Origin of the sequence: Paucihalobacter sp. (genome assembly GCF_036825875.1) — a bacterium.
Taxonomy (GTDB): domain Bacteria; phylum Bacteroidota; class Bacteroidia; order Flavobacteriales; family Flavobacteriaceae; genus Paucihalobacter.
This window is the reverse complement of record NZ_DAISXK010000004.1, coordinates 57,672-115,342: the sequence shown is the minus strand read 5'-3', so window position 1 is coordinate 115,342 and position 57,671 is coordinate 57,672. Positions and strand designations below refer to the sequence as shown.

Here is a 57,671-nt window from a genome sequence, read left to right as displayed (position 1 = left end):
TCACCATTTTAATTAATCAAATAAAGTGCGTAAGTTTAAATTTTAAATGATATTTAATTTGAAATTAACGCGTCTTTTACTCTTGTTGTTAGCACTGTATTCAGGATTGGCTGCTTTTTCCCAAGAAAGTAACCCTGATAACATAGACTACTTTTATGTGCGAGGTTCTGTAAAAGAACAGTTTTCTTCAAATCCAATTTCAAACGTAACTATTGAGGTTAACGGTGGCGCTTATTCCACCACAGGAAGTGACGGAACCTTTAGAATTAGGGTAAAAAAAGGAGACCAGCTGGTTGTAAAACATCCAGATTTCGAAACTGTTTTCTACACGATAAAAAACAACGAACGAATTTCGGTTGAAGTAACTGCCCAACAGGTTAAACCATCATCCAACCAATTAAGAAAAGAAAGTGCACAGCTTTTTAGAAATTATATAGATTCTGCCGAGACCTATTTAAAAAAAGATGCAGAGCGAAGTATTCTATTTGTTACTCAAGCTCTAGAAAAGAGTAATACTGTCAATCAAAATGCTGATGTGTATGAGGTTTTGGGCGACATATATTATTATTGGAAGCAATTTGATTTGGCAGTTTATAATTATCTAATCAGTCTTCAAAATATTTCTAATAATGACGTTCGATTAAAACTCGCGAAATCACAAAGATTAAATGGCAACTTTCAAGAAAGTCTGTCTACCTTAAAATCAATTAATGAAAAATCTCTGGATAATTATCAATTGGTTGTATGGCATGAAAGCTTGGGTGACACTTATTTTGAAATGAATTTATACGAGCAATCAATAAGAGCATTCAATAACGGTGTTGCGGTTGCCAACGCTGCTAAAATTAAAGCCAAGCAAACAGATTTAAATTCTAAAATAGCTAAATCTTATGCAGCAGCTGGTAATTTGAAACAAGCTGAAGGATTTTTCAACAGTGCACTGAATTTGGCCGAGAACGAAAATCCAAAACGTGCCATGGAAGAGAAAATCACCATTGCCGACTTTAAAAATAAAAGCCAAGATTATTCCAAAGAAATTGCTTTAAGAAAAGAAGCCTTGAAAGATGTTTTAGTAGTGAAATCAGATTCGGTTCTTCCAAATGAAAGTCCGTTTACACCTCAAAAACAAAATTATAAAATTGGAAATGCTTATTTTTTAAAACAAGATTATAAAAATGCCATTCCATTTCTTGAAAAAAGTATTGAAGAAGCCACTTTAAGCGAAGATTTAATAGTCAAAAAGGACGCTTATAAAAAACTTACCGACGTATACGAAGATGCTGGAAATTACGCTAAGGCTCTAGAAACTTATAAAAGCTATAAAGATGTAGTGGATGCCTTGTATATTTTAAAAGAACAAGAAATAGCGCAGGCAGCAAGATTTAATAGAAAACTTATCGAGAGTCAAAGTCGAATTACAAGTTTGGAGACCGATCGCGCGCTGTCATTGAGCAATTTAGAACTTACTTTTGAACGAAACAAACGGCAGCAAGTAATTATTTACTCACTTATTTCGGGATTGATACTGCTGCTGATCACGGGCTATTTTATGTTCAAATACATCAAACAACAACGCTTAGCAAACAATTTATTGGCTCTAAAATCGCTGAGAAGCCAGATGAACCCCCATTTTATTTTTAACGCGCTCAATTCTGTAAATAGTTTCATTGCACTAAATGACGAACGTACGGCTAATCGATATTTATCCGATTTTGCCCTACTAATGCGCGCTGTTTTAGAGAATAGCGAAGAAGACTTTATTCCCTTAGAAAAGGAAATTAACCTTTTAAAAATGTACACCAAATTGGAGCATTTTCGTTTTAAAGAAAAATTTGATTATCAAATTATTGTAGATGAAGATGTTGATGTAGAGGCTTATCAGATTCCTCCTATGTTACTGCAACCGTACATTGAAAATGCTGTTTGGCACGGCTTGAGATATAAAGAAGATAAAGGTTTTTTAGACATTAAAATCGCTAACAAATCAATCAACGAAATTATGATATCAGTAACTGACGATGGTATTGGCAGACAACGTTCTAAAGAACTGAAAACTGCCAATCAAAAAAAGCAAAATTCAAAGGGTATGAACAATATTAAAAAACGTGTTTCTATTCTTAATCAAATGTATAAGGATAAAATATCTGTAGATATCGAAGATTTTAATTCTGAAGGAGATACAGGAACGCGCGTAATTGTAACGCTCAAGAAAGATTAAAAATTTAAATTTACCTTATGAAATTAAAGTCAATAATAGTAGAGGACGAGGCCAATAGTCGAGAAATACTTAAAAACTACTTGATAAAATATTGCCCCAATGTTGAGATTGTTGGTGAAGCAGCAAACATTGACGAAGGACTTGCTTTAATAAGGCAAAACGACTTGGATTTAGTCTTTCTGGATGTTGAAATGCCATTCGGGAATGCCTTTGATTTGCTAGATAAAGTTGGTTCTGTAAACTTTGAAACGATATTTGTAACTGCCTACAATCAATATGCTTTAGAGGCATTAAATGCCCATGCTTCCTATTATTTAATGAAACCAATTTCTATCGACGAATTAATAAAGGCAGTCGATTATGTTACAGACATAAAAGAAAAAGAGAATGCACTTGCGAATCAGGTTCTGGTTACAAAATCACAATTTGTAGACGGAAAAATAACCATTCCCCAACAAGATGGTTTTGAAGTATTAGATACCGCCGACATTCTATACTGTAAGGCCGATGATAATTATACCGAAATATATTTAAGTAATAATAAGAAGAAATTAGTGAGTAAAACACTAAAATATTTTGAAGATATTCTTAAAAATTCAAGCTTTGCAAGGGTTCATAAATCCTATTTGGTGAATGTAAACCATGTTGCCAAATATAAAAAGGGAAAAGGTGGAAGCGTTATTCTAAGTAATGGCAAGGAAGTAATGGTTTCTGCCTCAAAAAAATCTGAATTGTTATCATTTTATAAATAGGAAAAAATATGCCTGTAATTAAATCAGTTAACGGACACACGCCAATTATTCCAGATGATTGTTATATTGCTGAGAATGCCACTGTTGTTGGTGAGGTTAGTTTAGGAAGTCAATGCAGTATTTGGTTTAATGCAGTGCTGCGCGGTGATGTTCACTTTATAAAAATTGGAAATAAAGTGAATATACAAGATGGTGCGGTCATACATGCCACCTATCAAAAATCGCCTACAACTATTGGTAATAATGTATCTATTGGGCATAATGCTATTGTACATGGCTGTACAATTCATGACAATGTACTAATCGGAATGGGTAGTATTGTAATGGACGATTGCGTAATAGAAAGTAATTCAATTATAGCCGCAGGTGCTGTAGTTACTCAAAATACAAGGGTAGAAGCTGGTAGTATTTATGCAGGTGTTCCAGCCAAAAAAGTTAAGGACATTAGCGAAGCGCTTATCAATGGCGAAATTAATCGGATTGCCGACAATTATATAAAATATGCCAGTTGGTTCAAATAGTGTTTAGATTGTTTTATACTGAAAGGTTGAGTGTTTTAATACCATGGATTAATGCTTGTAAATCCTTCATGTTATTTATCTCTTCGGAACTAATGATTTCAATCAATGTATTGTTTTCTAGTTGTAAAATTGTGGGATATTGAAACTGTTCTGAATGAAAACTACTTTCAAATTCATCACTATGTAAGAAGCGCATTTCAATCAGAAAATCTTTCTGAAACTCGCGCCAAAGGCTTTTCTCAGAAAACGTATCATGTGTGAGTGCACACAAATTACAAGGATAGGTTGAAGGGCTTATTATTTTATGCACGCTATCTAAAACAGAATGTTTTAAACCTGACTTTGCATTGTAAACAAATATAATTTTCATTTGCTTGTAGTAGTAAAATCTAACGATACCTTACTAGAAATTTAAAAATTTCACTGGATATTTTGCTTCTGTTAAAGCGGTAATTACATCGGTTTTTCCGTTGGTGTAAAATATTATTTCTGGGGAATTTGAAATAGTTTTTTCTAAATCATGAAGGTTTAAAACCGCTTTGGTTTGTCTTGCCACTGCAAGTCCAGAATCTATAATTGTAACATTTTCTGGTAAAATGGTTTTCAAAATCGGAATCAAATAGGGATAGTGCGTGCAACCTAAGACCAAATAATCTATTTGGGCATCGATCATGGGTTGCATGTAGCTTTTGAGCAGTGATTTTAATTCTGGTGAATGTAGGGCGCCATTTTCAATTAATTCTACTATCCCAGTGCCAGTTTGTTCAACAACGGTAATGTTTTGACTGTAAAGATTTGTGGTTTTATGAAACAACTCACTAGACAAAGTGCCTTTGGTTGCTAAAATACCAATACTTTTAGATTGAGATTGAAGTGCCGCAGGTTTTATAGCAGGTTCAATTCCGATAAATGGCAACTGGTAATTTGCTCTTAAATGTGAAATGGCATTTGTTGTAGCGGTATTACAAGCTACAACAATAAGTTTGCATTTCATTTTTATAAGAAGTTCAGTGTTCTTAACACTCAAACTAATAATTTCTTCCTTCGATTTGGTACCATAAGGAGCGTTTTTACTATCTGCTAAATATATTAAGGATTCATTTGGAAGCAGTTGATGTATTTCCTTAAAAATAGAAGTACCACCAACACCAGAATCAAAAATACCAATAGGATTGTTTTGCATGCTTACAAAAATAAACAAGCCGCTCTATTAAAAGCGGCTCGTTGAACTTTAATTTTTAAGATTGAATTAAATACCCAATTCTTTTTTAACATCTGCAATAAGATCTTTTCCGTCAGCCATTATTACAATACCGTTGTTAGGCGTAGATTCTAATACGTAATCAAAACCTTGAGCTTTTGCCACTTTAACGATAGCAGCTTTCACTTTTTCGGTAATTGGTTTTAATAAGTCGAATTGCTTTTTTTGAAGATCTTCTTGTGCCTGACCTTGATATTCTCTAATGCTGCGTTGCATGGTTTCTACTTCGGTCATTCTTTTAGCATTTTCGTCATCTGTTTGAGAAGCAGCTTCGGCATCGTATCGTTTTAATTTATTTTGATATTCAGCTATCATTTCTTCAATTGCTACTTGATACGTTTTCTCAAGTTTTTCAATCTCGGCCTGAGCAGCTTTAGTCTCCGGCATGGCACCAATAAGTGCTTGAGAATCGATATGAGCAACTTTACTTTGTGCAGTGCTTAACGTTGTTGCACCTAGAAATAGGGCAGTTGCAAATAAAATAGTTTTAAATTGTTTCATGTGTTTAAATGTTACTATTGTGTATTAATTAATTGTTTTTAATTGAGTCTGCTTTTTTCTCAGCTTCTTCTTTTTCTTTTTTACGATCTTCTAATATTTTCTTTTTACGATCTTCTAATTCTTTTCTTCGTGCTTCTCTTTCGTCAATTTTCTTTTGACGTTCAGCTTCCATTTTCTCTTTAGCTGTTAAAGGTTTTTCAGCGGCGGTCGAATCTTTAGACTTCTCAGCAGGTTTCTCATCTGTGTTTCCAGTTTGAGCTTTTTTAGCATCTAGAATTTCTTGTCTTTTTTCTTCGCGTTCTTTTATTTTTCTGGCTCTTTCTTCTGCCATTAATTCTTGTGGCGTCTTATCTTTTGCGTCCGAAATTGAGTCTTTGGTTACTGTTTTTTCAACCTCTTTCTCAGCTTCTTTTCCAATAGAAGGAGGTGTGCTAATATTTCGTGCTTCTAAGGCTTCTTGTCTTTTTTGTTCACGTTCCTTTAATTTTTCAGCACGTTGCTCGGCCATCAATTCTTGAGGCGTTTTACCAGAGTTATCACTTTGTTTTGAAGCATCGGTAGTAGAATCCTTGTCTGCTGTGGTTCTGCCACTCTTACCCATTTTTTCTTCTCTGGCTTTGGCACGTTCGTCAATTATTTGTTGTCTCCTAGCCGCCGCTGCTTCTTTTGCTGCTTCTCTTTCTTCTAGTTGCTGTTGACGTCTGGTCTCAGCTTCCTGTCTTCTAGCGTCTTTCTTTTCTTCTAAGGCTTTTTGTCTGTCTTCAAGACTTTCATTTATTTCTGGAGCTAATTCTTCCGCTTCCGCTTCGCGGCGCTCTTCCTTAGTTTGTGCCTGTCTGCGCCCAGTTGATCTTGTTATACTTCTTAAAACTTGCTCGCTAATATCATATTGCTTAGCTGAAAAAAGCATTGTTAGGTCGGCAGATTTGTCAAAAATAAAATCGTAATTTCTAGCTTCAGCAATTTCTTGCACTGTGGCAAAAATTTGATCTTGAACAGGCTGAACTAGTTGATTTTTTTGTGTTATTAAATCGCCTTCTGGTCCAAATCTTTTCTGCTGATAATCCAACACTTCATTTTCTTCAATCTTAATATCTTCAAGTCGTTCTTCGTACAATTCCTTTGTTAGCAAAATACGTTCAGCTTCGAGCTCTTGTTTTTTGGTTTCAATGGCATTGAGCTTTTTATCTATATCAGATTTCCATTCCTGCACTTTTTTGTCGAGTTGCGCATTAGCCTCAGTATAGTTAGGTACATTTTCTAAAATGTATTCCGTATCTATATAAGCGATTCTTATACCTCTTTGCGCATGAGTTGAAAGCGTTGTAAAAACAACTATTGTCAATATATAAAGAACATTGTATTTCATGTAAGTATATTATTTATGTTAACCATAATATTTTTCAAATTAACGAAATAAATATTGAAAAATTTTAACACTGCTATGAATTACTTAAATCAACGTTAGAAAATATCGTGCCAAACTTAAAATTGTTGTCCAATAATGAAGTGGGTTTCCCATCCATTTTTCTGTGTTTGTCCAGGTAATGGATCAAAACCATGTCCGAAATCAATACCTAAAAGTCCGAAGGCTGGCATAAAAATTCTGATACCAAATCCAGCTGAACGTTGCATGTTAAAGGGATTATACTCTCTAAAGTTATCGAATGACGCACCAGCCTCTAAAAATCCGAGTGCAAAAATTTTCGCGCCAGCACCTAAGGTAATTGGATGTCTAAGCTCTAATGAAAACTTATTGTAAATCGTTCCACCATCAACCGTCGACAAAGATTGGTTTGGGTAACCTCTTAATTGCACGACTTCACGTCCGTCTAAAGCAAAATTTCCTAAACCATCACCACCCAAAAAGAAACGCTCAAAAGGTATGATACCTCTATCGTTGTTGTAAGCACCTAAAAAACCAAATTCAATATTTGATCGTAATACGAATTGCTTGAACAATGTGGTGTAATAATCACCTCTAAATTTAACTTTATAAAATTCAAGCCATTTAAAACGTTCTTGATCTATATCTCCGATTCGTTGAAAGTCGCTAGGATTTGTGGGATCCAAACCAGCTCTTTCTTCGGCTAATGCGCCATAATCAACATTATTTAAAAGTGAATAGGGTAACGATAATTTTGCCGAGATACTAAAATTCGATCCACCAGTTGGAAAAATTGGATCGGTATAGGTGCTGTTTCTTGACAAAGCAACTGTATATGATAAATTATTAGCATACCCATTACCAAAGGTAAATAAACCAGTATTATAATTGTTCAGACTATAATGCTGAAGACCCACCGATTGAGACAATAAAAAGAAATCGTCAGGAACTGTTAATCGTTTTGCCAGACCAACCGAAATACCGGTAATATTGAAACTACGACTTCTGTCGGCTCTTCTGCTGAATGGATCAAATAAAAATTGTTTGGTTTGAGATAATGAAACCGAAAGTTGCTGAGGTCTTTTTCCACCTAACCATGGTTCGCTAAAGGTAAAACTAAATGTTTGGAAAAATTGACTCGCTTGCAACCGCAGCGCTAGTGTTTGTCCATCACCACGTGGAACAGGTTTGTAGGCGTCTTTTTTGAAAATATCTTTGATGGCAAAATTGTTAAAAGAAAGCCCGAGTGTTCCTATAAAGCCACCACCACCATAACCACCTTGTAATTCAATCTGGCTAGAACCTTGTTCTACTACTGAATACTGAATATCGAGTGTGCCAGCATTGGGATCAGGATTTTTAATATCAGGTGTAATTTGTTGACCATCAAAAAATCCAAGCTGACCGAGCTCACGCACTGTTCTAACGATGTTTGATTTTTGATAAAGTTGTCCAGGTCTCGTGCGTAGTTCACGGTAAATAACCCTATCATTTGTTATCTCGTTTCCAATAACTGTTACGTTATTTAGATAGGCTGGTTTACCTTCGGTTATTCTAATTTCAAGATCGATAACATTGCCATCAGCACCAGTTTCTACTGGGTTTATGGTTGAGAACAAATAGCCGCTGTCTTGGTATAGGTTGGTTAGATTAATGCCATCAGGACGTGTATTATCTTCAATGCGCTTAGCGAGTTCAACGCCATTATAAGTTGAACCTTCAGTAATTTTTAAAACAGACATTAATTCTCGATTTGAATAAACTGTATTTCCTACAAAGTTTATTTTTCCGAAAGTATATTTTGAACCTTCATTAACTTCTATTTTTAATGAAATGGTGTTGTCGTCATTTTTAATAATAGTATCAGAGACTACCCTAGCATCGCGGTAACCATTTTCTTTATATAAATCGATAAGTGATACAAGATCTTCTTTAAAGTCGGCTTCAATATATTTGGAGCGTTTTAATATTCTAAACAGAAACTTTTGTTTGGTATTTTTGAGTGATTTTCGCAATCTTTTGTCTTTAAATACCTCGTTACCTTCAAACTCAATCTTTTTTATTTTAACCTTTTCTTTTTGATCAATATCTACAAGCATATTGACACGCTTTTTATCTATAGTGTCTTTTACTTCTGTGGTGACGATATTGACTTCGGTATTAAAAAAACCTTTTTTCTTATATTTATTCGTTAAGTAACTTTTGGTTGTAGTTATTAAGTTTTCAGTTACTTTGGTACCTTTTTGAAGTTTGTTTTCGTTTATAATTTCTTCAAACTTACCTTTTTTAACACCTTGTACTTTTACAGTATTTAATTCGGGTAAATCAGAAAGTTCAATTTCTAAAAACACGGTATCGTTGGCAAACCTTGTGGCATAAATATCAATACTACTAAATAAATTTGAACGCCATAATTTTTTGATGGCGTTACTTATTTTTTCACCAGGTATTTTAATAACATCATCTTTTCTAAGACCCGAATAAGCCACGATAGTCTGTGAACCAAATGAGGTATTACCTGTGACCTCTATTTCGCCAATTACGTAAGATTTGCCTGTGTCGAATGAATATTCCTGAGCTGATAATATTGGTCCAATTATAAAAGTTAGGATTATTATAAAGAAATTACGATAAGTTTTCAAATTTTTTGATTATTTGCTAAGTTGTTCACTTGTTTTACCAAATCTTCTTTCACGTTGTTCATAGCATTTAAGGGCCTTGTACAAATCTTCCTTTTGAAAGTCTGGCCAAAGTACATCAGTAAAATACAATTCGGCATAAGCGATTTGCCAAAGTAAAAAGTTACTAATTCTTTGTTCGCCGCTAGTCCTAATTAGCAAGTCTACGTCTGGTAAATTTTGCGTGTAAAGATGATTATTAATTATGGATTCATCAATAGAATCAATTGAAATTATATTATTTTTAACGTTGCTACTTATGGTTTTAATCGCATTTATTAACTCTTCTCGTGAGCCATAACTCAATGCTAAAGTTAAAATCATATGTGTATTCGATTTTGTTTTATCGATTACTTCTAGCAATTCTTTATGCGCATTTTGAGGGAGTTCATTTAGATTACCAATAGCCATTAGTTTAATATTGTTGTCCTGAAGTGTTTTAATTTCTTTTTTTAATGATTTCACTAATAATTTCATTAAAGTATTTACTTCAGTTTTGGGTCTGTTCCAGTTTTCGGTTGAAAAGGCATATAAGGTAAGATGTTCAATTCCAATTTCTGCACACGCTTCTACTGTAGTTCTTACCGATTTTGTCCCATTTTCATGCCCTATTATGCGCAACATTCCTTTTTGTTTGGCCCATCTACCGTTGCCATCCATAATAATGGCGAGATGTTTGGGTAATTTATCGGTATGAAATTTAGGTATACTTTCCATTTAGTAAGAGCAATAACAAGGTCTTTGGCCGAAGGTATATGTTAAGGTTATTCCAGTAAATACGTACCAATCGTTGCTGTTCGTATTACCGAAACTCAAATTCTGTCTAAAATCTGCATCAGGCACACTGCCGTCCAATTCGTCGCTAAACGTATATCGAGCACCAACTTCTCCTGCTAAAATGATATGATTGGTTATGGTTGTTTTAATGCCGAATATAATAGGAATGCCATAAGCCCAACTACTTGTGTTTTCAGATGTGTAGTCGCCGGCTGCTGTGAAAAAATAATTATCGTGATGCGCCACAGAAATACCGGTATATAAATATGGTGTTGTTTTATTTCCAGTAATGTGTAAATCAAAATCAAAAAAAGTGAATTCCATTCCAGCCGATAATTCCACAATATCATTTTCAAACGAATAATTTCTGGCAATACGTCTGTTGTCGCTTGATTTACTATCGATACCTTCTAGTTTGGCATAAGTTAGTGAAGCGCGAAATGCATGCCTTGGACTTCTATTCCATTTTAAAATACCACCAATAGCAAGATTATTTGGGGCAATGTAAGTGGTTGCTCCAACATCTCCAATAAAGTTACTTCCACCTAAAAACACGCCAACTTCATATATTTGGGCACTTGTGGTCCCGATGATTAAAAAGCTTAATAAAACTATGATTTTGTGCCTCATAAATTTTTAAAAGTTTGCAAATATAACAATAATGATTAGCCTATTACAATTTGAGTTCAATTGTCTTAGTGATTAACACCAAAGCGTTAAATTTATTGTTTAATTGCGCCTATCTTCACCCCAAAGCAGTTTTTTTCTTAAGGTATTTAAAAAGCTTTCGCTATTAAGTTCCACCATGTTTATTTTAAAATTGGCTCTTTTTACGGTAACAACAGTGTCGTTTGTTAGCGTAAATAATCGGCTATCTAGAGAGAGTAAAAAATCATCTTCTCTTCCGTTAACCTTTAACTGAATAGAGGTTGAATCGGGAATTACTAAAGGTCTGGCATTAAGGTTGTGTGGGGCAATAGGTGTTATTACAAAATTGCCAGCTTGAGGCGTAATAACGGGACCGCCACAACTTAAAGAATATCCGGTAGAACCTGTTGGTGTTGCTATTATCAAACCATCTGCCCAATATGAGGTGAGATATTCGTCGTTTAAATGGGTGTCTACCGAAATCATGGAAGTGGTATTTTTTCTACTTACAGCCACTTCATTTAAAGCAAAGTTGATGTTAACCATTGCTTCGTGAACTGGATTTGTCGTAACCGACACCAGACTGCGTTCAGAGATTTTATAGTTCTTATTAAAAATATCTTCAAAAGCAGATTTAATTACACTGGTTTGAATCGTCGCCAAAAATCCTAATCTTCCAGTATTAATACCAACTATTGGCACACCAGAAGTTTTCACATGTGTAATGGCTCTTAAAATGGTGCCGTCGCCGCCAATACTTACCAATAAATCGAAACTTGAATCAATATTTTCAAAAGATTCGCAGGCAAACTTCTTACTGAGTTGGTTAAACTTTTTTCCTATAAAATTAGCAAACTCTGGCTCCAAATAAATCTCAGCCTTGTAGTCATCAAGACATTCAAATAGAATTTCCAAACTTTCTTGGGTGCTGTGATGAAATTGCTGACCGAATATTGCTATTTTCAAAGTAGTAATGTGAGAAGTTGATTATAAGTCTAAATATTTATTTAAATAGTCCGAACGCTCTTTTAAATTTTCAATATAGGTGTCTTCTTCAATCCCAGATACAATATTGTAACCATAACGTCTGAAGGATTGTAAAACGTCATTCATTCCTGTTTGGCCTATTTTAACTGTAAGTTGAACTTTGTCGTTTACCATTTGTGAAATAAACGCACCGTAAATCTTGGCATTATTTGATTCAACAATCTGACTGATTTCGCTAAATGAATAGTCGTTCAAACTTTTTTCAACAATGATAACGCCGCCGGATTCTGCAAAAAATGGTGTTTCATTAAATAATCCTATAACATCGTTTAATTCATAATAACCTAGGTAAGTATTGTTAATATCTAAAATAGGCATCACATTGCTATTGTTTTGCGCAAAAGCTTCTAAAACGTCAAGCCAGGTACTATTATCGCGAACAAAAAAGCCTTCAATTGAATAGGTGATATCACTTAAAATAATAGGCGACTCAAAACAATGAGCATCAGTTTCAGAAATACATCCTATATAAATTTCACCATTTTTTATTGGAATGTGCGTATATGTAAGCTGACTAAACATCAACTTCACGTCGCCAATGGTATCAGAAATATGAATGGGTTTTAGATCGTTTATTATGAGATTATCTAGTTGCATCTAGTATATTATTGAAAGTGCAAATTAATCAAAATTAACTGTAATTAGCCCTTTGTTGTTTGTATTTTTGCACTTTAAAAATTGCTATGATGACGAAATTAAGTGTAAATATAAACAAGGTTGCTACCTTAAGAAACGCTCGTGGTGGAAATGTACCAAACGTTGTAGAATTTGCAAAAGATGCTCAGCGCTACGGAGCGCAAGGCATTACGATTCACCCTAGACCCGACCAACGACACATCACTTATAAGGATGTTTATGAATTAAAGCCAGAAATTTGTACCGAATACAATATTGAAGGCAATCCAATTAAGGAATTTATAGACATCGTGCTAAAAGTAAAACCAACTCAAGTAACTTTGGTGCCAGACGCAGTTGATGCCATTACCTCAAATGCTGGTTGGGATACAAAAAAGCACCAACAATTTTTATCGGAAGTTATTGCCGAATTTAAACGCAATGGGATTAGAACTTCTATTTTTGTCGACCCTAATTTAAGCCATGTTGAAGGCGCTAAACTCACAGGAACCGATAGAATTGAACTCTACACAGAAGCTTTCGCACATCAATACGAACGCGGCAATTTAGAAGCCATCAAGCCTTACACCGCTTGCGCAGAATTAGCGACAGATTTAGGTTTAGGCATCAATGCAGGACATGATTTGTCTTTGAACAACATTCAGTTTTTTAAACAAAATATTCCTGAATTACTAGAAGTTTCTATCGGCCACGCACTTATCACCGAAAGTTTGTATTTAGGAGTTGAAAACGTAATTCAAATGTATCTTCAAAAATTAAAGTAATGCCACTATACGCAAATATTATTGGTGAAGGAAAACCGTTTATCATTTTACATGGATTTTTAGGTATGGGCGATAACTGGAAAACTTTAGGAACTTCCTTTTCTGAGGCCGGTTATCAAGTCCATTTAATAGACCAGCGTAATCACGGTAGAAGCTTTCATAGCAACAATTTTAACTATGAGGTTATGGCAGAAGATGTGGTATCTTATTGTAAAGACAACCATCTTGAAAACATTGTGCTTTTAGGGCATTCTATGGGCGGAAAAACCGCTATGCATCTGGCTACCGAATTTCCTGAAATGGTAAGTCATTTAATTGTTGCCGATATTTCCCCGAGATTTTACCCGGTGCATCACGATGGAATCTTAGATGGTTTAAATGCTATCGATTTTAAAACATGTAAATCACGTGGAGATGCCGATGAAGCCTTGTCTAAGCATATTAAATCAAAACCCATCCGACAATTTTTACTTAAAAATTTATATTGGAAAAATCAAGACACTTTAGCGCTTAGGCTAAATTTAGAAGTGCTTACCGAACAGGTAGCAGAGGTTGGTGAAGCCTTGCCTATTCAGGCGAAATACGATGGGCCAGCTTTGTTTTTAAGAGGTGATAAATCTGAATACATCGGGCTGCAAGACAACGATATTATCAAGCGCCAATTTCCTAATGTAAAAATTGAAACCATTTCAAATGCTGGCCATTGGTTGCATGCCGAAAATCCAGAGGATTTTTATAAAGAAGTGATGCATTTTTTAAGTTAAATAAATTATTGTATTTTTCATTACACCAAAAACTTATTTAAATGAAACTTATCGTAAAATTCATTCTTTCCGCTATCGCGGTAGTCATCATTTCTAAACTCTTACCTGGCGTTGAAGTTGTGGATTATCTAACAGCATTAATTGTAGCCATTGTTTTAGCAGTTTTGAATTTATTTGTAAGACCTTTATTGATTTTGCTAACGCTGCCTGCAACTATATTAACTTTGGGCTTGTTTCTACTGGTTATTAACGGACTTATCATTTTATTAGCTGGTCATCTCATTCACGGATTTCAAGTATCATCAATTTGGACGGCTATACTTTTTAGTATTTTACTTACCATACTGCAGTCTATTTTTCATTCAGTATTACAAGAAGATAAAAAAATTACTGAATAACAGCATTTTAAAAACTTTGTTGGCACGCTAAAATATTGTATTTTTGCATGCCAATTTTTATAGCATTATCACAATGAATATTACAAGAGAAAACATCGACAACCTGAACGCAGTGGTAAAGGTAGCAATCGCTAAAGAAGACTATAGCGATAAAGTTGAAAAAATACTTACCGATTACAGAAAATCGGCCAATATACCAGGCTTCAGAAAAGGTCATGTGCCAATGACGATGGTGAAAAAGCAGTACGGAAAAGCAGTACTTGTTGATGAAGTAAATAAATTATTACAAGACGCTTTAGGCAAATATCTTGTGGAAGAAAAACTAGACGTTTTAGGCAATCCTTTACCTAAACAGCAGGACGACTTAGACTGGGATGCGGATCAATTCACTTTTGAATTTGAATTAGGACTAGCTCCAGATTTTGAAGTACAACTTAAGGGTAAAAAATCCATCGCACAATACAATATTGTAGCCGATGATAAAATGATTGACGATCAGGTTAAACATATTCAAAAACAATATGGAAAACTCGTTAACATTAATGCCGTTGAAGACAACTCTGAAGTTACCGGAACATTTGTAAACGAGGATCATAATATCAATAACAAAGCAACATTTTCTCTAGATAAAATTAAAGGAAAATCTAACATTAAATTGTTAGTTGGTGCTAAAGTTGGTGACCTTGTAACTTTTTCAACTAAAGGTTTGTTTAACGATGAACACGATTTAGAAACTTATTTAAAAGTGTCTCACAATTTGGTTCACGGACTTAATATCGATGTTCAGTTTACAATTTCTGAAATTAATAATAGAGTTTTAGCAGATCTAGATCAAGACTTGTTCGACAAGCTATTTGGCAAAGGTGAAGTTACCTCGGTAACCGAACTCAAAGAAAAAATAAGAGTAGATTCTGAAAAGCAATTTTTGCAACAAGCCGATCAAAAATTACTAAATGACGTTACAGAATATTTAATTAACAATACAAAATTTGATTTACCAGCATCATTTCTTCAAAAGTGGTTACAAACTGCAGGTGAAGAGCCAATGACTGCAGATCAAGCAAAAGACGAATACGAAAAGTCTGAAAAAAGTATGCGTTACCAATTGATAGAAGGGAAGCTTATTGAAAAACATAATTTACAAGTTCAATTTGAAGATTTAAAATCACATACTATTGAAATGATTAAATCTCAAATGGCACAATTTGGTCAGATGAATCCTGGCGAAAAAGAACTGGAAGATATTGCAGCACGAATTTTATCGAATCGCGATGAAGTAAAACGTCTATCAGAACAATTAATGAGTCAGAAATTGTTAAATCTTTACAAAACAGAGGCCAATTTGAAGGTAAAGAAAATAACTTACGGCGAGTTTGTGAAAGAATTTTACAGTTAAGTATTAAAGAATAAATTAGTATCTTTAAAGCGCAAGACTGTTAAGTTTTGCGCTTTTTTAATAGATTAATAATCAATAAATAACAATAAAAATTCAACAAAATATATGGATTACGCTAAAGAATTTGAAAAATTTGCCACCAAAGATCAAGGCATCAGTACCACATACTACGATAAAATAATGAAGAGTATGTACCCAACCAATTTAACGCCCAACATTATTGAAGAGCGCCAAATGAATATTGCCATTTTTGACGTATTTTCCCGATTAATGATGGATAGAATAATATTTTTAGGTACCGGAATTAATGACCAAGTTGCTAATATCATACAAGCACAATTGTTGTTTTTAGAGAGTACCGATGCCGCTAAAGATATTCAAATCTATATCAATTCTCCAGGAGGAAGCGTATATGCTGGTCTTGGAATTTATGATACCATGCAGTTTATCAAACCAGATGTTGCAACTATTTGCACTGGTATGGCAGCCTCAATGGGTGCCGTTTTATTATGTGCAGGTCATGCTGGAAAACGATCAGCATTAACTCATTCACGAGTAATGATACATCAGCCAATGAGCGGTATGCAAGGTCAAGTATCCGACATGGAAATAACCTTAAGAGAAACCCTTAGAGTTAAAGAAGAATTATATAATATTCTTGCCAAGCATTCCGGTAAAACTTACGATCAAATCGAGAAAGATTCAGATAGAGATTATTGGATGCGCGCCGATCAAGCCAAAGAATATGGAATGATTGATGAAATTTTAGTTAGAAAATAGGCTTAATTTTAAATTTAAAAACTTAGCCAAAATAAACATATATGTCTAAAGTAGAATTAGAATGTTCCTTTTGTGGTCGTAAAAAGTCTGAAACCAGTTTGCTAATTGCAGGCTTGGATGCGCATATCTGCGATAGATGCATCGTGCAAGCCCATGGTATTGTTCTAGAAGAATCTAAACAGGGTGGTAAAGATGCACTTTCCGCCGATGTAATGCTTAAGAAGCCCTTAGAAATAAAGGAGTTTTTAGATACTTATATCATAGGTCAGGAACACACCAAAAAAGTAATGTCTGTAGCGGTTTATAATCACTATAAACGATTACTGCAAAAGCAAACCAATGACGATGTTGAAATTCAAAAAAGTAACATCATTATGGTTGGTCAAACAGGTACAGGAAAAACACTTATGGCAAAAACCATTGCCAGAATGCTCAATGTACCCTTGGCAATAGTTGATGCAACAGTACTAACCGAAGCTGGTTATGTTGGTGAAGATGTTGAAAGTATTCTAACAAGATTACTCCAAGCAGCCGATTACAACCTAGAACGTGCGGAAAAAGGCATTGTTTTTATAGACGAAATCGATAAAATTGCTCGCAAAAGTGACAATCCATCTATTACAAGAGATGTTTCAGGCGAAGGCGTTCAACAGGCGTTGTTAAAGCTCCTCGAAGGAACAGTAGTTAATGTTCCACCAAAAGGCGGACGCAAACACCCAGACCAAAAGTTTATAGAAGTTAATACCGAAAATATTTTATTTATCGCTGGTGGTGCTTTCGATGGTATTGACCGCGTAATTTCTAAACGTCTCAATATGCAAGCCGTTGGTTATAGTGCTTCAATATCGGATGCGAAAGTTGATTTCACCAATTTACTCCAATATATAACACCTAAAGATTTAAAGGACTTTGGATTAATTCCAGAAATTATTGGTCGGTTGCCAGTGCTAACCCATATGGATCCATTAGACTCTAAAACCTTACGTGCCATTTTAACCGAACCTAAAAATGCCATCATCAAACAATACGAGAAATTGTTCTCTATGGATGATGTTGATTTTACTATTACAGATGGTGCTTTAGATTATATTGTTGAAAAAGCAGTAGAGTATAAATTAGGGGCAAGAGGATTAAGATCGCTCTGTGAAGAAATCCTGACCGACGCAATGTTCGAATTGCCAAGCAGCGACAGTAAAACCTTAAACGTTACAAAGTCCTATGCCGAAGATAAACTTACACGAACTACATTGAAAAAACTTAAGGCAGTGTCTTAGTTAAAAATAAATTCGTAAAAAACAATAAACCACTCGAGAGAAGAGTGGTTTTTTTATTTGGATTAATTACTAATATTGCTGAACAATATCTTGAAAGTGTTATTTCTTTGTTGTAATATTTTTGTAAATATAAACGCATAATTTAAAGAAAAAGGCTACGCTTTAAATTTTTAGATTAAGGGTTGTTAAAATTCGTTAAAAAAAGTAAAATTGTTTATTTAGCCGATTATTGGCACTGTGTTCTTTAATGCGAATCAATTTCAGACGAATCAATTGTTATCTTAGTACTGTTTTACAGTTTGCATCGCCAGCAAATCATCTAGATAAGTTCTGGAATTCGCTAATCTTGGTACTTTGTGTTGTCCGCCTAATTTATCTTGTTTTTTAAGCCAGTCATGAAAAAGGTCTTGTCTGGCAACATTTATTAATGGGCAATTCAGCGTCATATTGTTGTAGCGTTTGGCTTTATAGTCAGAGTTTAGATCTTGAAGTTTTTCGTCTAAAATATATTGAAATCGATGTATGCTTTCAGGGGGTGTTTTAAATTCAATGAGCCATTCATGAGCTCCTTTTTCTTTACCTTCCATAAAAACGGGTGCGACTGTAAACTCAACAATTTCGGCGTTGGTTTCGTTGCAGGTTTTTGCAAGTGCCATTTCGGCGTTTTCAATAATAAGTTCTTCGCCAAATACATTTATATGGTGCTTGGTTCTTCCAGTTATTTTAATTCGATAAGGTCTTACGGAAGTAAATCTAACTGTATCACCTATTTTATAACGCCACAAACCGGCATTGGTAGTAATAATCACTGCATAATTGACATCTAAAATCACCTGACTTAAAGGGATAATTCGTTGTTGGCTTGTGCCGTATTCGTCCATAGGGATGAATTCATAAAAAATGCCATAATCTAACATTAATAACAATTCATCTGAATTGTTTTGGTCTTGAATGGCAAAAAATCCTTCCGAAGCATTATAAATTTCATAATATCGAAAATTACTCTTTTTGATGATATTTTCATATTGCGATTTATATGGCGCAAAACTAACACCGCCATGAAAGTAGACTTCTAGATTAGGCCATATTTCGGTAATGTCGGTTTTGCCTGAATATTCTAAAACATTATTTAGTAGAACCAACATCCATGATGGTACGCCGGCCAAACTGGTTACATTTTCATCGATGGTTTCTTTAACAATTGCTTCCATTTTAACTTCCCAATTACTCATAAGGGAAACTTTGTTGCTTGGGGTACTACTAAACTCTGCCCAAAACGGCATGTTATCAATAAGAATCGCTGATAAATCGCCAAAAGCGGAGCCGTTTTCTTTATATAATTCTTTACTGCCACCCAATCTTAAACTTTTGCCTGTAAACAGTTGAGAATCTTCGTTGTTATTTAAATAGATGCACAGCAAATCTTTACTTGCAGCGTAATGGCAATCTTCAAGTGAGGCCTCGGTTACGGGAATAAATTTACTTTGTGCATTGGTGGTTCCACTAGATTTCGCAAACCATTTGATGGTTCCTGGCCAAAAGATATTGGCCTCACCAAGGCGCGAACGCTCGATATGTTCGTGAAAATCTTCATAACAAATTACTGGAACCCGTTCGGCAAAATCTTCGTAATTAGTAATTGAGCTGAAATCGTATAATTTACCTATTTCAGTGTCTTTGGCGATTCTTATTAAGTTGATGAGCAATTCATGTTGCACCTCATTGGGATATTTCAAAAACAATTCAATTTGATGAATCCGTTTTTTTAAAAACCAGCTGGCAATTGAATTGACTATAGTGATTGGCATGGATTGGTTATCTTTACAAAACCTAAAAATAACAAAAAACAATTATGATTTATACGGGTGTTTTAACAAAAATGAAAACAGAGTTTAAGCAACCAATCGAGTATTACCTAATATTTGAGGATGACTTTCTTAATGTCAACCAGTTACTTGGGAAATCGGTGCATATTAAATTTGAAAAATATCAGTGTTTAAGTTGCGGAATGAATACGCCTATTTTTAGACAAGGTTTTTGTAAATCGTGTTTTTTTGAAACACCTTCTGCCGGGGATTGGATCATGCGCCCAGAGCTAAGCACGGCGCACCTCGATAAAGAAGATCGCGATTTGGAATATGAAAAAAATGTGCAGCTACAACCACATGTTGTATATTTAGCCAATAGTAGTAACGTAAAGGTTGGGGTTACACGAAAAAGTCAAATACCAACCCGTTGGATAGATCAAGGTGCACATGAAGCAATAGAAATTGTGGAGGTGCCAAATAGATATCTCGCAGGAATAACCGAAGTGTCTTTAAAAGAATATGTTGCCGATAAAACCAATTGGCGTAACATGTTAAAAAATAATTTAAAGGATGAAGATTTAGTCGAATGGCGAGAAAAACTAAAAACGTTTATACCCGAAGAAGCCCAATCATATTACCTCGAAAATAATAAAGAAACCGAAATTAAGTTTCCAGTGTTATCCTATCCTGAAAAACCAAAAAGTTTAAATATTGAAAAACAAATCGAATTTTCGGGAACCTTATGTGGCATTAAAGGACAGTATTTAATATTTGATGATGATACTGTTTTTAACGTTCGATCGAACGAAGGTTTGGTAGTATCTATTTCAGTTAAATAATTTGAATTTTGTTAGTATTGCGTTAAAGCACTTTACGAAACATTATAAAATCTATACCTTTAAATAAAAAGTTATGATAAAGAATGTTTCTCCCATGGTTTATGTAGCAATCACCACGCTAGCACTTATTACCATTACTATTATGTCCGCCATGAATTTACCTTTCAATTGGATATTTTATTTAACCGTTTTAGGGCAAGGTATGGTGGTGCTAATGGTTTATAAAGTGTTAACAGACAATTATACTACTAATAGAACCTTCGAAGATTTCTACGAAGACTGCCCAATTAAAAATGAGGAGGCTTAAAATTTTAAGAGTCTTCTTTGTTTTTTAGTTCTTGTATGTATTCAGCTTTTTGAACTTCGCGCCGACGTTTCACAGATTTTTTTGTAAAAAATTGGTTTTCGCGAATGTTCTGCATCGTTTTCACATTACGGTGTTTTCGTTTGTAACGCTTTAGTGCGCGTTCAATATTTTCGCCTTCTTTTATTTCTATTTTTATCATTATCTTTTTATCCTAAATAGGTTCTTAATACTTTGTTTCTTGAAGTATGCTTCAAACGTCTAATGGCTTTCTCTTTGATTTGACGCACGCGTTCGCGCGTAAGATCATACACTTCTCCAATTTCATTTAAACTTAAGGGCAAATTACCACCCAATCCGAAGTAAAGTTTTAAAACATCGCTTTCCTTCTGAGGCAGCGTTTCTAATGCTCGGTTAATTTCGGTAGATAATGAATCTTCCATTAATGATTCGTCTGGTTTTGGTGAACTAGATGAGCTAACCATGTCATATAAGTTGAAATCTTCACCTTCTTTTAATGGAGCGTCCATAGACAAATGACGTCCCGAGTTTTTCAAGCATTGCTTTACATCCGTAAGTGTCATTTCAAGTTGTGTGGCAATCTCTTCGGCCGAAGGAGGTCTTTCGTTTTGTTGTTCTAAAAATGAATAAGCTTTGTTGATTTTATTAATAGAGCCAATCTTATTTAATGGTAATCTTACAATTCTAGATTGCTCGGCCAAGGCTTGTAAAATGGATTGTCTTATCCACCAAACTGCATAGGAGATAAACTTAAAACCTCTTGTTTCATCAAAACGTTTTGCTGCCTTCACTAAACCTGCATTACCTTCGTTGATAAGGTCTGGTAATTTTAAACCTTGGTTTTGATACTGCTTTGCCACCGAAACAACAAACCGCAAATTGGAATTTACCAATTTGTCTGCGGCTAACTGATCACCTTTTTTAATTCGTTGTGCTAATTCTACTTCTTCATCTGCAGTAATCATTGGAATTTTGCTAATATCTTGTAAGTAGCTATCTAATGATTTTTCTGCTCTATTGGTAATCTGTTTGGTAATTTTTAATTGTCTCATATGTATAGTTAGAAGTTTACTTATACATAATAACATAATTTATGACAATTCCAAACAATTGGCTATGTCTTAACAGCAATTTGCTCTAATTACGGCAAAAACGAAAAAATCAAGCTTTTAATTCGAAATCGTATCCTTCGCAGTGGGCTTTTTCTTCTTTTTTAATAATCCGCCCAAAACATCTTTTACAGCCGATTCAACATTGTTGGTTTTGGTGCTATCGGTTTTAGGTAAGCTATCGTTGGGTTTGGTCGTGTTGCCAAAAATACCGCTTATAATATCTCCGGCTTTGGTTTTGCCGTCGCTCAGTAATTCCTGTTTTTTAATTTCAACCAATTGTTTGGTGAGGTTGCTTACGCTGGATACCAAATCAGTACTAACCTTGGGTTTTAAAAGTTCACCTGTGAAACTGGCCACTACTGGTACCGTGATATTTTCAGTTCCTGAACTTTTTAATTGCGCCATTAAGGAGGCTATTTCGCTTCCTAAATATTTCGCAGGCACATTAAAGGTGGCTTTGTAATCGAGCGCATTTCTAAAACTGTGACCGCCAGTAAAATTGATATCAATATCTTGATATTTTAAATTGAAAGGTCTGATATTTACTATACCATCTTTAAAATTCATGTCTATTTTTGAATCTTTTAAATTGAGTTTATCAAAATCTAAAAATTTCAGTTGATTATCTATCAAACTGAGTGCGTTATTGTCTTTAACGTTGAGGTTGGCCGTTAAAATATTGGCTAAAAAATTACCAGTTAGAGATCGTAAATTCGGTGTGAAGTCTGAACTCAAATCACCGGAAAGTTTTAAGCTTGAATTCAGTTTTCCAGTTAAAGCCTTGGCGATTGGCGCTAAGTTTTGTAGTAATTCTAAGCCAACAAAGGATTTAGAAATATCGATATTTTGAAGGTTTAAGTCCATATCAAAAACAGGAACTTCGCTTGCTGTTGAAATACTACCATTAAAAGCAATTAAACCATCAAATAAACTGGAGGTCATATTATTTAAAGTAGCCTTTTGGTCTTTTATTACTAATTGACCACTTACATTTTCAAGGGTTAAATTATCGTACACCACAAAATTCGCCTTGGCGTTAATGGTGCAATCAAGAAATCCTGGAATTTTGGTGGGTTCAACATTAGTGTTAACATCAGAACCTGTTTCGGTTTCAGGTACCAAAACATCACTTACCACAAATTTGTTAGAGTCGATGTTAAATACCCCTTTTAAATCTTGTTCACTTAAGAAAAACCCAAGGAAATTGTTAATAGTCCCGTTGGCTTTAATATCGGTTTCGCCAATTACGGCGTCAAAACTACTAATGTTTACCGATGATGGATTAAAAGTCAATGCCGCATTTTTAATATTAAGGGTACTAGTAAAACCTTCTGGTAAATAAACCATATTAGTCAATCCCATAAATCCAGAACTTTTAATGCGTTGGTAATCATTATTATTAACCGCATTCATATCAAAACTGCTGTTAATATCTGCCGTTAAAATACCACTTAGCTCTTGGTCTAAATCTATTGGATATACTTTACTAAGGTTAGCAAGGTTAATTTTTCCGTTAAGCTTTGCATCGACAAGCATATTTTCGGTGAGCGATTTTAAATGCGCTTCAGCATTAAATTTATCCTGATCTATTCTAAAATTAAAAGCGTTAACATCTACGTATGTGTCCGCCAAAATGCCACTTTCATTTACCACATTCACATCGATGGTGATGTCTTCAACACTTTTTGTAAGACTGTAATATTTAAAGGATGCATTGTTCGAGGCCATATTAATGTTAAAAGCAGGAACGGTTTCATCGCCATTTAATCCTTTAATGGCGCCGTTAACTTTAAAATCACCAGTAGTTTCAACATCGTTGAGGTTTTTCGCATAGGCTTCTGGTATGATGGCTAGAAAATCTTTAAACGAGGAACTTGGATTGCGAAAAGTCAGGTCAATAAACTGACCTTCATCTTGTAATTGTACATAACCGTTGAGTTCAATTGGTAACGCATTAATGTAACCTGTGTTTTCTTTAAAAGTATAGGTGCTGCTTTCAAAATCAATACCTAAAAGTGCTTTTAGTTTCACTTTGTTATTTTTCAAGTACTGACTCTCACCTATACCAAAACTTACCAAGGCTTCCGAATTCGTATCCAACTCCGAAGTATCGCCTGTTAAGTTACCGCTACCGTTGTGTTGGAAATCCGTTATATTCAAAAGCATATTGCTTTCTTGGTCCAAATAAGATATTCTACTGTTTGAAATTTCGTAGCGTTCTAATGCGATATTTAGACCAGCACTTTCTTCTTTGCCGTCAGCTTGCTGTTCAGTTTCTTTAACAATATCGTAGTTTACAAAACCTTCTAAATTGCTTATCAAATTTAAATGTGCATCGTCAAGGCTTATAGAATTAATCGCAATTGCTTCGCCTTCGCCTTTAAAAAGTTCCTTTATCGACATACGCAGGGCAGTGGTTTCAACTTTGGCTAGGGTATCGCCCTTAAAAGGTTCAAGATTGACAACCGTCATTTTGTTGATCGTGAGATTGGCTTGCGGAAAACTTCTAAGCAAACTCAAGTCAACTGATTCAAAATCAACAACAGCATTTAGATTTTCATTAAGTGACTTTTTAACTATGGCTACCAATTTATCTTTAAATAAATATGGAGTTACTGCCAGAACAGCAATAATGATAGCTAGGGAAATGGCAACTATTTTGAGTATTTTTTTAAGTTTCATAAGTTTGAAATATTAGGTTTTTACTGCAACAAGGGAGCACCTTGTTAAGTGTTTCAGATAGTTTCTCTATTAGTTAGTGAGCATTACATAAGTTTTGTTATGAATGAAATTAGATGACATGTAATTGTATATAATATACGTAAAGTTCCTACAAAAAGTTTATCAAGACCTTATTATTAATATACTTATAACATATCAATTTCTTCATTTACCTTTAAATTGAATTTTTTTCTGAAGATATACACGCCTAAATATAATAATGGCGTGTCTAAAATGGCAATAATTACTTTAAAAATAAATCCGCTAAGTAACAAGCCATAAAAATTAGTCCAGGCAATTTTTTCAAAGGCACAAAGCAGCAACAAAACCGCAGCGGTATCTATAAATTGCGAAGCAAAGGTTGAGAAGTTATTTCGTAGCCAAAGATGTTTTCCTTTGGTGAGATTTTTCCAGAAATGATAAATGTGAATGTCTACAAATTGGGCCAATAAATAAGCCATCATAGAGGCAAAAACCGCAATGGCTGTGCCGCCAAAAACCAATGAAAAGGTGCCATTATCGACGGGCGACCAGCTGGTTGCAGGTACTGCATTCGAAATAAATATAATGAGCAATGAAAAAACAGAAGCAAAAATACCTGCAACCACCACTTGATTGGCGCGTTTCTTACCGTATATTTCACTTATTAAATCGGTGATTAAAAAGGTAATGGGATACGGTAAAATACCGACGGAAACTTCGAAAAGCTTGGTTCCGAAAAATTCAAATTCAAACGGATACCAATAAAAAAATTTTTGAAAAATAAGATTTGAAACTACGAGTGAGGTAATAAATAAGGCAGCAAGAAACAAATAAATTTGCTGGGCAAGCAGTTTGTTTTTTAGATTCATGGAAAGCGGGAAAATTAAGCTATAAAACTACGGAATTATTTTAGATCTTTTTGTCTTACAGTCGTAGTTCAATATGTAAAATTGTTAATAATATCTCCTATTTTTTATCAGATTTGAAGCGATTGTCTGATGAACTTTTTGTTTTTTTGACAAACCTATGACAACAATTCACAAAGCATATATAGCGCTTGGTAGTAACTTGGGCGATAAGTTTAAAAACCTTCAAAAGGCCATCGACGCTATTCATGAAAAAATAGGAAGTGTGAAATCAATTTCCCGTGTTTATAAAACGCCGGCTTTGGGATTTGATGGCGCCGATTTCTTTAATGCATGTATTGCGATTGAAACACATTTATCGGCTCATAAACTACTCTGGGCCCTTTTGGAAATCGAAACAAGTTTGGGTAGAAAGCGTACTTCAAAAGTGAATTTCGAATCGCGTAGTATCGACTTAGATGTATTGTTGTTTGATGATGAAGTTATTGAAAGTAAGCAATTAACAATTCCACATCCTGAGATACAAAATCGAAAATTTGTATTAGAACCACTTAAAGACATTGCAGCGCAAGTTCAGCATCCAGTATTAGTGGAAACCATTCTAACTTTATCAGAAAAATGTACCGATAAGTCGGTTTTAGAACCTCAAAACATATGGCTTAAAAATCCGACAAAATCCTATAAATTCAGTAATTACAATTATATAGCTGTTGAAGGTAATATTGGTGCTGGTAAAACTAGTTTGGCAACCATGATTGCGCACGATTTTAACGCAAAGTTAATTCTGGAACGTTTTGCTGATAATCCATTCTTACCTAAATTTTATAAAGAACCAAAACGCTATGCTTTTACTTTAGAAATGTCATTTTTGGCTGATCGCTATCAGCAAATATCCGATGATTTATCTCAGTTAGATTTATTTAAAGATTTTATTGTAAGCGATTACGACATATTTAAATCGCTTATTTTTTCAAAAATAACCTTGCCTGAAGATGAGTTTGCTTTGTATAGAAAATTGTTTTATCAGGTGTATAAAGATATTGCCAAGCCCGATTTATATGTGTATTTATATCAAAATACCGAACGACTTCAAGCCAATATTAAAAAACGCGGCCGTAATTACGAGCAAGATATTCAGGATGACTATCTCGATAAAATTAATGCGGGTTATTTAGAATTTCTCAAAAACCATCCCGATTTTAATGTCAAATTAATTGACATTTCAGAAAAAGATTTTGTGAAAAATCGCGAGGATTACCTTTGGGTTTTAGATAAAATTAAAAGTTGAAATGTTGTTACTTCATTGTCATTTTACAAAATACATCCCAAACTACCACGCCGCAACTCACTGATATATTTAAAGAATGCTTGGTGCCAAACTGCGGAATTTCAACTACCAAATCACTGGCGCTTACTACGTGTTGCGCTACGCCTTTTACTTCATTACCAAACACTAAGGCATAGGTGGAGCCAGGTTGAGGTTTAAAGTCGTTCAGCATCAAGGCATCTTCAGCTTGCTCTATCGAAATAATTTTGATGCCTTTGACTTTTAGTTGGTCAATTAATTGTATGGTGTTTTCGTAATATTCCCAATCTACAGTTTCGGTGCTGCCTAATGCAGTTTTATGAATATCTTTATGTGGTGGTTTTGCAGTAATGCCACAGAGGTAAATTTTTTCAACCAGAAAAGCATCGGCCGTTCTAAATACCGAACCAATATTGTTGAGACTTCTTATATTATCCAACACAATAATGATCGGTGTTTTTGTGGCTTGTTTAAAATCTTCAACTTCTAAACGTTCTAATTCACTGTTTTCTAATTTCCGCATGTTAAAATCTCGTTGTTTTTTGTAGATAACTTGACATTGTTTGGTTTTAAAAAACCTTAAAATATGGTTATCTTAGCACACTTTATAAATTACAAAAGTAAGATTTTAAACCTGTAATTGTGTCTAAAAAAACCACCAAAGAAACACCGTTAATGAAACAGTACAATGCCATAAAGGCAAAGTACCCAGATGCTCTGTTGTTGTTTCGTGTGGGTGATTTTTACGAAACCTTTGGTGAAGATGCAATTAAAGCTTCTAAAATTTTAGATATTATTCTTACCAAACGCGGTGCTGGAAGTTTAAGTGAAACAGAATTGGCTGGATTTCCTCACCATTCACTCAATACCTATTTGCCTAAACTGGTAAAGGCAGGCTGCCGCGTGGCTATTTGCGATCAGTTAGAAGATCCCAAGCAAACTAAAACCATCGTTAAACGCGGTGTAACCGAGTTGGTAACACCGGGTGTGGCGCTAAATGACGAAGTCTTGTCATCCAAACAAAATAATTTTTTGGCTTCGGTTTATTTTGAAAACCAGCGTTTGGGTATATCATTTTTAGATATTTCGACCGGTGAATTTTTAACCGCTCAAGGCAATGCCGAATATATTGATAAGTTACTGCAAAACTTCAACCCTAGCGAAGTGCTTATTTCAAAGCAAAAACGCAAAGATTTTAATGAGACTTTTGGCAACGATTTCCATACATTTTATTTGGAAGATTGGGTGTTTCAAACGGATTACACCTACGATTTACTTACCAAACATTTCAACACGAAAACTTTAAAAGGTTTTGGTATTGAAGATTTATACGAAGGTATTATCGCATCAGGTGCGATATTGCACTACCTCGGAGAAACGCAACATCACAAGTTAAATCATATTTCGGCAATTTCAAGAATTTCTGAAGATGCCTATGTTTGGATGGACAAATTCACCATCCGAAATTTAGAACTCTACAGCACCAATAATTACAATGGCGTCACCTTACTGGATTGCATAGATTACACCATTTCACCAATGGGTTCACGTCTTTTAAAACGTTGGCTGGCTTTACCTTTAAAGCAAAAAGACAGCATCGCCCAACGTCATGAGGTGGTGGAGCACTTGAAGTCTCAGCAAGAATTACTTCAAAAAATTCAACATCACATTAAACATATTGGGGATTTAGAACGCTTAATCTCCAAAGTAGCTACTTCTAAAATTGCGCCGCGTGAAGTTATTCAACTTAAAAATGCACTAGAAGCTATTGTCCCAATTAAAAGCGTCACTTCCAAATGTAAAAACGAAGCACTGCAAATTTTAGGTGATACTTTGCACGATTGTAATCTTCTGCGTGATAAAATTAAAGCAACTCTAAAAGAAGAAGCGCCTGTTAATATTTTAAAAGGAAGCACCATCGCTGCTGGGGTTTCTGACGAATTAGACGAGCTGCGACATTTAGCAAAATCAGGCAAAAAATATTTAGATGAAATGCTCGCGCGCGAAAGTGAACGCACTGGTATTCCATCATTAAAAATTGCCTCCAACAACGTGTTTGGTTATTACATTGAAGTTCGCAATACCCATAAAGACAAAGTCCCTTCAGACTGGATTAGAAAGCAAACCTTAGTGAATGCCGAACGCTATATCACTGAAGAGTTAAAAACATACGAAACCAAAATTTTAGGTGCTGAAGAACGTATTATGGCTGTTGAGCTACAACTGTTCTCAGAGTTGGTGTTGTGGATGCATGAGTATATAAAACCAGTGCAACAAAATGCCTATTTAATTGCCAAATTAGATTGCTTGTCAGGCTTTGCGCAACTCGCAGCTACCAACAATTATAGGCGACCAGTTTTAGATGAAAGTTTCGATTTAGATATTGTGGAAGGCAGGCATCCTGTTATTGAAAAGCAATTGCCACTAGGCGAAGCCTATATTGCTAACGATGTCTTTTTAGATAAAGACACCCAGCAAATCATCATGATTACGGGTCCAAACATGTCGGGTAAGTCTGCCATTTTAAGGCAAACCGCTTTAATTGTATTGTTGGCGCAAATAGGAAGTTTTGTACCAGCAAAATCTGCTAGAATTGGTTTAATAGATAAGGTGTTTACTAGAGTAGGAGCCAGCGATAATATTTCAATGGGCGAGTCTACTTTTATGGTCGAAATGAATGAAACGGCCTCTATTCTTAACAATATTTCAAGTAGAAGTTTGGTGTTGTTAGACGAAATAGGTCGCGGTACCAGCACCTATGACGGCATTTCAATTGCTTGGGCCATTAGTGAATATTTGCACGAACATCCATCTAAAGCCAAAACCTTATTCGCCACCCATTATCACGAGCTAAATGAAATGGCCGAAACGTTTAAGCGCATTAAAAATTATAACGTCTCTGTAAAGGAACTAAAAGACAAGGTTTTGTTTTTAAGAAAATTGGTAGAAGGCGGTAGCGCTCATAGTTTTGGAATTCACGTAGCTAAAATGGCTGGCATGCCCAAACAGGTAATTAACCGCGCTAACAAAATGCTCAAACAATTAGAAAAATCGCATAGCAGCGAACAACTTACCGATGCGGTGAAGCAGTTGAGTAGCGAAATGCAGTTGAGCTTTTTTAACTTAGACGATCCCTTACTCATTCAAATTAAGGACGAAATTTTAGAAACCGATATAGATACATTAACACCAGTAGAAGCTTTAATGAAGCTCAATGAAATCAAAAGGATGTTGGTTAAGAAGAAGCAAGCGTAATCTAGCCGAATTATTTTTTAAAAAAAGGCTTTGGTATTATAAGAAATGTATTAAATTTGCCCTCGCAATTGAAACAAACGTTCATTGTAAAACCAATGCGAAAGTAGCTCAGGGGTAGAGCATCACCTTGCCAAGGTGAGGGTCGCGGGTTCAAATCCCGTCTTTCGCTCTACAAAACTACCTTTTGCAGAAGTGGTGGAATCGGTAGACACGTTGGACTTAAAATCCAATGAGCAGTAATGTTCGTGCGGGTTCAAGTCCCGCCTTCTGTACCAAGACCGTAAATTGTTATTTATTAACAGTTTACGGTTTTTTCATTTCATTAATTTAATCGCCAATTTATTAAAGAAAAATTTAAGACCTCACAGCTTTCAAAAACCTGTGAGGTCTATAGTTTAATGCTCATTAACAAGCTCAAAGGCAGCTTCAAGCTTGAGGCAACCAAATAATTCCTCCACTTCATTCGAGAACAACTCAGAGCTTGTTCTCTAAAAATTCACTTTTTCTTCAACGAATACACACCTCCAGCAAATAAAAGCACGGCAACACCTAGATAGATATAGCCTTCTTCCTTGCCTGATTCGTTTGAAAGATCAATTTCCATGCCCAGGGCTTTCACTCCTGCACTGCTGTCGGAAACTTTAGTAATTCCTAGGTACGCTAAAACAACGCCTCCTACAATTAAAAGAATCCCAATAATTTTTGTAATTTTCATAAACTGATGATTTAAATTAAAGATTGAATTGTAATAGTAGGCATAATCATGATATAAACAAAATAAATGTTTGTCCTCACTATCTCAATTAAAATATTTTTTGAGACATTTTTTACCACAAAAAAAGCCTGAAAAATCAGGCTTTGTACAAAATAGAGCATTGAAGGCTTAATACTCTTTTACCTTATCAGATGCTTTTTTCATAGCGTCAGTGCCCGCTTTTTCAGCTTTATCAACTGTTTCATTAACGGTATTCTTAGCGTCATCCATAGCTTTATTTGTGGCCTCTTGTGCCTTATCAACGGCTTCATCTAAGTCACTTTTGGCTTCTTCCATGGCCGCTTCTGCAGAGTCCATAGCATTATCAGTTTCATCGCTTAAATCATCAATAGCATCGCCAATATCGTCAGTCGCATCTTCAATAGCGTCTCCAGCATCATCAATAGCTTCTTCTATTGAATCCTCTGTTTTTTCTTTGGTGTCTCTGCAAGAAGTAAAGGTTAAAGCTAAGGCCATCACCAATACCAAACTTAAAAGTAATTTCTTCATTTTAATAGTTTTAGTGTTAATTGAATTTCTACGAATTTAACAAGTAAATTTCAAATTACAAGAAAAAATTTAGCTTTTGTTCTTTTAAAGGTTTAATTATATACGAGTTGTAGATATAATTCGGTTAACGGCACCTTCATTTAATTCAATAAAATTTTTGTTTTTGGCACCCAATTGATTTCGATAATCAGGGTTTAGAAGTAAATTGTTTAAAGCTTGTTCAAAGGTTTGATAATCATTGATTGATGTAACACCACCATTCTTTATCATAGCCGTGGCCTCAGGAAACTTATCGATGCGGTTTCCTATAATTATGGGAATTCCAAAAACCGCAGGTTCTAAAATATTGTGAAGTCCTGTGGTTCCTACCGCACCGCCAACATAGGCTATTTGGGCATAACTGTAAATGCTGCTTAATAAACCAATGGTATCAACAATTAAAACTTGGCTTGCTTTTAAAATTGCTTCGTTGCTTTCAGAATATATGGCAGTGGGTTTTTGAATTTTTGACTTTATGGTTTTAATGTGTGGCTGATCTATGTTGTGTGGTACAATAATGTATTTAACATCAAGCATATCATTTGTATTGATAAAATGAAACCACAATGCCTCATCCTCGGGCCACGAACTACCAATTACCACACAAATCTTATGATTAATAAAAGAACTAACAAAATCGAGATGCTTAGTGTATTTTTCATTTTGAATCACACGATCAAATCTCGTGTCTCCCGCAATGGTAACGTTTTGATAATTTATCCTTTTCAACAACAATTCCGATCTTATATCTTGAACAAATATATGTTCAAAAGCACTTAATGCGTTTTTGAAAATATCGCCATACCATTTAAAAAAAGACTGATGGTCTCTAAATAATGCAGAAATTAAAATAGCGCGTCTGCTTTGTTTTTTAATAATATTGAGGTAATTAATCCATATCTCATACTTAACAAAAACAGTGAAATCTGGGTGTACGAGTTCTAAAAATTTTTTGGCGTTTTTAGGTGTATCTAGAGGAAGATATACTACCACATGTGCCAATTTACTGTTTTTTCGGATTTCATATCCCGAAGGCGAAAAAAAACTGAGTACGATTTTATATTCTGGATGCTTTTCTTTAAGCTGTTCAAATACTGGCAAACCTTGTTCGTATTCACCTAAAGATGCACAATGAAACCAAAATACTTTGTCGGTTTCGGCAATGGTTTGTTGTAGTTTCCTGAAAGTTTCTTTTCTACCCTCTATACCTAATTTCAATTTATCATTAAATAAGGAGCCAAAAGATATAAGCGCCTTCATCATATAAATAGCTATGGTGTATAGGATTTGCAAGGGGTTTTAGTTTGTGCTAAAATACGGCTCTTTTTGGAAAAATTCATTAGCGATAGCGGGCTAATTTTCGTATTTTCGCTGAGCATTCAGCTATATTGCTGATACTTTTACATTAGAAATAGAATTAGATGAAAAAAATTCAAATGGTTGACCTCCAAAGTCAATATGCCCCAATAAAACAAAAGGTTGATGCATCCATTCAAGAAGTAATAGATACTGCTATGTTTGTGAATGGACCAAAAGTTCACGAATTTCAAAAAAATCTTGAAAATTATTTAAACGTAAAACATGTGATTCCATGTGCCAACGGAACCGATGCATTGCAAATTGCCATGATGGGCTTGGGTTTGGAACAAGGTGATGAGGTAATTACAGCCGATTTTACATTTGCTGCCACAGTAGAAGTAATTGCCTTACTGAAATTAACGCCCGTATTGGTTGATGTAGATCCCATTGATTTCAATATAGATATTGAGGCTTTAAAAAAAGCAATTACTCCAAAAACGAGAGCTATTGTGCCAGTTCATTTATTTGGTTTAGTGGCCAATATGGAAGCGGTTATTGAAATTGCCAAACAGCATAATCTATATGTGATTGAAGACAATGCGCAAGCTATTGGTGCCGATTATACTTTTAAAGATGGCAGCAAAAAGAAAGCAGGCGTTATTGGCGATGTGGGTTGCACTTCATTTTTTCCATCCAAAAACTTGGGATGCTACGGCGACGGTGGTGCTATTTTCACCAACAACGACGATTTGGCGCATAGCATTCGAGGTATCGTAAACCACGGTATGTATGTGCGCTATCACCACGATGTGGTTGGTGTAAATTCAAGATTAGATGCCATTCAAGCAGCGGTATTAGATGCAAAATTACCAAAATTAGACGACTATAATAATGCAAGAAGAAACGCCGCAAGAAAATATAATGCAGCCTTTAAGAACCACCCAAATATCATTACACCAACGGGTTTGTCAACTTGCGAAGGCATTTGCAGTACTTGCGATTGCCATGTGTTTCACCAATACACTTTAAAAATTGTAAATGCCGATAGAGATGCCTTAGCCAAACACCTGGCTGATATGGGTATTCCTCACGGAATATATTATCCTATTCCGCTTCACAGACAAAAAGCCTACAGAGATGAACGCTACAACGAAGCTGATTTTAAAGTCACGAACCAATTATCTGATGAGGTAATTTCCTTACCGATGCATACCGAATTAGACGAAGAACAAATTGGATACATAACCAGCACAGTCCTTAACTTTTTAAATCAAAGTAATTAATGCAAATAGTAGTAACAGGGGGTCTCGGCTTTATCGGGTCACATACAGTAGTAGAATTGCAAAATGAGGGTTTTGAAGTGATTATCATCGACAACCTTTCTAATTCTTCCCGAGATGTGCTTGATGGCATCAAGTCAATCACTGGAAAATCACCTATTTTCGAAGAATTTGATTTAAGAGAAAAGCCCAAAGTTCAAGATTTTTTTAAACGTTATCCAAATATCAAAGGTGTCATTCATTTTGCGGCTAGTAAAGCGGTAGGTGAAAGTGTTCAGGAGCCTTTATTGTATTACGAAAACAACATCAGTTCCCTGGTTTATTTGTTGCAAGAATTAAAGGTTCTACCCGATGCAAACTTTATTTTTAGTTCGTCTTGTACGGTTTATGGTCAGGCCGATGAATTACCTATTTCAGAAAACGCACCCGTAAAACCAGCCGAATCACCCTACGGAAATACCAAGCAAATTGGAGAAGAAATTCTAAAGGATGTTTGTAAAATCGATGCGCATTTTAACGCCATTGCATTGCGCTATTTTAATCCGATAGGTGCGCATTCTACCGCTAAAATTGGTGAGCTTCCAATTGGAGTGCCACAAAATCTCGTGCCGTTTATTACCCAAACTGGAGCTGGATTGAGAGAAAAGCTATCGGTTTTTGGTGATGATTATCCAACCGTAGATGGCACTTGTATCCGCGATTATATTCATGTGGTTGACTTAGCGAAAGCGCATGTGGTAGCCTTACAGCGTCTTATTAAAGGCAAGCATAAATCAAATTTTGAAGTCTTTAATCTAGGAACTGGAAAAGGAAGTTCGGTTTTAGAGGTGATCCAGTCTTTTGAACGTGTCACGGATTTAAAATTAAATTATCAAATAGTTGGAAGAAGAGAAGGCGATGTGATTGCGGCCTATGCCGAAACCACCAAAGCTAACCAAGATTTAGGTTGGAAAGCACAACTCACTTTAGACGATGCTATGGCATCTGCTTGGAAATGGGAAAAACAAATTAGAAATATTAAATAGTTAACATATGAAATTTTATGTACTTCTGGTGGCTTTTGCTTTTTCGGCAATTAGTATTGCCCAAAATACCTACCTGCATTGCGGTAAATTAATCGATACCCAATCGGGTAAGGTGCTCACCAATCAAACCATTGTGGTGTCGGGTGAACGCATTATTGCTGTTAATAACGGATTTACTGAACCAGCAAGTAATGCAGATGTAGTTATAGATTTAAAAAGTAAAACGGTTCTACCAGGTCTAATTGACATGCATGTTCATTTAGAGAGTGAAACCAATCCTAAAAAATACTTAGAAAGCTTTACCCTTAATCCTGCCGATGTTGCTTATAACGCGCAACACCTAGCCCAGATTACCTTAATGGCAGGTTTTACGACGGTACGAGATTTAGGTGGTTCGGGTGTAAATGTTGCTTTGCGAAATGCCATAAACGCTAAGAAAGTAGTTGGTCCTAGAATTTTTACAGCTGAAAAATCGTTGGCGAGCACTGGCGGACATGCCGATCCAACAAACGGATATAACAGCGCATTAGTTGGCGATCCAGGACCAAAAGAAGGTGTAGTTAACAGTATTGAGGAAGCTAAGAAGGCCGTTAGACAACGCTATAAAAACGGTGCCGATTTAATAAAAATCACTGCAACAGGTGGTGTTTTAAGCGTGGCGAAAAGTGATGAAAATCCACAGTTTTCCTTAGAAGAAATTAAAGCTATTTGCGAAACAGCGGCCGATTACGGGTTTCATGTGGCAGCACATGCCCATGGCGACGAAGGCATGCAAAGAGCCATTATGGGCGGCGTAAAAACCATTGAACACGGCACCATGATGAGCGATAAAACCATGGACATGATGAAAGAATATAACGCCTATTATGTACCGACCATTTCTGCTGGAAAGTTTGTGAGCGAAAAAGCGTCCGTGCCTAATTATTATCCCGATATGGTGGCTGTAAAAGCGGCTTCTATAGGGCCAAAAATTCAAAGCACGTTTGCAAAAGCCTACAAAAAAGGCGTGCCAGTTGCCTTTGGTACTGATGCTGGGGTGTTTTATCATGGCGATAATGCCAAGGAATTTGGTTTTATGGTAGAAGCCGGTATGCCAGCCATTGAAGCCATTCAATCAGCTACGGTTACCAACGCCATGTTGCTTTCTATGCCAAATGACATTGGCGAAATTAAAACTGGCTTTTTTGCAGATATCATCGCTGTTAATGAGGATCCAACTAATAATATCAAAACACTCGAAAATGTATTGTTTGTTATGAAAGAAGGAAAAATTTATAAGGAGTAATCCGAAACGTAAAGTTTCTTAATTACAAAAAGACGGTTGCGTTAAATGATACGTTAGCCGTTTTTTATTGCGAATTCGTTAACGATTGCTTTCTTTAGTCGAGGGTAATTTAAAAATAATATTGATTAACAGCTATTTAAGTTTAAAAACTTGCATTTGACTTGATTATGTCTTTTCTTTGTAGCTAATGTTACTTGAAAATATGAATGTGATGAAACTAGTAAATATCAAAAGAGAAACCGTTGTTGAAGATAGGTACACGCCTAAAATGGGAAAATTACAAACGCGTGTAACCTACATTAGAAAAAGAATTTTAAGCTTTCCAATTAGAACTTTACATAAATACCGTGAAACTTACTACGGTGAAGTTAAAGACTGTACCGATTGTAATTTACAGCGTTAATCTACAACGGAATTTTCAGGAGTCTTTGGTTTATTGAAAAAACTGGCATAAAGTAGCAACAGCATTCCTGTGGTTACCGACATGTCGGCTACATTGAATATTCCCGTTCTAAATACACCACCAAAATCTAAGTGTAAAAAATCGGTCACTGAACCAAAGACAATTCTGTCAAAAACATTGGCAATACCGCCACCGATTATGCAACAAAAAGCGATTAAACTCAAGCGGTCCAATTCCTTGTTGTTAAGTATATAATAAATAACGTAAGCCAATACTATTACTGGAAGAATGAGAAGGAAAATGATTTTGAGTGTTGGATTCATGTCACTACCCATTCCTAAAAAGGCACCTTCATTTTCGACATTCCACAACTGAAACACATCACCAAACACATCTATTATTTCACCTTTTCGTATATAAATCCGCGCTATTATTTTTGTTATTTGGTCTAATGCTATATTAATAACAATTAGAATAATGATAAACTTGGTTCGGGATTGATTCATTTGCTATGGTTTAAGCGCTTATTTGAGCAGCTGTAGTTTGGGCATTTCCATCGATTTTTTTCACTAGTCCTTGTAATACATTACCTGGACCAACTTCTGTAAAAAGCGTAGCACCATCGGCAATCATTTGCTGAACGGACTGTGTCCAACGTACCGGAGCTGTTAACTGTAACATCAAATTTGCTTTTATTTGTGAAGCACCGCTCACAGCACTAGCGGTTACATTCTGATATATCGGACATTTAGGCTCGCTAAACATTGTATTTTCAATTGCTGCGGCCAGTTCTTCTCGCGCAGGTTCCATCAAGGGTGAGTGAAAAGCTCCGCCAACAGGCAATACCAAAGCACGTCTGGCGCCTGCTGCTGTTAAAGCTACACAAGCGGCATTAATCGCGTCTACGTCACCAGAAATCACCAACTGTCCTGGGCAATTGTAATTGGCTGCCACCACCACACCAGGAGTTTTACTGCATATGTCTTCTACGATAGCATCTTCCAATCCAAGGACTGCTGCCATCGTACTAGGTTGTTTTTCGCAGGCTTTTTGCATGGCTAAAGCGCGTTTAGAAACCAATGTTAAGCCAGCTTCAAAAGTTAAAGTACCATTGGCAACCAAAGCTGATAATTCACCAAGTGAATGCCCAGCAACCATATCTGCTTTAAAACTATCACCTAATGTTTTCGCCAAAATGACCGAATAAAGAAATATAGCGGGCTGCGTGACTTTGGTTTGTTTTAAATCTTCCGCCGAACCTTCAAACATAATGTCTGTAATGCGAAAACCTAAGATATCGTTGGCTTGTTCAAACAGTTGTTTTGCCAGTGCCGATTGGTTGTAAAGGTCTAATCCCATACCTGTAAATTGGGCACCTTGACCGGGAAATATATATGCGTTCATGTTTAATTTCTGTTGTGGCGACAAAAATAGGAATTATTTTTTTAGAAGTAACGATATGTTTATGCACTTGCATGCGCTTATAAATACGCCTACAATTATAATCCCACAATCGCCGCTTCAGCACAACGTTCACCATCCATTGCTGCCGAAACAATGCCACCAGCATAACCGCCGCCTTCACCACATGGAAATAAATTGTTGATTTGCGGGTGTGTAAAATGCTCATTTCTGGGGATGGTCACAGGTGACGAGGTGCGCGATTCAACACCAACAATATTGGCTTCTTCGGTGTAATAGCCACGCATTTTTTCGCCAAAAGCTTTAAATCCAGTTCGTAAACGTCCGCCTATAAATTTTGGCAATAAAGAGTGTAAGGGTGCCGATTTTAAACCTGGTTGGTACGAAGTATCGTTTAAAGTAGATGACAATTTGCCTTCAACAAAATCGGTGAGACGTTGAGCTGGAGCTGTCTGACTTCGCCCGCCTGAGGTAAAGGCTAACTTTTCTAAATCCTTTTGACATTCTAAACCTTTCAACGCGCCAAAGTGTTCGTATTTGTATAAATCCTTGTCTGCATTGATTTCTACAACAATTCCAGAGTTGGCATACAAATTATTGCGTTTGGATGGCGACATGCCATTTACTACAACTTCACCTTGCGATGTAGCCGCAGGTACAATAAAACCACCAGGACACATGCAAAACGAATACACGCCGCGATCATTCACTTGTTGCACCAAACTGTAAGCCGCAGCAGGTAATAAGTCGTCACGTTTCCCTGAACAATGGTACTGAATGCTGTCAATAATATGCTGTGGATGTTCTACGCGTACACCCATTGCGAAAGATTTGGCTTGTAAGGCAATAGCTTTATTTTGAAGTAAATAAAAAATATCGCGCGCCGAATGACCTGTAGCTAAAATCACGCGCTGTACGGGAATTTCGTCACCATTTTGAAGATGTATCCCAACTATCTGATTGTTTTTAATGGTGAAGTCAGTTACACGTGTTTCAAAATGAATTTCACCACCAAATTTCAATATGGTTTCACGAATGTTCTGAACGACTTTCGGTAATTTGTTAGTGCCAATATGCGGATGTGCATCTATCAATATCTGATCGGTGGCGCCATGATAGACCAAATTCTCGAAAATCCGTCGGACATCACCACGTTTTAAGCTACGTGTGTAAAGTTTGCCATCGCTGTAAGTGCCTGCGCCACCTTCGCCAAAACAATAATTAGAATCTTCGTTTACAATATGATCTTGATTGATAGCACGAATATCACGGCGACGCTCTTGAACATTTTTACCACGCTCAAATACCACAGGTTTAAATCCCAATTCTATACAACGCAGTGCTGCATACATACCCGCAGGACCAAATCCAATTATATGAATAGGTTTAGCTTTGGAAACGTCTTTATAATCAAAGTTGTAGTCTGATGACTGCGGAGCCGGTTCGTTAATGTAAACGGCCACTTTATAATTAAAATAGATAGTCGACTTTCGTGCGTCTATAGATTTTCTAAGAACTTTAATACCTAATATTTGTCCAGAAGATAGGCTTAAACTTTCAGCTGCTTTTTGAATTAAAATATCTGCTTGGGCAGTTTCTTCATGTAAAGCTACCCGCAGTTGAAGCTCTTTAACCATGTTTATTTTCTCTTATAAGTTATAAAAGAATAGGGATAATCGTGTTGGTCATCAATTTCAAATTTCTCATTATTGACGATTTTCCATACATCGGTATCTATCTCAGGAAAATAAGTATCTGCATTTTCAAAGCGGTGATGAACTTTGGTAAGTTCAATCACATCCGCAAATTCCATGGCTTGTTGGTAAATTTCACCACCACCAATGATGTAAGGTCGGTCGTCGCTTTTGGCAGCATCAAGCGCATCGTGTAAATTATTAACCACAACAACCCCTGATGGTACTTTGTAGTCGCGTTGTCTGCTTATTACAATATGCGTTCTGTTTGGTAGTGGTTTAGGGAAACTCTCAAAAGTTTTTCGTCCCATGATGATATGATGGCCGTTGGTAAGCGACTTAAAACGCTTTAAATCTTCACTTAAATGCCAAATAAGCTGATTGTCTTTACCAATGGCATTATTTTCATCTGCTGCTGCTATTAAGGTTACAATTTGTCCTCTTTTAGTTTCTATTACAGGTATAGGGTTTTCAGCGTTTATTTGCTTAGAAAGTTCCTCGATCCGTTTTTTTTGTTTAGAAATTAAAATCGCAGTTTGTTCATCTTCCCAGTTTTTACCCATAAATCGTTTGGTTATAAAAACTGAAATTAAATGATAAAGTAATAAGAATAACCATATGGAAATAGCATAAACAAACCAGTTGTAGCCATAAAATGTGAGTTCTTTCCCAATTCCTAAAAGCTGATTTGCAACTATCAGAAATATTGCACCAATCACAAAAATAACAACGTGGGCGATTAGCCTTTTTTTCTGAGTAATACGTCTTTTAGCGTTTTCGTAAAGTGCGAGTTCTTCTTTACTTATATGCGGTTCTTTTTTTCTTCCAAACATGGCTTCAGTTATAGCTGTAAAATTACTTATTTTTCACGAAATCGTTGTATCTGAATCCTCCTTTTTGGCGTAGTTGGCAACCGAAAACGATATAGTTGAAAATCAGTAGTTAAGCTTTTAAATTAACAATTGCTAAACTGATATATTTTTGTTTGAAAATTTATCAATTATAGCGTTTAAATGGTTTATTATTAAGAAACTGATAAATCTTACGCATATTAGCTAGGAAAGTTGCACTACTGAAAAATTCTTTTATAATTTTGAACCATATTAAAACACCTTAACTATGGCAATTAAAAAACAGTATTTAAAAAGCAAACCTGTATGTAAAGTTACTTTCGCATTAGAAGCAAAAGAAGCGCAAAATGTGGCAGTCGTAGGAAGCTTTAACGATTGGAATGCTGAGGCAACTCAGTTAGCAAAACAAAAAAACGGCACCTTTAAAGGTACAGTTGATTTAGAGAAAGACAATTCTTATGAATTTAGATATGTTGTTGATGGTAATTACATTAACGACGACCAAGCAGATTCTTACCAGTGGAATGAATTTGCATCTGCAGAAAATGGTGTGCTAAATTTGTAATAAGTTATTTTGTTTAATTAAAAGCGCTGCTGTTTTGTAGCGCTTTTTTTATATGTAATTTTTAAGGAAAATAAATCGTCATCAAAAATGAAAATGGTGTTCTAGTCGATTTACCATCTACGGTTCCTGGTCGTTTTAACTTTGGCATCCGTTTTACAACTTGTATAACATCAACAGCCACAGCACGGTGATTGGCCTTTACATTTATTTTTTCAGCCTTGCCTTTTTCGTTTACTTCAAATTCAACCAAAAATTGTGTCGATGTTTCGGTTGGAAATAACTTATCAGCTAGGTCATAGTTAAAACTCAGTTTAATAAAATCCATTATTTTTTGAGTAGAACATTGCTTTTGGTCTTCGTAGGAAAGCTCCTCGCTACATCCTTTATAAACGGGAAATGTTTTATCCGAAAAATGTTTTTCCTTTTTATTGGAGCCTTCAATTTTTAAGTGCAAAGGAAGTGAATACTGAACGGTTACGGGTTTGCCGCGCTGCATACCTGGCTTGTCAAGCTTTGGCACTAAACGAATAACCCTTATAGCTTCTGCTTCTAAAACCGGGTGCGAGGCTCTTGACTCAATATTGGTTATTTCGCCATCTTTGTTAATTTTGAAAATAACAAATATTTTTTCGACGCCATCCGGCAAACCAAGTGAATTAGCAAGCTTATAGTTGAAGTTGCTTGTAACAATTGATGTAATGCCACTCGCCATACATTTTTTTAGTTCAAGGTTGCTCATTTGTGGATTACAGCCTCGATATATAGGCACATGTTCTATGACCTCAAAAGGTACTTCTTGCGAATCTATATCTTCTGCTTTAATCGTAGATTCTTGAGCCAACATAATGCCAGTGTAAAATAATAGCCCAAGCCAAAGTAAGTGTTTCATAAGTTTAGTTTGATTTAAACAGCCACAATACCTTTTATGTGCGGATGTGGGTTATAATCAACCAAAGTAAAATCTTCAAAGGTGAAGTCAAAAATATTTTTAACCTCAGGATTTAAAAGCATTTTTGGCAATGGCCTAATATCACGGGACAATTGCAGTTCTAGTTGTTCAAAATGATTGCTGTAAATATGGGCATCACCAAACGTATGAACGAAATCGCCCGGTTGGTAGCCGCATACCTGCGCCATCATCATGGTGAATAACGCATAAGAGGCAATATTAAAAGGAACGCCTAAAAAAATGTCGGCACTGCGTTGATACAGCTGACAAGAAAGTTTACCATTTGAAACATAAAATTGAAAAAAAGCGTGACACGGTGGCAAGGCAGCTTTACCATTGGCTACGTTTTCACTAAAACTTTTAGAAGTGTCCGGCAGCACCGAGGGATTCCAAGCAGACACCAACATGCGTCTGCTGTCAGGATTGTGTTTTAAAGTGTGAATAACATCTTTAATTTGGTCTATTTCGTCACTGTTCCAGTTGCGCCATTGGTGTCCGTAAACTGGGCCTAAATTACCATTTTCATCGGCCCATTCATTCCAAATACGAACGCCGTTTTCATTTAAATACTGAATATTGGTATCGCCTTTCAAAAACCATAACAACTCGTAAATGATAGATTTTAAATGCAGTTTCTTGGTGGTTACCATAGGGAAACCTTCACTTAAATCAAAACGCATTTGGTAACCAAACACACTTTTGGTGCCTGTACCGGTACGGTCTGATTTTTGGTCGCCGTGTTCTAATACGTGTTTTACAAGGTCGTGGTATTGTTTCATAACATTTCCCGCGAAAGCGGAAATCTCTTTTAAGATTATTGTACGAGTTTAATAAAACGAAAATATCAAAAAGAAAAAAGTAATGACTTAGAAGAAGGCATTTTTATATAAAAAGTTATTAACTATCAATTATGAAATAAGGGTGACTATTTAATAAAAATTATTCCTTCTATAAATTTCCCGCGTATGGCGCGGATTTACGCAGAAAGAATCAGTGACAATCAGTTTTTAATCAATAATATTAAGAACAAACATGACATCAAAAATAAGCTGTTTTGTATAGTGACCAATCTGAGAGAATTTTGTATCATTAATTTTTTGTTAAGTTTTATTTTAAAGGTTTTTTTGTTGGTATTCTTCTTATTTTGAGTTGATATTTATTATTGATAACCCATGATAAAAAAATGCCAAACTTACTCGAATGACTGAGAATACCATAAATGAATTTAGTTTTAGAGCGTATCAAATATTAAAAATATGTAAATTATAAAAAACCAAATCCGCTACGATATTGGTGTAAATTCTGAACGCGTTCGAGATTTATTTCAAAATTATTTAGCGCATACATGGACACCTGGAAAGCAGCAGCCAATATTTAGTGTTTTATCTAGACGTATTTCACCATATTTTCAATTTCAAACATTAAACCCCTACACTTTATGGTAAAGAAAACAATCATATTAATTATAATTTTATTCCTAATAACTCTCAGTTCGTGTTTCAGGATAAAAAATAAAAAAGAATTTTACAAAGAAGTAATAGTCGATGATACATTTAAAACCGAGGGATTTTATTATAGATTTCAAATTGATGAGCATAATTTATACGTTTTCCCGATAGTTTTCACTGTTGATGGATATTTTAAACAAAATATTTTTATAAACGCAAACCAAGAAAAAGTCAACGGAATTAATTATGAAAGCCATTGCAAGCTTAATTCTAATAATAAAGATTTAAAAGAATTAGGACTTAAAAAGGCAAGTTGCTTTCTATTAAATTATGATTTGTTTAATACGAGTAGAATAGGGTCTATTAATAAAAATGTTGAAGCATACGAATGGGGAAGATACTCAATCAATAACAAAAAGATACATATAAGGTACTTCGAGTTATCAACGAGAAGCGATTTGTACTTAATAGAATTATCTGGTTTAATTGAAGAAAATAGATTAATCTTAAACCATAAATATAATTTCAGCACAGAAAAGCATGAGAATATAGAACTTATTTATTATTTTGAACCATTGGACTCGTTGAATATAAATATACCTTCAACAATAAAAAAAATGAGATTTTAAAAAATGAAAAACCAAATCCTACTTATCCTAGCCATTCTACTCACCGCGAAGGGATCAGCTTCGATGAATCTTCGATTTCGCGCGAAAGCGGGGGCTTATTGATGGTTTTTGTGTTTTTCAGTATTTTAAATTGTAAACCCACACGAAGGGATTAGCTTCGCTGAATCTTCGATTTCGCGCGGTAGCGGGGGAAATAAATAGTCATTTAAAACATTTGTTATGAACGGAAAAAATCTATATGTTATTGTAATAGTGTTTTTCTTAGTATTTTTAATTTTGGTAATAGGTAGTATTATATTTAACACTGATAAAAAAAAGCCAAATTCTAATATTGAGCTAAACGTTTATAAAGTTCATTAATATAAAGGCGTGCTTCTTTATAACGATAGTGTCGCATTAACAAATAATTGTCCTTTGATTGGTAATAAAGATTTTTTGATTAGGGCAATTAAGCCTCCTTTTTACTTTAAGAAAGAAAAGTACAGTGATTCAATTTTGATTATTAAAGATAATGATAGCTTATTTTTTGAATTTATTGACATGAATTAATTTTAAAATTATAGTATTTATTAATAAAATAAGATTGTTAATATTAACTTCCTATCTCTCCGAAAGCTCCTGACTTCGGAGCAAACAAATTAAATCGATAATGAGGAATACAAATCCTTCCTCTTTTGGCATTTTACTTTCTATAAATTTCTTGCAAATGGCACAGATGTGCACAGAAGAAAATATCGTAAATTGTAAAATTGGGGGCTATAAAAAAGTTTGGATTGAACTTTTGAATAACGAGATTCCTGCGTTCGCAGGAATTTAGCCAATAATCATCCCCGCAATAGTGGCCGACAATAATGAAGCAATGGTGCCACCAATCAGTGCTTTTATACCAAATTCCGATAAGGTTTTGCGCTGGCCAGGAGCTAGAGACCCAATACCACCAATTTGAATGCCTATAGATGCGAAATTGGCAAATCCGCATAACATATAAGTGGCCATAATAATGGATTTTTCAAATTTTAAGTGCGTAAGGTTGGCTATGTTTTTGAGTTCGGCTAGTTGAATATAGCCAACAAATTCGCTAGCAACCAATTTTATTCCTAGTAATTGACCCATCAGTGCCATGTCTTCCTTGGCAACGCCAATCAACCACATAAGGGGTGCAAATACATAACCTAAAACAAATTCTAAGGACAAACCGTCGTATTGAGTGCTGGCAGCAATAATCTCGTTTAATGAGGTGAAGCGCCAATCGATATTTAGGGCAGCAATAGTAATACCATCAAAACTCGCCACAAAACCTAAAATGCCATTAATCATGGCAATGAATGCTAGAAATACCAATAGCATAGCGCCTACATTCGCGGCGAGCTTTAAACCTTCGGTGGTGCCGTTGGCAATGGCATCTAAAATATTAGAGCCTATTTTATCTTGGGTAATTGCAACTTCTGTATTGATCTTGGCTTGCTGTGGATATAAAATTTTAGAAATCACAATAGCACCTGGTGCTGCCATTACTGATGCCGTAAGCAAGTGCTTGGCATAAAACAATTTTAAAGCTTCATCTTCACCGCCTAAAAATCCGATGTAAGCAGCCAAAACACCACCAGCAACGGTGGCCATACCGCCAATCATCACCAGTAATATTTCGGATTTGGTCATTTTTTCTAAATAGGCTTTGATCATCAAAGGCGCTTCGGTTTGCCCCAAAAATATATTGCCTGCCACACTTAAACTCTCAGCACCTGAAATCCCTAAAAGTTTGGTGAGCGCAATGGCCAATCCTCTTACAATTTTCTGAATAATACCTAAATAAAACAACACCGAAGTTAGTGCTGAAAAGAAAATGATGGTTGGTAATACTTGAAAGAGAAAAATGAACCCGTAACTTTCCACATTCATTAAATCTCCTAGTAAAAAAGTGCTTCCCGCAATGGTATAATCTAAAATGGCCACAAAACCTTTGCCGACAAATTCAAAAATACTTTGAATAAAAGCCACTTTTAATACCCCAATGGCCAATAGTAATTGGGCCAATAATCCCAAGCCTACGGTTTTCCATCTAATGGCTTTACGATTCTGACTTAGCAAAAAAGCAATTAGTAATAGCACCAACATCCCTAAAGCCCCGCGCATTAAACTGTTAATGGAAAACCCTTCGCTTTTTATAATGCTCTTTTCTTCTTGAAGTTTAGCAATTAAGGCTTTGTTTTGAAGATATTTCTGATCGAAAAACTTGTAAGCAATGCCTTGTTCTTGAAATGCTAAAGTTGAATCTGTTAAGCTCGTGATGCGATATCGGCGAATGGTATCGGTGGGTTGGTTATAATAAAATACGAGTAAATTATTTTGAACAATATAATCACCTGAAGCTTGAAGGCTGTCTTTAGAACTTAAATTATATAAAAAAGTGCTGTTGTTTAGAACTAATGAATCGTTTTTGGTTACTGGTAAGGGCGTTTGGTTATCACTGTCAATCGATTGTAACTTCCATGTTCGGTCTAATTCTTGTGCCTCGTTTATACTGGTAGCAAAAAGGCATGCGAGTAAAAAGACGAACAATTTATTCATACTAAAAACTTAACGTTTAGAAATTTCGTCTCTAATTTTAGCCGCTGTTTCGTAGTCTTCATTTTTTACAGCATCGTCCAGTAATTCGTTGAGTTCGCTGAGGCTTTTTTCCTTATAACTTTCGTAGAGTGCGGCGTCAACTTCTTCGGCAATTAAATCATCAACCAAAATACTATCTTGACTTTCTTTATCGGATTTAGGATTGACTTTTAAATAAATTCCAGCTTTGTCTAGTATATTTTTATAAGTGAATATTGGTGCTTGAAATCGCAGCGCTAACGCAATAGCATCGCTGGTTCGCGCATCGATTATTTCTTCAATTTTATCGCGCTCGCAAATCATACTTGAATAAAAAACGCCATCCACCAATTTATGAATAATCACTTGTTTTACAACAATGTCAAATCTATCGGCAAAATTTTTGAATAAATCGTGGGTGAGTGGTCTTGGTGGTCTAATTTCTTTTTCTAAAGCAATAGCAATAGACTGTGCTTCGAAAGCACCAATCACAATTGGCAACTTTCTATCACCGTCAACTTCACTCAAAATTAGCGCATAGGCACCATTTTGTGTTTGACTGTAGGAAATTCCTTTAATATTTAGCCGTACTAAACTCATAAATTTAAAACACAAATAACCGTTTAAATTTGCAATTAACCAAACGCATTCTTATCAAAACTTAAGCAGTCACTTTAACACAAGTAATCAAGTTATGTGGATGCGTATTAACTTAAGAAAGAGAATTGATTATACAAGTTAATAAAATTAAGCGTTTTGTGCTTTAAATTCCTTTAATTTTTCGGTAAGTTTTGGAACAATTTCAAAGGCATCGCCAACAATTCCATAATCGGCAGCCTTAAAAAATGGCGCTTCTGGATCGCTGTTGATAACCACCTTTACTTTAGAGGCATTAATACCTGCCAAATGCTGAATGGCTCCTGAAATGCCGATTGCGATATACAAATTAGAGGCCACGGGTTTTCCAGTTTGTCCTACGTGCTCACTATGTGGTCGCCAACCTAAATCGGAAACAGGTTTAGAACATGCTGTAGCTGCTCCTAAAACTTCGGCTAAATCTTCAATCATTCCCCAATTTTCTGGGCCTTTTAAGCCACGACCTCCAGAAACCACGACTTCGGCATCGGCGATACTTACTTGGTTAGAGGCTTTGTCAACTGAGCTTACAGAAATTCCAGAATCCGAAATATTTGGGCTAAAGGCCTCTACTTGGGCTGTTGTTGGGTTTTCAACCAATCCATAGGAGTTATTAGAAACACCAATAATTTTGTTCTCATTACTAATTTCGGTGTGTGAAAAGGCTTTGTTGGTAAATGCAGTGCGTTTTACTGTGAAAGGTGAAATATTACTAGGTTTTTCTACCACGTTAGATGCGTAACCTGCCTCCAACTTAACCGCCAGGACAGGTGCTAAATATCTGCTATCGGCACTAGAGCTTAAAATAACAACCGTTGCATTTTCTTGCTTAGCCGCTTGCTCTAATATGCTCGCATGGGTGTTTACATTAAAGTTTTTGATGGTATCGTTGGTCACATTTAAAATTTTATTTACCCCGTAGTTTCCTAGCGATTCTACATTTTGTGCGTTTACCGCAACGGCGGTTACGGTGGTATTCATTAAATCGGCCACTGCTTTCGCATAAGAAGCAACTTCGAACGAAATTTTCTTTAACTGACCTTTATCGGATTCTGTATATACTAAAACTGACATATGTTTATTTTTGTTATGTTTCCGCAAACTTGTCTTTTCAAGAGGGTGAGGAAATGTTATTATTTAATACGTTACTTTAAAAATTCCAAATTCCAAATTCCAAAATTTGTTTATTGAATTTTAGATGACTTTCGCTTCGTTGTGAAGCAGGTTTATAAGTTCATCAATATTATCGGCATCCACTAAGGTTACTGCCCCTTTGGGTGCGGGTTTTTCGAAACTCTTGGCTGTGGTTGCATTGTTGGTGCTAACAGGTTCTAGAACTTTTAATGGTTTTTGTCTCGCCATCATGATGCCTCTCATGTTTGGAATGCGTAAATCGCTTTCTTCTACCAAACCTTTTTGTCCGCCGATTACAAGTGGTAAACTGGTAGCAATGGTTTCTTTTCCACCATCAATTTCACGAACGGCAGTGGCATTATTACCATCAACTTCAAGGCTTACACAATTTGTAACAAAATTGGCACCGGTTAAGGCTGCAAGTATTCCCGGTACCATACCACCATTGTAATCTATAGATTCTCTACCTGCGATTACCAGATCATATTGTCCGTCTTTTACAACGGTAGCTATTTGTTGTGCAACGGCGTAACCATCGGTTGCTGCTGTGTTAACTCTTATGGCCGAATCGGCTCCAATGGCAAGTGCTTTTCTTAAAGTGGGTTCCGTTTCTGGGCCACCAACATTTACTACATCTACACTAGCGCCTTGTTTTTCTTTAAACCACATAGCACGCGTCAAGCCAAATTCATCATTTGGGTTGATCACAAATTGCACGCCATTGGTGTCGAATTTGGTATCGCCCTCTGTAAAATTAATCTTCGAAGTGGTGTCGGGTACATGACTTATGCAAACTAATATTTTCATAGATTCATTATTATTTTTAAAATATTTAAAATTTCACACTATATCGTTTGAGTAATGTAAAATAATTAGGTTTTAGTTTATATCTTCTTGAGTTAAAATTGACTCAAAATACTTTCAAAATACGAAGGTAAATATTTTATTTTGGATTTTGCTATGCGTGCATAATAAATTTTTCTAAAAATTTTCAACCTAATTAAACTTTTTAAGTTTTCAAATTTGTCATTTCTGAATATAACACCAAGCGTGTTTAAGCATTTTCCACTGCCTCAAAATAATATCAACTAATTCCTTCGAAACTCTTGTTAATTTAAAACCAATAATTATTACTTTTGTTCTTCCAAAAAAATAAGAACCTAAATGAAGACAATACAATTTAGAGAAGCCATTTGCGAGGCCATGAGTGAAGAAATGCGCAGAGATGAAAGCATCTATTTAATGGGTGAAGAAGTAGCCGAATACAATGGTGCTTATAAGGCTTCAAAAGGAATGCTAGACGAATTTGGTCCTAAACGTGTTATTGATACCCCGATTGCCGAACTTGGTTTTGCAGGAATTGCGATTGGCTCAACCATGACAGGCAACAGACCTATTGTAGAGTACATGACCTTTAACTTCTCCTTAGTTGGTATTGATCAAATAATAAATAATGCGGCTAAAATCCGACAAATGTCTGGCGGACAGTTTAAATGTCCTATAGTTTTTAGAGGGCCAACTGCTTCGGCAGGACAATTAGCAGCAACGCACTCACAAGCCTTTGAAAGTTGGTTTGCCAACACGCCTGGCCTAAAAGTTATTGTGCCTTCAAATCCGTATGATGCTAAAGGCCTTTTAAAATCAGCCATTAGAGATGATGACCCCGTTATTTTTATGGAAAGTGAACAAATGTACGGTGATAAAGGCGAAGTGCCTGAAGGCGAATACATCATTCCTATTGGTGTAGCCGATATCAAGCGCGAAGGTACCGATGTAACCATCGTCTCTTTCGGAAAAATTATCAAAGAAGCTTACATAGCTGCTGATGAATTAGAAAAAGAAGGCATTTCTTGTGAAATAATAGATTTAAGAACGGTAAGACCCATGGATCACGATGCGATTCTTACTTCAGTTAAAAAAACCAATCGTTTGGTTATTCTAGAAGAAGCTTGGCCTTTTGGTAATGTGGCAACCGAAATCACCTATCAGGTACAATCTCAAATATTTGATTATTTAGATGCACCAATTATAAAAATCAATACGGCCGATACACCAGCACCATATTCGCCAGTGCTATTCGAACAATGGTTGCCTAATAGTAACGATGTTGTTAAAGCAGTTAAAAAGGTGCTTTACAAATAAAATAACAGTTTTACCGTTATTTATACTTCATCTGTAACACCAACAATGAAGCTACCATTATATGAAGCATAAACTACTCATTGCCCTAAGTTTATTGTGTATCGTTGCCTTAAATGCTCAAACAAAAGTGAGTGGTTATGTGTTTGATACCTACAATGAGCCTGTAGCTTATGCCAACGTACTTTTTAAAAATTCTACCGAAGGAACTATCACCGACGAAAATGGTCGTTTTTATTTAGAATCCAAATCGTCTTGGGACACTTTAGTGGTTTCGTTCTTAGGTTATGAAACCCAGACTTTAACCTTAACCTCTAGAGTTACCTTTGATCTAAAATTTATTTTAGAGGAAGCCTCAAACACTTTAAATGAAGTTTTTATTGTAACGGGAAAGCAGTCTAAAAAAAACAATCCTGCCATCGATATTTTAAGGAAAATCTGGGAGCGTAAACGTCAAAACGGCCTCAAACAATTCAAACAATACGAATACGATAAATATGAAAAAGTAGAATTTGACCTCAATACTATTGATAGTGCCCTCATAAAAAGTAAATTATTTAGAGGGATGGAATTCGTTTTTGAAGAAGTAGATACCTCTAAAGTCACTGGAAAAACATACCTGCCTATATTTTTAAACGAATCGTATAACCATGTTTCAGGCGATAATATCATAAAGAAGGAAAGAGAAGAACTCATAGGAAATAAAAATTCGGGATTTAGCAACAACCAAATTATTATAGATTTTATAGATGATTTGTATTCCGATTACGATGTGTATGAGAATTACCTAAAATTTTTCGATAAAAGTTTTGTGAGTCCTCTATCGAAAACAGGCATCGATAATTATAATTACGTATTGTCTGATAGTGCTTTTATTGATAATAAATGGTGTTATAATATCATCTACTACCCACGACGCAAAAACGAATTAACTTTTAAGGGTGACTTCTGGGTGAACGATACAACCTTTGCAATTAAAGAAATAAAATTGCAAGCATCCAAAAGTGCCAACATAAATTGGGTAAAGGAAATCTATATCGAACAGGAATTTGAAGTTCTAAACGACTCGGTGTTTTTGGTAAAACGAGATTATTTCCTTTCAGATTTTACTTTAAGCAAGAAAGAATCTTCCCGAGGTGTTTATGGCAAAAGAACCACATTGTACGATAATTATGTCTTTAATAAACCTAAAGATCCTAAGTTTTACGATGTAAAAGTTTTTGATTATGATGCTGAAGTTTACAATCGCGACGATGATTTTTGGAAACAAAACCGATTAGAAGATCTGAACAAAGACGAACAAGGGGTCTATAAAATGTTGGACACTTTAAAAACGGTTCAAAAGTTTAAAACCTTGTATAACGTTGGTAGTATTCTGGCCTCTGGTTATATTGAGTTTCCTTCTATTAATATGGATTATGGCCCTATTTTTTCAACCTTTGGTTTCAATGAAGTGGAAGGCGTAAGACTAAGGGCAGGAGGTAGAACCTATTTCGGTCAAAACGATTTGTGGCGAATTGAGGGTTTTACAGCTTACGGATTCAGAGATAATAAGTTTAAATATGGTATTTCGGCAAAAGCGTTACTTGATAAAAAAAGCCGACTGATTATTTTTGGTGGTAACCGACGCGACGTAGAGCAAATAGGCGCAAGCTTAACCAGCTCAACCGATGTTTTAGGTCGAAGTTTAGCTTCTTCAGCAGTAATAGGTACAGGAGCCAATGATAAACTTACCAACATTAATTTGTCTACCCTTGGTTTTGAAATTGAACCAGCAAAAAATTTAGTATTCGCAATTCAAGGAACCTATAGAACGCTCAAATCAGCTTCTGAAACTTTTAGTTTAGATTATGTGGATGAATCTTCACCAACAGGCGTTTCGTCTCAAATCAACCAGTTTGAATCCAGGTTTTCAGTTAATTATTTCCCTGGAAGAAAAATGACGGGTTATGGTGTTGAACGCCGTATTGCCAATGATTATTTCGCCAGAATTTTAGCGCAGGTAAGTTTGGGGAGTCCGTCAATTTTAAATAGCGATTTTGAATATACAAAGTTGCAAATGTCCTATATACAGCCAATTCAAGTTGGTGGATTGGGTAGATTGGTCACTTCAATAGAAGCTGGTAAAACCTTTGGCGATGTGCCACTCGGCTTACTCAGCGTTGTACCGGGTAATCAAACGTATTTTTCTATTTACAACACTTTTACACAGTTAGATTTTTATGAATTTGTAACTGACACTTATACCTCTATGCACGTAGAACATAATTTTAACGGACGTTTATTTTCGAGAATACCATTTCTTAAAAAATACAACTTAAGAGCTATTGTTGGTGCGCGCGGTGTTTGGGGCGATTTATCTCAAGACAATATTAATATCAGCACCACAGGGAATCTAGTGGAGTTTCCGCTTATTGCACCTAACGATAAAATTTATTACGAGTACAGCATTGGCGTAGCTAATATTTTTAAAGTGTTGCGCCTCGATTTTAATTTTAGAGGTAATTATTTAGATACACCTGGCGCGAGAAGGTTTGGTGTAACTGGTAGTTTTGGCTTCTTTTTTTAAAAGAATTGAATCGGTAAATTTACAAAAAACAACATATGAAAACTTCAGAACAACCTACCTTCGATGTATTAATCGAAATACCAAAAGGCAGCCGAAACAAATATGAATACGACTTTGAACTCAAAAAAATACGCTTCGATCGGATGCTGTTTTCATCTATGATGTATCCAGCCGATTATGGATTTGTCCCCGAAACTTTGGCCTTAGATGGCGATCCCTTAGATGTGCTAGTGTTAGGAGGTGAACCAACCTTTCCTATGTGCGTGATGGAGGTAAAACCCATTGGTGTTTTTCACATGGCAGACGAAAAAGGTCCTGATGAGAAAATTATTTGTGTCCCAGTCTCTGATCCTATATGGAATTCCCTCAACGATTTATCTGATATGAATCCGCATCAAATTAAAGAAATTGAACATTTTTTCCAAGTATATAAAGATCTCGAAAAGAAGAAAGTTGACGTTGGTGGCTGGGGAAATGTTGAAGAAGCTACACAAATTTGGTACCGATGCAAAGAACGCTACCAAAAAAGTGATTATAATGATACAGGTAAATTTTCAATTTGAATAATTAAAATTATATCAAAAAAGCCCTTTTGTTTTCTGAATAAAAGGGTTTTGTATTCAATTGCATTTTACTACTTTTGCCCAGCAATTAACTAATCAAAATCAATTATGGATAAATTTATGATTTATGTGCCACTTGTAATGGCAGTCATCGGTTTGCTTTTTATGTGGGCCAAAAAATCTTGGGTATTAAAGCAAGATGCCGGAGACGGAAAGATGAAAGAAATCTCCGATTACATTTATGAAGGCGCTCTAGCCTTTCTTAAAGCTGAATACCGTTTACTAACATTTTTCGTAATTGGAGCCAGTTTAGCACTTGCTGCTATATCATTTATTGTTCCAACCACAGATATACTTATTGTAGTTGCCTTTATTTTTGGCGCTATTTTTTCAGCCTTTGCTGGAAATATCGGAATGAAAATCGCTACCAAAACCAATGTGAGAACTACCCAGGCTGCACGTACTACTTTACCCCAAGCACTTAAAGTGTCTTTTGGTGGAGGAACTGTTATGGGATTGGGCGTTGCTGGTCTTGCAGTACTTGGTTTAACTACTTTTTTCATCGTGTTCTTTCATTATTTTATGGGAGGCGTTTGGACCTCTACCGATCAAATGACGATTGTATTAGAAACTTTAGCTGGTTTTTCATTGGGTGCTGAATCTATTGCCTTATTCGCTCGCGTAGGTGGTGGTATTTACACCAAAGCTGCCGATGTGGGTGCAGATTTAGTTGGTAAAGTGGAAGCTGGAATCCCTGAAGATGATCCTCGTAATCCTGCTACTATAGCAGATAACGTAGGTGATAACGTTGGTGACGTTGCAGGTATGGGTGCCGATTTATTTGGAAGTTACGTAGCAACAGTTCTAGCAGCCATGGTACTAGGTAACTATGTTATCAAAGATATGGGTGGTGATATTGTAGACCAAGGGTTTGGCGGTATCGGTCCAATTTTATTACCAATGGCCATTGCTGGTTTCGGAATATTGTTTTCTATCATTGGAACCATGTTGGTTAAAATTAAAAATAATGATGCTAAAGAAAAACAAGTTCAAGGTGCATTAAATGTTGGTAACTGGGTTTCTATCGGCTTAACACTTATTGCTTGTTTTTTCTTAGTAAGATATATGTTACCAGAAACCATGCAAATGAATTTCTTTGGTGAAGGCCTTAAAGAAATTTCATCTATGCGTGTGTTTTATGCAACCATCGTTGGATTATTTGTTGGTGGTGTGATATCATCAGTTACTGAATATTATACAGGATTAGGCACTAAGCCGGTTTTAGCCATCGTACAAAAATCTGCCACTGGCGCAGGGACCAACGTTATCGCTGGTTTGGCAACAGGAATGATTTCAACCTTCCCAACAGTTTTATTATTTGCAGGTGCCATTTGGGGTTCGTATGCGTTGGCTGGATTTTACGGTGTTGCATTAGCTGCTTCCGCCATGATGGCAACAACCGCCATGCAATTAGCTATTGATGCATTCGGACCAATTTCTGATAATGCCGGTGGTATTGCGGAAATGAGTGAGTTGCCAAAAGAAGTCCGTACGCGTACCGATATTTTGGATTCTGTTGGAAATACCACTGCTGCTACAGGAAAAGGATTTGCGATTGCTTCTGCAGCCTTAACCTCACTTGCTTTATTTGCGGCTTATGTTACTTTTACAGGTATCGATGGAATTAATATATTTAAAGCGCCAGTATTGGCGATGTTATTTGTTGGTGGAATGATTCCAGTAGTGTTTTCAGCATTAGCTATGAACTCTGTTGGAAAAGCTGCCATGGAAATGGTGTATGAAGTGCGTCGTCAGTTTAAAGAAATCCCTGGCATTATGGAAGGAACCGGCAAACCAGAATACGGCAAATGTGTTGAAATTTCAACCCAAGCGGCACTTAAAGAAATGATGTTACCTGGGATTTTAACTATTGGTTTCCCTATCGCAATTTCATTATTGCCTATGTTATTGGGTTACGACAATTTATTAATTGCTGAAATGCTTGGTGGCTATATGGCTGGTGTAACGGTTTCTGGTGTGCTTTGGGCAGTATTCCAAAATAACGCAGGTGGTGCTTGGGATAATGCTAAAAAATCTTTTGAAGCTGGTGTGATGATAGATGGTAAAATGACTTACAAAGGCTCTGATGCACATAAAGCTGCAGTAACGGGTGATACAGTTGGTGATCCTTTTAAAGATACCTCTGGTCCGTCTATGAATATTTTAATTAAACTTACTTGTTTAATCGGATTGGTGATTGCACCTATTTTAGGAGACCATGGTGCTGAAACAGGCTTGGCAGATAATCAAGTTAAAGTGGAAATGACGGTAACCAACGATTTAGCGGAAGCTACTGTTAATTATACGGTGACTGAAAACGGTGAAACGATTACAAAAGTAGAAACGTTTAAAGGAACTGAACTTGAAGTAAAAGATGCTGTTGAAGCTTTTGAAGCGGCAATAAATGTGGAAGAAACTTCTAAAAAGGTTGAAATTAATTCTGTGGAAATTAAGAAAATCTAGGTTTTACAATAACTTAATAATAAAAAAAACCTCGCTTTTTCCAAGCGAGTTTTTTTTATTTTAATATGCAGACTACTTATTTAGATCTCGGCGTATAACGATTTATTTCAGTAATGTCAACAGCATTCATTTCATAACCTAGCAAATATTTACTGAAATGATCGGCTCTTAACCAAAATGAATATTCGGTCATATCACCAAAGCTATGGCGCTGGCCAGGCAGCAGCATAAAATCGAAACGCTTATTGGCTTTAATCAAAGCTTGAGCCATTCTAATGGTGCCACCGGGATGTACATTATTATCAACATCGCCAGTAACTAATAATAGTCTTCCTTTTAAGTTTTTAGCCAAAGATTGGTTGGTGTCAATCATGTATTTATATTTGGTAGTACCTTTATCATCCATTACTTCTAGCACGCCATGGTGGGTTTCACTCCACCAACTATTATAAATGGTATTGTCGTGGTTTCCTGCGGAAGACACTGCCGCTTTAAAAAAGTCTGGATATACCAACATCGCAGCGGTCGACATAAAGCCAACGCCTGAATGGCCATAAATTCCAACTTTTTCAATATCAATAAAACTGTATTGATCGGCTAGTTGTTCTGCCACATGTCTTTTATCAGCTAAACCATAATCTCTTAAATTACCGTAGCCGTAATTGTGATACCATTTTGAGCGGTCTGGATGTCCACCGCGATTTCCCAAAGTGACCACAATAAAACCAATTTGCGCCATTCTATCCAAACGATCCATTCTTATCGAAAATGATTTATTTACAGCTTCAGTTTGTGGCCCAGGATATACATATTGTAAAAGCGGATATTTTTTAGTCTCATCAAAATCAAAAGGTTTATACATCACACCGTAAATATCGGTGATGCCATCATCTGCTTTCATTTTAAAGGGTTCAGGAAATTGGTATCCTGTGGCCATGAGTTGTGTTAAATCGGCTTCTTCCAACTGCAGCACCACATTACCTGCGCTGTTTCGCAGTTCAGATTTTGGAACGGTATTTACTCTGGAATAATTGCTGACAAAAAAACCATTAGAATCAGCCATATTGGTATCAGTATTATAATCGCTCGGATTTAAGTTCTTCAGACCTGTGCCATTCAGGTTAATTTTATAAAGTTGCTCATAATAGGGATCTTGGTCTTTAGGAATTCCGTGCGCCGTAAAATATAGTGAACGTGACTTTTCATCTACACCAATTGCTTGCTCTACGTGAAACGACCCATCGGTAATTTGATTTTTAAGATTGCCTTCAGTATCGTATAAATAGTAGTGTGCCCAACCCGATCGTTCAGCCCAATGCAACATTTCGGTTTCGTTGTTAATCAAAACTAAC

General features: G+C 35.7%; 52 protein-coding genes and 2 tRNA genes (1 of these 54 only partly in view). 25 read left to right on the top strand and 29 right to left on the bottom strand.

The genetic code is table 11. From position 1 onward, the window contains the following. Positions 1-58: 58 nt before the first annotated feature. Genes V7Z48_RS02475 through V7Z48_RS02465 form a run of 3 tightly spaced genes read left to right on the top strand, consistent with a single transcriptional unit; the run spans position 59 to position 3,491 of the window. Positions 59-2,218 carry a histidine kinase gene (locus V7Z48_RS02475; protein WP_334111807.1) on the top strand — a complete coding sequence of 720 codons (2,160 nt, stop codon included), beginning with the start codon at positions 59-61 and terminating at the stop codon, positions 2,216-2,218. Between the two features lie 17 nt (positions 2,219-2,235). Then, positions 2,236-2,970: a LytR/AlgR family response regulator transcription factor gene (locus V7Z48_RS02470; protein ID WP_334111806.1), complete on the top strand. Its 735-nt coding sequence runs from the start codon at positions 2,236-2,238 to the stop codon at positions 2,968-2,970. Between the two features lie 8 nt (positions 2,971-2,978). After that, positions 2,979-3,491, top strand: coding sequence for a gamma carbonic anhydrase family protein (locus V7Z48_RS02465; protein WP_334111805.1), 513 nt, complete (start codon positions 2,979-2,981; stop codon positions 3,489-3,491). 13 nt (positions 3,492-3,504) lie between these two features. Here V7Z48_RS02465 and V7Z48_RS02460 read toward each other — a convergent pair whose 3' ends face one another. The 9 genes from V7Z48_RS02460 to V7Z48_RS02420 form a co-directional block, all read right to left on the bottom strand. Next, positions 3,505-3,861 (bottom strand): GTPase, encoded by a 357-nt coding sequence (locus V7Z48_RS02460; RefSeq protein ID WP_334111804.1) that lies wholly within the window; start codon positions 3,859-3,861, stop codon positions 3,505-3,507. Positions 3,862-3,894: 33 nt separating this feature from the next. Beyond that, complete coding sequence (gene murI / locus V7Z48_RS02455; protein ID WP_334111803.1) at positions 3,895-4,674, bottom strand: glutamate racemase; 780 nt, start codon at positions 4,672-4,674, stop codon at positions 3,895-3,897. A 66-nt stretch (positions 4,675-4,740) separates the two neighbouring features. Beyond that, complete coding sequence (locus tag V7Z48_RS02450) at positions 4,741-5,253, bottom strand: OmpH family outer membrane protein (protein WP_334111802.1); 513 nt, start codon at positions 5,251-5,253, stop codon at positions 4,741-4,743. 28 nt (positions 5,254-5,281) lie between these two features. Then, positions 5,282-6,622, bottom strand: a complete 1,341-nt coding sequence (locus V7Z48_RS02445) for an OmpH family outer membrane protein (RefSeq protein ID WP_334111801.1) — start codon at positions 6,620-6,622, stop codon at positions 5,282-5,284. 116 nt (positions 6,623-6,738) lie between these two features. Beyond that, positions 6,739-9,282: a BamA/OMP85 family outer membrane protein gene (locus V7Z48_RS02440; protein WP_334111800.1), complete on the bottom strand. Its 2,544-nt coding sequence runs from the start codon at positions 9,280-9,282 to the stop codon at positions 6,739-6,741. A gap of 9 nt (positions 9,283-9,291) precedes the next feature. Next, positions 9,292-10,035: an isoprenyl transferase gene (locus V7Z48_RS02435; RefSeq protein WP_334111799.1), complete on the bottom strand. Its 744-nt coding sequence runs from the start codon at positions 10,033-10,035 to the stop codon at positions 9,292-9,294. Continuing rightward, complete coding sequence (porG, locus tag V7Z48_RS02430) at positions 10,036-10,725, bottom strand: type IX secretion system protein PorG (RefSeq protein ID WP_334111798.1); 690 nt, start codon at positions 10,723-10,725, stop codon at positions 10,036-10,038. It lies immediately after the preceding gene. Positions 10,726-10,824: 99 nt separating this feature from the next. Next, entirely contained in the window at positions 10,825-11,709 is an 885-nt protein-coding gene (locus V7Z48_RS02425; RefSeq protein WP_334111797.1) for an NAD kinase, read from the bottom strand. A gap of 21 nt (positions 11,710-11,730) precedes the next feature. After that, positions 11,731-12,387, bottom strand: a complete 657-nt coding sequence (locus tag V7Z48_RS02420; protein WP_334111796.1) for an acetoin utilization protein acuB — start codon at positions 12,385-12,387, stop codon at positions 11,731-11,733. Positions 12,388-12,476: 89 nt separating this feature from the next. Here V7Z48_RS02420 and V7Z48_RS02415 point away from each other — a divergent pair, with 89 nt between their 5' ends. The 6 genes from V7Z48_RS02415 to clpX all read left to right on the top strand — a co-directional run bounded on the left by V7Z48_RS02415 (position 12,477) and on the right by clpX (position 17,802). Continuing rightward, on the top strand, positions 12,477-13,190 hold the full coding sequence (locus tag V7Z48_RS02415) for a pyridoxine 5'-phosphate synthase (protein ID WP_334111809.1): 714 nt from the start codon (positions 12,477-12,479) through the stop codon (positions 13,188-13,190). Further along, positions 13,190-13,954, top strand: coding sequence for an alpha/beta fold hydrolase (locus V7Z48_RS02410; protein ID WP_334111795.1), 765 nt, complete (start codon positions 13,190-13,192; stop codon positions 13,952-13,954). Before V7Z48_RS02415 ends, V7Z48_RS02410 begins: the two co-directional genes overlap by 1 nt. Positions 13,955-13,995: 41 nt before the next feature. Further along, entirely contained in the window at positions 13,996-14,352 is a 357-nt protein-coding gene (locus V7Z48_RS02405) for a phage holin family protein (RefSeq protein WP_334111794.1), read from the top strand. Between the two features lie 73 nt (positions 14,353-14,425). After that, the gene (gene tig, locus V7Z48_RS02400; protein ID WP_334111793.1) at positions 14,426-15,748 is read left to right on the top strand and encodes a trigger factor; all 1,323 of its coding nucleotides are present in this window, start codon (positions 14,426-14,428) and stop codon (positions 15,746-15,748) included. A 105-nt stretch (positions 15,749-15,853) separates the two neighbouring features. After that, complete coding sequence (gene clpP / locus V7Z48_RS02395; protein ID WP_334111792.1) at positions 15,854-16,528, top strand: ATP-dependent Clp endopeptidase proteolytic subunit ClpP; 675 nt, start codon at positions 15,854-15,856, stop codon at positions 16,526-16,528. A gap of 41 nt (positions 16,529-16,569) precedes the next feature. Then, positions 16,570-17,802 (top strand): ATP-dependent Clp protease ATP-binding subunit ClpX, encoded by a 1,233-nt coding sequence (gene clpX / locus V7Z48_RS02390; protein ID WP_334111791.1) that lies wholly within the window; start codon positions 16,570-16,572, stop codon positions 17,800-17,802. A 281-nt stretch (positions 17,803-18,083) separates the two neighbouring features. Here clpX and V7Z48_RS02385 read toward each other — a convergent pair whose 3' ends face one another. Continuing rightward, positions 18,084-19,610 (bottom strand): GH3 auxin-responsive promoter family protein, encoded by a 1,527-nt coding sequence (locus V7Z48_RS02385; protein WP_334111790.1) that lies wholly within the window; start codon positions 19,608-19,610, stop codon positions 18,084-18,086. 44 nt (positions 19,611-19,654) lie between these two features. Here V7Z48_RS02385 and V7Z48_RS02380 point away from each other — a divergent pair, with 44 nt between their 5' ends. Together V7Z48_RS02380 and V7Z48_RS02375 are read left to right on the top strand one after the other, a co-directional pair. After that, entirely contained in the window at positions 19,655-20,449 is a 795-nt protein-coding gene (locus V7Z48_RS02380) for a DUF2797 domain-containing protein (protein WP_334111789.1), read from the top strand. A gap of 73 nt (positions 20,450-20,522) precedes the next feature. Beyond that, positions 20,523-20,756 (top strand): hypothetical protein, encoded by a 234-nt coding sequence (locus V7Z48_RS02375; RefSeq protein WP_334111788.1) that lies wholly within the window; start codon positions 20,523-20,525, stop codon positions 20,754-20,756. Between the two features lie 4 nt (positions 20,757-20,760). Here V7Z48_RS02375 and rpsU read toward each other — a convergent pair whose 3' ends face one another. The 4 genes from rpsU to V7Z48_RS02355 all read right to left on the bottom strand — a co-directional run bounded on the left by rpsU (position 20,761) and on the right by V7Z48_RS02355 (position 25,458). Beyond that, the gene (gene rpsU, locus V7Z48_RS02370; RefSeq protein ID WP_334111787.1) at positions 20,761-20,955 is read right to left on the bottom strand and encodes a 30S ribosomal protein S21; all 195 of its coding nucleotides are present in this window, start codon (positions 20,953-20,955) and stop codon (positions 20,761-20,763) included. Between the two features lie 7 nt (positions 20,956-20,962). Then, positions 20,963-21,826 carry a sigma-70 family RNA polymerase sigma factor gene (locus V7Z48_RS02365; protein ID WP_334111786.1) on the bottom strand — a complete coding sequence of 288 codons (864 nt, stop codon included), beginning with the start codon at positions 21,824-21,826 and terminating at the stop codon, positions 20,963-20,965. A 117-nt stretch (positions 21,827-21,943) separates the two neighbouring features. Further along, complete coding sequence (locus V7Z48_RS02360) at positions 21,944-24,568, bottom strand: AsmA-like C-terminal region-containing protein (protein ID WP_334111785.1); 2,625 nt, start codon at positions 24,566-24,568, stop codon at positions 21,944-21,946. Between the two features lie 185 nt (positions 24,569-24,753). After that, entirely contained in the window at positions 24,754-25,458 is a 705-nt protein-coding gene (locus tag V7Z48_RS02355) for a queuosine precursor transporter (RefSeq protein WP_334111784.1), read from the bottom strand. A gap of 157 nt (positions 25,459-25,615) precedes the next feature. Here V7Z48_RS02355 and folK point away from each other — a divergent pair, with 157 nt between their 5' ends. Beyond that, positions 25,616-26,743, top strand: a complete 1,128-nt coding sequence (gene folK, locus V7Z48_RS02350; protein WP_334111783.1) for a 2-amino-4-hydroxy-6-hydroxymethyldihydropteridine diphosphokinase — start codon at positions 25,616-25,618, stop codon at positions 26,741-26,743. A gap of 7 nt (positions 26,744-26,750) precedes the next feature. Here folK and V7Z48_RS02345 read toward each other — a convergent pair whose 3' ends face one another. After that, positions 26,751-27,284, bottom strand: coding sequence for an RNA methyltransferase (locus V7Z48_RS02345; RefSeq protein ID WP_334111782.1), 534 nt, complete (start codon positions 27,282-27,284; stop codon positions 26,751-26,753). A gap of 119 nt (positions 27,285-27,403) precedes the next feature. On the opposite strand from V7Z48_RS02345, the gene mutS reads away from it, so the two are divergent. The 3 genes from mutS to V7Z48_RS02330 all read left to right on the top strand — a co-directional run bounded on the left by mutS (position 27,404) and on the right by V7Z48_RS02330 (position 30,291). Then, a complete protein-coding gene (mutS, locus tag V7Z48_RS02340) occupies positions 27,404-30,016 on the top strand; it encodes a DNA mismatch repair protein MutS (RefSeq protein ID WP_334111781.1) in 2,613 nt (870 codons plus the stop codon). 97 nt (positions 30,017-30,113) lie between these two features. Beyond that, positions 30,114-30,185, top strand: a tRNA-Gly gene (locus V7Z48_RS02335). A gap of 17 nt (positions 30,186-30,202) precedes the next feature. After that, positions 30,203-30,291: transfer RNA gene (locus V7Z48_RS02330), tRNA-Leu, on the top strand. Between the two features lie 221 nt (positions 30,292-30,512). On the opposite strand, the gene V7Z48_RS02325 is transcribed toward V7Z48_RS02330, so the two are convergent. From V7Z48_RS02325 to V7Z48_RS02315, 3 genes are all read right to left on the bottom strand, one after another. Next, the gene (locus V7Z48_RS02325) at positions 30,513-30,731 is read right to left on the bottom strand and encodes a hypothetical protein (RefSeq protein ID WP_334111780.1); all 219 of its coding nucleotides are present in this window, start codon (positions 30,729-30,731) and stop codon (positions 30,513-30,515) included. A 168-nt stretch (positions 30,732-30,899) separates the two neighbouring features. Then, positions 30,900-31,280 carry a hypothetical protein gene (locus tag V7Z48_RS02320; RefSeq protein WP_334111779.1) on the bottom strand — a complete coding sequence of 127 codons (381 nt, stop codon included), beginning with the start codon at positions 31,278-31,280 and terminating at the stop codon, positions 30,900-30,902. Positions 31,281-31,376: 96 nt separating this feature from the next. Continuing rightward, entirely contained in the window at positions 31,377-32,612 is a 1,236-nt protein-coding gene (locus V7Z48_RS02315; protein ID WP_334111778.1) for a 3-deoxy-D-manno-octulosonic acid transferase, read from the bottom strand. 128 nt (positions 32,613-32,740) lie between these two features. Between V7Z48_RS02315 and V7Z48_RS02310 the strand changes: the two genes are divergently transcribed. The 4 genes from V7Z48_RS02310 (at position 32,741) to V7Z48_RS02295 (ending at position 36,611) form a co-directional block, all read left to right on the top strand. After that, positions 32,741-33,901, top strand: a complete 1,161-nt coding sequence (locus V7Z48_RS02310; protein ID WP_334111777.1) for a DegT/DnrJ/EryC1/StrS family aminotransferase — start codon at positions 32,741-32,743, stop codon at positions 33,899-33,901. Beyond that, a complete protein-coding gene (gene galE, locus V7Z48_RS02305; protein WP_334111776.1) occupies positions 33,901-34,923 on the top strand; it encodes a UDP-glucose 4-epimerase GalE in 1,023 nt (340 codons plus the stop codon). The genes V7Z48_RS02310 and galE overlap by 1 nt, the downstream gene beginning before the upstream one ends. 7 nt (positions 34,924-34,930) lie before the next feature. Further along, complete coding sequence (locus V7Z48_RS02300; RefSeq protein ID WP_334111775.1) at positions 34,931-36,208, top strand: metal-dependent hydrolase family protein; 1,278 nt, start codon at positions 34,931-34,933, stop codon at positions 36,206-36,208. A 211-nt stretch (positions 36,209-36,419) separates the two neighbouring features. Beyond that, positions 36,420-36,611, top strand: coding sequence for a hypothetical protein (locus tag V7Z48_RS02295; RefSeq protein ID WP_334111774.1), 192 nt, complete (start codon positions 36,420-36,422; stop codon positions 36,609-36,611). Here V7Z48_RS02295 and lspA read toward each other — a convergent pair. The 4 genes from lspA to V7Z48_RS02275 all read right to left on the bottom strand — a co-directional run bounded on the left by lspA (position 36,608) and on the right by V7Z48_RS02275 (position 40,560). After that, a complete protein-coding gene (lspA, locus tag V7Z48_RS02290) occupies positions 36,608-37,117 on the bottom strand; it encodes a signal peptidase II (RefSeq protein ID WP_334111773.1) in 510 nt (169 codons plus the stop codon). The genes V7Z48_RS02295 and lspA overlap by 4 nt on opposite strands. A gap of 10 nt (positions 37,118-37,127) precedes the next feature. Beyond that, the gene (gene fabD, locus V7Z48_RS02285) at positions 37,128-38,015 is read right to left on the bottom strand and encodes an ACP S-malonyltransferase (RefSeq protein ID WP_334111772.1); all 888 of its coding nucleotides are present in this window, start codon (positions 38,013-38,015) and stop codon (positions 37,128-37,130) included. A gap of 95 nt (positions 38,016-38,110) precedes the next feature. Beyond that, positions 38,111-39,670: an NAD(P)/FAD-dependent oxidoreductase gene (locus tag V7Z48_RS02280; protein ID WP_334111771.1), complete on the bottom strand. Its 1,560-nt coding sequence runs from the start codon at positions 39,668-39,670 to the stop codon at positions 38,111-38,113. Between the two features lie 2 nt (positions 39,671-39,672). Further along, complete coding sequence (locus V7Z48_RS02275; RefSeq protein WP_334111770.1) at positions 39,673-40,560, bottom strand: dihydrofolate reductase; 888 nt, start codon at positions 40,558-40,560, stop codon at positions 39,673-39,675. Positions 40,561-40,846: 286 nt separating this feature from the next. Between V7Z48_RS02275 and V7Z48_RS02270 the strand changes: the two genes are divergently transcribed. After that, a complete protein-coding gene (locus V7Z48_RS02270) occupies positions 40,847-41,143 on the top strand; it encodes an isoamylase early set domain-containing protein (RefSeq protein WP_334111769.1) in 297 nt (98 codons plus the stop codon). Between the two features lie 61 nt (positions 41,144-41,204). On the opposite strand, the gene V7Z48_RS02265 is transcribed toward V7Z48_RS02270, so the two are convergent. Together V7Z48_RS02265 and V7Z48_RS02260 are read right to left on the bottom strand one after the other, a co-directional pair. Then, entirely contained in the window at positions 41,205-42,032 is an 828-nt protein-coding gene (locus V7Z48_RS02265; RefSeq protein WP_334111768.1) for an energy transducer TonB, read from the bottom strand. A gap of 14 nt (positions 42,033-42,046) precedes the next feature. Next, positions 42,047-42,871, bottom strand: a complete 825-nt coding sequence (locus V7Z48_RS02260; protein WP_334111767.1) for a thymidylate synthase — start codon at positions 42,869-42,871, stop codon at positions 42,047-42,049. Positions 42,872-43,530: 659 nt separating this feature from the next. Between V7Z48_RS02260 and V7Z48_RS02255 the strand changes: the two genes are divergently transcribed. Further along, a complete protein-coding gene (locus tag V7Z48_RS02255; protein WP_334111766.1) occupies positions 43,531-44,169 on the top strand; it encodes a hypothetical protein in 639 nt (212 codons plus the stop codon). Positions 44,170-44,982: 813 nt separating this feature from the next. Here V7Z48_RS02255 and V7Z48_RS02250 read toward each other — a convergent pair. The 4 genes from V7Z48_RS02250 to V7Z48_RS02235 form a co-directional block, all read right to left on the bottom strand. Further along, on the bottom strand, positions 44,983-46,737 hold the full coding sequence (locus V7Z48_RS02250) for a nucleoside transporter C-terminal domain-containing protein (RefSeq protein ID WP_334111765.1): 1,755 nt from the start codon (positions 46,735-46,737) through the stop codon (positions 44,983-44,985). A 9-nt stretch (positions 46,738-46,746) separates the two neighbouring features. After that, complete coding sequence (locus V7Z48_RS02245; protein WP_334111764.1) at positions 46,747-47,355, bottom strand: bifunctional nuclease family protein; 609 nt, start codon at positions 47,353-47,355, stop codon at positions 46,747-46,749. 147 nt (positions 47,356-47,502) lie between these two features. After that, positions 47,503-48,465 carry an electron transfer flavoprotein subunit alpha/FixB family protein gene (locus V7Z48_RS02240; RefSeq protein WP_334111763.1) on the bottom strand — a complete coding sequence of 321 codons (963 nt, stop codon included), beginning with the start codon at positions 48,463-48,465 and terminating at the stop codon, positions 47,503-47,505. 120 nt (positions 48,466-48,585) lie between these two features. Continuing rightward, a complete protein-coding gene (locus V7Z48_RS02235; protein WP_334111762.1) occupies positions 48,586-49,332 on the bottom strand; it encodes an electron transfer flavoprotein subunit beta/FixA family protein in 747 nt (248 codons plus the stop codon). 357 nt (positions 49,333-49,689) lie between these two features. Here V7Z48_RS02235 and V7Z48_RS02230 point away from each other — a divergent pair, with 357 nt between their 5' ends. The 4 genes from V7Z48_RS02230 (at position 49,690) to V7Z48_RS02215 (ending at position 56,319) form a co-directional block, all read left to right on the top strand. After that, complete coding sequence (locus V7Z48_RS02230; protein ID WP_334111761.1) at positions 49,690-50,667, top strand: pyruvate dehydrogenase complex E1 component subunit beta; 978 nt, start codon at positions 49,690-49,692, stop codon at positions 50,665-50,667. Between the two features lie 61 nt (positions 50,668-50,728). Next, complete coding sequence (locus V7Z48_RS02225; RefSeq protein WP_334111760.1) at positions 50,729-53,233, top strand: DUF5686 and carboxypeptidase-like regulatory domain-containing protein; 2,505 nt, start codon at positions 50,729-50,731, stop codon at positions 53,231-53,233. A 35-nt stretch (positions 53,234-53,268) separates the two neighbouring features. After that, entirely contained in the window at positions 53,269-53,796 is a 528-nt protein-coding gene (locus tag V7Z48_RS02220) for an inorganic diphosphatase (protein ID WP_334111759.1), read from the top strand. Between the two features lie 108 nt (positions 53,797-53,904). After that, complete coding sequence (locus tag V7Z48_RS02215; protein ID WP_334111758.1) at positions 53,905-56,319, top strand: sodium-translocating pyrophosphatase; 2,415 nt, start codon at positions 53,905-53,907, stop codon at positions 56,317-56,319. A 76-nt stretch (positions 56,320-56,395) separates the two neighbouring features. Here V7Z48_RS02215 and V7Z48_RS02210 read toward each other — a convergent pair whose 3' ends face one another. Next, positions 56,396-57,671, bottom strand: partial view of a S9 family peptidase gene (locus V7Z48_RS02210; protein WP_334111757.1) — the 3' portion only. It continues 1,250 nt past the right edge of the window; the window shows 1,276 of its 2,526 coding nt (coding positions 1,251-2,526); its start codon lies off the right edge, out of view; its stop codon occupies positions 56,396-56,398.

Excerpts from the sequence above, each read along its gene's own strand:
- porG (WP_334111798.1), bottom strand. The coding sequence starts at position 10,725 with ATGAGGCACAAAATCATAGTTTTATTAAGCTTTTTAATCATCGGGACC.
- folK (WP_334111783.1), top strand. The coding sequence starts at position 25,616 with ATGACAACAATTCACAAAGCATATATAGCGCTTGGTAGTAACTTGGGC.
- V7Z48_RS02385 (WP_334111790.1), bottom strand. The coding sequence starts at position 19,610 with ATGCCAATCACTATAGTCAATTCAATTGCCAGCTGGTTTTTAAAAAAA.
- V7Z48_RS02260 (WP_334111767.1), bottom strand. The coding sequence starts at position 42,871 with ATGAAACAATACCACGACCTTGTAAAACACGTATTAGAACACGGCGAC.
- clpX (WP_334111791.1), top strand. The coding sequence starts at position 16,570 with ATGTCTAAAGTAGAATTAGAATGTTCCTTTTGTGGTCGTAAAAAGTCT.
- V7Z48_RS02345 (WP_334111782.1), bottom strand. The coding sequence starts at position 27,284 with ATGCGGAAATTAGAAAACAGTGAATTAGAACGTTTAGAAGTTGAAGAT.
- rpsU (WP_334111787.1), bottom strand. The coding sequence starts at position 20,955 with ATGATAAAAATAGAAATAAAAGAAGGCGAAAATATTGAACGCGCACTA.
- murI (WP_334111803.1), bottom strand. The coding sequence starts at position 4,674 with ATGCAAAACAATCCTATTGGTATTTTTGATTCTGGTGTTGGTGGTACT.
- V7Z48_RS02415 (WP_334111809.1), top strand. The coding sequence starts at position 12,477 with ATGACGAAATTAAGTGTAAATATAAACAAGGTTGCTACCTTAAGAAAC.
- V7Z48_RS02235 (WP_334111762.1), bottom strand. The coding sequence starts at position 49,332 with ATGAAAATATTAGTTTGCATAAGTCATGTACCCGACACCACTTCGAAG.
- V7Z48_RS02215 (WP_334111758.1), top strand. The coding sequence starts at position 53,905 with ATGGATAAATTTATGATTTATGTGCCACTTGTAATGGCAGTCATCGGT.
- V7Z48_RS02375 (WP_334111788.1), top strand. The coding sequence starts at position 20,523 with ATGATAAAGAATGTTTCTCCCATGGTTTATGTAGCAATCACCACGCTA.
- V7Z48_RS02300 (WP_334111775.1), top strand. The coding sequence starts at position 34,931 with ATGAAATTTTATGTACTTCTGGTGGCTTTTGCTTTTTCGGCAATTAGT.
- V7Z48_RS02275 (WP_334111770.1), bottom strand. The coding sequence starts at position 40,560 with ATGTTTGGAAGAAAAAAAGAACCGCATATAAGTAAAGAAGAACTCGCA.
- V7Z48_RS02245 (WP_334111764.1), bottom strand. The coding sequence starts at position 47,355 with ATGAGTTTAGTACGGCTAAATATTAAAGGAATTTCCTACAGTCAAACA.
- V7Z48_RS02410 (WP_334111795.1), top strand. The coding sequence starts at position 13,190 with ATGCCACTATACGCAAATATTATTGGTGAAGGAAAACCGTTTATCATT.
- V7Z48_RS02310 (WP_334111777.1), top strand. The coding sequence starts at position 32,741 with ATGAAAAAAATTCAAATGGTTGACCTCCAAAGTCAATATGCCCCAATA.
- V7Z48_RS02220 (WP_334111759.1), top strand. The coding sequence starts at position 53,269 with ATGAAAACTTCAGAACAACCTACCTTCGATGTATTAATCGAAATACCA.
- V7Z48_RS02435 (WP_334111799.1), bottom strand. The coding sequence starts at position 10,035 with ATGGAAAGTATACCTAAATTTCATACCGATAAATTACCCAAACATCTC.
- V7Z48_RS02265 (WP_334111768.1), bottom strand. The coding sequence starts at position 42,032 with ATGAAACACTTACTTTGGCTTGGGCTATTATTTTACACTGGCATTATG.
- V7Z48_RS02460 (WP_334111804.1), bottom strand. The coding sequence starts at position 3,861 with ATGAAAATTATATTTGTTTACAATGCAAAGTCAGGTTTAAAACATTCT.
- V7Z48_RS02240 (WP_334111763.1), bottom strand. The coding sequence starts at position 48,465 with ATGTCAGTTTTAGTATATACAGAATCCGATAAAGGTCAGTTAAAGAAA.
- V7Z48_RS02360 (WP_334111785.1), bottom strand. The coding sequence starts at position 24,568 with ATGAAACTTAAAAAAATACTCAAAATAGTTGCCATTTCCCTAGCTATC.
- tig (WP_334111793.1), top strand. The coding sequence starts at position 14,426 with ATGAATATTACAAGAGAAAACATCGACAACCTGAACGCAGTGGTAAAG.
- V7Z48_RS02255 (WP_334111766.1), top strand. The coding sequence starts at position 43,531 with ATGGTAAAGAAAACAATCATATTAATTATAATTTTATTCCTAATAACT.
- V7Z48_RS02465 (WP_334111805.1), top strand. The coding sequence starts at position 2,979 with ATGCCTGTAATTAAATCAGTTAACGGACACACGCCAATTATTCCAGAT.
- V7Z48_RS02325 (WP_334111780.1), bottom strand. The coding sequence starts at position 30,731 with ATGAAAATTACAAAAATTATTGGGATTCTTTTAATTGTAGGAGGCGTT.
- V7Z48_RS02225 (WP_334111760.1), top strand. The coding sequence starts at position 50,729 with ATGAAGCATAAACTACTCATTGCCCTAAGTTTATTGTGTATCGTTGCC.
- V7Z48_RS02365 (WP_334111786.1), bottom strand. The coding sequence starts at position 21,826 with ATGAGACAATTAAAAATTACCAAACAGATTACCAATAGAGCAGAAAAA.
- V7Z48_RS02450 (WP_334111802.1), bottom strand. The coding sequence starts at position 5,253 with ATGAAACAATTTAAAACTATTTTATTTGCAACTGCCCTATTTCTAGGT.
- lspA (WP_334111773.1), bottom strand. The coding sequence starts at position 37,117 with ATGAATCAATCCCGAACCAAGTTTATCATTATTCTAATTGTTATTAAT.
- clpP (WP_334111792.1), top strand. The coding sequence starts at position 15,854 with ATGGATTACGCTAAAGAATTTGAAAAATTTGCCACCAAAGATCAAGGC.
- V7Z48_RS02470 (WP_334111806.1), top strand. The coding sequence starts at position 2,236 with ATGAAATTAAAGTCAATAATAGTAGAGGACGAGGCCAATAGTCGAGAA.
- V7Z48_RS02355 (WP_334111784.1), bottom strand. The coding sequence starts at position 25,458 with ATGAATCTAAAAAACAAACTGCTTGCCCAGCAAATTTATTTGTTTCTT.
- V7Z48_RS02280 (WP_334111771.1), bottom strand. The coding sequence starts at position 39,670 with ATGGTTAAAGAGCTTCAACTGCGGGTAGCTTTACATGAAGAAACTGCC.
- V7Z48_RS02230 (WP_334111761.1), top strand. The coding sequence starts at position 49,690 with ATGAAGACAATACAATTTAGAGAAGCCATTTGCGAGGCCATGAGTGAA.
- V7Z48_RS02320 (WP_334111779.1), bottom strand. The coding sequence starts at position 31,280 with ATGAAGAAATTACTTTTAAGTTTGGTATTGGTGATGGCCTTAGCTTTA.
- galE (WP_334111776.1), top strand. The coding sequence starts at position 33,901 with ATGCAAATAGTAGTAACAGGGGGTCTCGGCTTTATCGGGTCACATACA.
- V7Z48_RS02405 (WP_334111794.1), top strand. The coding sequence starts at position 13,996 with ATGAAACTTATCGTAAAATTCATTCTTTCCGCTATCGCGGTAGTCATC.
- V7Z48_RS02250 (WP_334111765.1), bottom strand. The coding sequence starts at position 46,737 with ATGAATAAATTGTTCGTCTTTTTACTCGCATGCCTTTTTGCTACCAGT.
- V7Z48_RS02295 (WP_334111774.1), top strand. The coding sequence starts at position 36,420 with ATGAAACTAGTAAATATCAAAAGAGAAACCGTTGTTGAAGATAGGTAC.
- V7Z48_RS02270 (WP_334111769.1), top strand. The coding sequence starts at position 40,847 with ATGGCAATTAAAAAACAGTATTTAAAAAGCAAACCTGTATGTAAAGTT.
- V7Z48_RS02380 (WP_334111789.1), top strand. The coding sequence starts at position 19,655 with ATGATTTATACGGGTGTTTTAACAAAAATGAAAACAGAGTTTAAGCAA.
- V7Z48_RS02445 (WP_334111801.1), bottom strand. The coding sequence starts at position 6,622 with ATGAAATACAATGTTCTTTATATATTGACAATAGTTGTTTTTACAACG.
- fabD (WP_334111772.1), bottom strand. The coding sequence starts at position 38,015 with ATGAACGCATATATATTTCCCGGTCAAGGTGCCCAATTTACAGGTATG.
- V7Z48_RS02420 (WP_334111796.1), bottom strand. The coding sequence starts at position 12,387 with ATGCAACTAGATAATCTCATAATAAACGATCTAAAACCCATTCATATT.